At 60.3% G+C, this 56,344-nt stretch carries 51 protein-coding genes and 2 pseudogenes (1 of these 53 cut by a window edge); 29 read left to right on the top strand and 24 right to left on the bottom strand.

The window, feature by feature from the left end; all coding sequences use genetic code 11:
- Positions 1 to 590 carry the 3' portion of a MerR family transcriptional regulator gene (locus J1G18_RS22140; RefSeq protein WP_096795375.1) on the top strand. Its footprint begins 370 nt before the window's first position, so only the last 590 of its 960 coding nucleotides appear in the window; the start codon falls outside the window, past its left edge; its stop codon occupies positions 588 to 590.
- Between the two features lie 3 nt (positions 591 to 593).
- Here J1G18_RS22140 and J1G18_RS22135 read toward each other — a convergent pair whose 3' ends face one another.
- Positions 594 to 1,199, bottom strand: a complete 606-nt coding sequence (locus J1G18_RS22135; RefSeq protein WP_027610872.1) for a hypothetical protein — start codon at positions 1,197 to 1,199, stop codon at positions 594 to 596.
- A gap of 55 nt (positions 1,200 to 1,254) precedes the next feature.
- Positions 1,255 to 1,731, bottom strand: coding sequence for a PAS domain-containing protein (locus J1G18_RS22130; RefSeq protein ID WP_210558909.1), 477 nt, complete (start codon positions 1,729 to 1,731; stop codon positions 1,255 to 1,257).
- A 152-nt stretch (positions 1,732 to 1,883) separates the two neighbouring features.
- Here J1G18_RS22130 and J1G18_RS22125 point away from each other — a divergent pair, with 152 nt between their 5' ends.
- The gene (locus tag J1G18_RS22125) at positions 1,884 to 2,339 is read left to right on the top strand and encodes a flavodoxin (protein ID WP_223008464.1); all 456 of its coding nucleotides are present in this window, start codon (positions 1,884 to 1,886) and stop codon (positions 2,337 to 2,339) included.
- Here the strand turns inward: J1G18_RS22125 and J1G18_RS22120 are convergent.
- Complete coding sequence (locus J1G18_RS22120) at positions 2,329 to 3,216, bottom strand: LysR family transcriptional regulator (protein ID WP_098967241.1); 888 nt, start codon at positions 3,214 to 3,216, stop codon at positions 2,329 to 2,331. The two genes, J1G18_RS22125 and J1G18_RS22120, sit on opposite strands and share 11 nt — an antisense overlap.
- A 94-nt stretch (positions 3,217 to 3,310) precedes the next feature.
- On the opposite strand from J1G18_RS22120, the gene J1G18_RS22115 reads away from it, so the two are divergent.
- The 6 genes from J1G18_RS22115 (at position 3,311) to J1G18_RS22090 (ending at position 11,397) form a co-directional block, all read left to right on the top strand.
- Positions 3,311 to 3,697, top strand: a complete 387-nt coding sequence (locus tag J1G18_RS22115) for a CidA/LrgA family protein (protein ID WP_027610876.1) — start codon at positions 3,311 to 3,313, stop codon at positions 3,695 to 3,697.
- Positions 3,687 to 4,373: an LrgB family protein gene (locus J1G18_RS22110; protein WP_027610877.1), complete on the top strand. Its 687-nt coding sequence runs from the start codon at positions 3,687 to 3,689 to the stop codon at positions 4,371 to 4,373. Before J1G18_RS22115 ends, J1G18_RS22110 begins: the two co-directional genes overlap by 11 nt.
- A gap of 131 nt (positions 4,374 to 4,504) precedes the next feature.
- Positions 4,505 to 5,287: a class II aldolase/adducin family protein gene (locus J1G18_RS22105; RefSeq protein WP_096795378.1), complete on the top strand. Its 783-nt coding sequence runs from the start codon at positions 4,505 to 4,507 to the stop codon at positions 5,285 to 5,287.
- A complete protein-coding gene (locus J1G18_RS22100; RefSeq protein ID WP_223008462.1) occupies positions 5,287 to 6,189 on the top strand; it encodes an alpha/beta fold hydrolase in 903 nt (300 codons plus the stop codon). The genes J1G18_RS22105 and J1G18_RS22100 overlap by 1 nt, the downstream gene beginning before the upstream one ends.
- Positions 6,190 to 6,398: 209 nt before the next feature.
- Entirely contained in the window at positions 6,399 to 7,310 is a 912-nt protein-coding gene (locus tag J1G18_RS22095) for an SDR family oxidoreductase (protein ID WP_007968066.1), read from the top strand.
- Between the two features lie 604 nt (positions 7,311 to 7,914).
- Entirely contained in the window at positions 7,915 to 11,397 is a 3,483-nt protein-coding gene (locus J1G18_RS22090; RefSeq protein ID WP_223008460.1) for a dermonecrotic toxin domain-containing protein, read from the top strand.
- 31 nt (positions 11,398 to 11,428) lie between these two features.
- On the opposite strand, the gene J1G18_RS22085 is transcribed toward J1G18_RS22090, so the two are convergent.
- Positions 11,429 to 12,214, bottom strand: a complete 786-nt coding sequence (locus J1G18_RS22085; RefSeq protein WP_097090409.1) for an IclR family transcriptional regulator — start codon at positions 12,212 to 12,214, stop codon at positions 11,429 to 11,431.
- A 165-nt stretch (positions 12,215 to 12,379) separates the two neighbouring features.
- Here J1G18_RS22085 and hmgA point away from each other — a divergent pair, with 165 nt between their 5' ends.
- From hmgA to J1G18_RS22065, 4 genes are all read left to right on the top strand, one after another.
- The gene (hmgA, locus tag J1G18_RS22080; RefSeq protein ID WP_223008458.1) at positions 12,380 to 13,684 is read left to right on the top strand and encodes a homogentisate 1,2-dioxygenase; all 1,305 of its coding nucleotides are present in this window, start codon (positions 12,380 to 12,382) and stop codon (positions 13,682 to 13,684) included.
- A 3-nt stretch (positions 13,685 to 13,687) separates the two neighbouring features.
- Entirely contained in the window at positions 13,688 to 14,992 is a 1,305-nt protein-coding gene (fahA, locus tag J1G18_RS22075; RefSeq protein ID WP_135294982.1) for a fumarylacetoacetase, read from the top strand.
- A 12-nt stretch (positions 14,993 to 15,004) separates the two neighbouring features.
- Positions 15,005 to 15,640 (top strand): maleylacetoacetate isomerase, encoded by a 636-nt coding sequence (gene maiA / locus J1G18_RS22070; protein WP_223008457.1) that lies wholly within the window; start codon positions 15,005 to 15,007, stop codon positions 15,638 to 15,640.
- A gap of 161 nt (positions 15,641 to 15,801) precedes the next feature.
- Positions 15,802 to 17,172 (top strand): MFS transporter, encoded by a 1,371-nt coding sequence (locus J1G18_RS22065; RefSeq protein WP_223008456.1) that lies wholly within the window; start codon positions 15,802 to 15,804, stop codon positions 17,170 to 17,172.
- A 183-nt stretch (positions 17,173 to 17,355) separates the two neighbouring features.
- Here the strand turns inward: J1G18_RS22065 and J1G18_RS22060 are convergent, their stop codons facing one another.
- Complete coding sequence (locus tag J1G18_RS22060; protein ID WP_027610885.1) at positions 17,356 to 18,159, bottom strand: SirB1 family protein; 804 nt, start codon at positions 18,157 to 18,159, stop codon at positions 17,356 to 17,358.
- A 172-nt stretch (positions 18,160 to 18,331) separates the two neighbouring features.
- Here J1G18_RS22060 and J1G18_RS22055 point away from each other — a divergent pair, with 172 nt between their 5' ends.
- Positions 18,332 to 19,351 carry a Glu/Leu/Phe/Val dehydrogenase family protein gene (locus J1G18_RS22055; RefSeq protein WP_047597781.1) on the top strand — a complete coding sequence of 340 codons (1,020 nt, stop codon included), beginning with the start codon at positions 18,332 to 18,334 and terminating at the stop codon, positions 19,349 to 19,351.
- A 178-nt stretch (positions 19,352 to 19,529) separates the two neighbouring features.
- Here the strand turns inward: J1G18_RS22055 and J1G18_RS22050 are convergent.
- The 5 genes and pseudogenes from J1G18_RS22050 to J1G18_RS22030 all read right to left on the bottom strand — a co-directional run.
- Positions 19,530 to 19,784 (bottom strand): annotated as a pseudogene (locus J1G18_RS22050) (YebG family protein); the annotation flags it as partial.
- Positions 19,785 to 19,973: 189 nt separating this feature from the next.
- Entirely contained in the window at positions 19,974 to 20,744 is a 771-nt protein-coding gene (locus J1G18_RS22045) for an SDR family NAD(P)-dependent oxidoreductase (protein ID WP_135294985.1), read from the bottom strand.
- A 13-nt stretch (positions 20,745 to 20,757) separates the two neighbouring features.
- On the bottom strand, positions 20,758 to 21,906 hold the full coding sequence (locus J1G18_RS22040) for an NADH:flavin oxidoreductase (RefSeq protein WP_223008455.1): 1,149 nt from the start codon (positions 21,904 to 21,906) through the stop codon (positions 20,758 to 20,760).
- The gene (locus J1G18_RS22035) at positions 21,903 to 23,147 is read right to left on the bottom strand and encodes an AfsA-related hotdog domain-containing protein (RefSeq protein ID WP_135294986.1); all 1,245 of its coding nucleotides are present in this window, start codon (positions 23,145 to 23,147) and stop codon (positions 21,903 to 21,905) included. The genes J1G18_RS22040 and J1G18_RS22035 overlap by 4 nt, the downstream gene beginning before the upstream one ends.
- A 156-nt stretch (positions 23,148 to 23,303) precedes the next feature.
- Complete coding sequence (locus tag J1G18_RS22030; RefSeq protein WP_027610891.1) at positions 23,304 to 23,858, bottom strand: acyl-homoserine-lactone synthase; 555 nt, start codon at positions 23,856 to 23,858, stop codon at positions 23,304 to 23,306.
- A 155-nt stretch (positions 23,859 to 24,013) separates the two neighbouring features.
- Between J1G18_RS22030 and J1G18_RS22025 the strand changes: the two genes are divergently transcribed.
- Both J1G18_RS22025 and J1G18_RS22020 read left to right on the top strand, forming a co-directional pair.
- Positions 24,014 to 24,733, top strand: coding sequence for an autoinducer binding domain-containing protein (locus J1G18_RS22025; RefSeq protein ID WP_183785872.1), 720 nt, complete (start codon positions 24,014 to 24,016; stop codon positions 24,731 to 24,733).
- Positions 24,734 to 25,058: 325 nt separating this feature from the next.
- Positions 25,059 to 25,559: a phosphate-starvation-inducible protein PsiE gene (locus tag J1G18_RS22020; protein ID WP_003221775.1), complete on the top strand. Its 501-nt coding sequence runs from the start codon at positions 25,059 to 25,061 to the stop codon at positions 25,557 to 25,559.
- Here the strand turns inward: J1G18_RS22020 and J1G18_RS22015 are convergent.
- The 3 genes from J1G18_RS22015 to J1G18_RS22005 all read right to left on the bottom strand — a co-directional run bounded on the left by J1G18_RS22015 (position 25,556) and on the right by J1G18_RS22005 (position 28,953).
- On the bottom strand, positions 25,556 to 25,873 hold the full coding sequence (locus J1G18_RS22015; RefSeq protein ID WP_007968083.1) for a DUF3509 domain-containing protein: 318 nt from the start codon (positions 25,871 to 25,873) through the stop codon (positions 25,556 to 25,558). The two genes, J1G18_RS22020 and J1G18_RS22015, sit on opposite strands and share 4 nt — an antisense overlap.
- 315 nt (positions 25,874 to 26,188) lie before the next feature.
- The gene (locus J1G18_RS22010) at positions 26,189 to 27,490 is read right to left on the bottom strand and encodes an HAAAP family serine/threonine permease (RefSeq protein ID WP_115988185.1); all 1,302 of its coding nucleotides are present in this window, start codon (positions 27,488 to 27,490) and stop codon (positions 26,189 to 26,191) included.
- 86 nt (positions 27,491 to 27,576) lie between these two features.
- Complete coding sequence (locus J1G18_RS22005; RefSeq protein WP_223008454.1) at positions 27,577 to 28,953, bottom strand: L-serine ammonia-lyase; 1,377 nt, start codon at positions 28,951 to 28,953, stop codon at positions 27,577 to 27,579.
- A gap of 135 nt (positions 28,954 to 29,088) precedes the next feature.
- Between J1G18_RS22005 and J1G18_RS22000 the strand changes: the two genes are divergently transcribed.
- Together J1G18_RS22000 and J1G18_RS21995 are read left to right on the top strand one after the other, a co-directional pair.
- The gene (locus J1G18_RS22000) at positions 29,089 to 30,036 is read left to right on the top strand and encodes a LysR substrate-binding domain-containing protein (RefSeq protein WP_007914183.1); all 948 of its coding nucleotides are present in this window, start codon (positions 29,089 to 29,091) and stop codon (positions 30,034 to 30,036) included.
- 200 nt (positions 30,037 to 30,236) lie between these two features.
- Positions 30,237 to 30,641: an HPF/RaiA family ribosome-associated protein gene (locus J1G18_RS21995; protein ID WP_027610895.1), complete on the top strand. Its 405-nt coding sequence runs from the start codon at positions 30,237 to 30,239 to the stop codon at positions 30,639 to 30,641.
- Positions 30,642 to 30,923: 282 nt separating this feature from the next.
- Here the strand turns inward: J1G18_RS21995 and fecA are convergent, their stop codons facing one another.
- The 3 genes from fecA to J1G18_RS21980 all read right to left on the bottom strand — a co-directional run bounded on the left by fecA (position 30,924) and on the right by J1G18_RS21980 (position 34,880).
- Positions 30,924 to 33,254, bottom strand: coding sequence for a TonB-dependent Fe(3+) dicitrate receptor FecA (gene fecA, locus J1G18_RS21990; RefSeq protein ID WP_223008453.1), 2,331 nt, complete (start codon positions 33,252 to 33,254; stop codon positions 30,924 to 30,926).
- A gap of 208 nt (positions 33,255 to 33,462) precedes the next feature.
- Positions 33,463 to 34,395, bottom strand: coding sequence for a DUF4880 domain-containing protein (locus J1G18_RS21985; RefSeq protein ID WP_098967268.1), 933 nt, complete (start codon positions 34,393 to 34,395; stop codon positions 33,463 to 33,465).
- The gene (locus J1G18_RS21980) at positions 34,392 to 34,880 is read right to left on the bottom strand and encodes a sigma-70 family RNA polymerase sigma factor (RefSeq protein WP_223008452.1); all 489 of its coding nucleotides are present in this window, start codon (positions 34,878 to 34,880) and stop codon (positions 34,392 to 34,394) included. Before J1G18_RS21980 ends, J1G18_RS21985 begins: the two co-directional genes overlap by 4 nt.
- A 178-nt stretch (positions 34,881 to 35,058) precedes the next feature.
- Here J1G18_RS21980 and J1G18_RS21975 point away from each other — a divergent pair, with 178 nt between their 5' ends.
- From J1G18_RS21975 to J1G18_RS21950, 6 genes are all read left to right on the top strand, one after another.
- Positions 35,059 to 35,364, top strand: coding sequence for a DUF3649 domain-containing protein (locus tag J1G18_RS21975; protein WP_007967542.1), 306 nt, complete (start codon positions 35,059 to 35,061; stop codon positions 35,362 to 35,364).
- The gene (locus J1G18_RS21970; RefSeq protein WP_223008451.1) at positions 35,361 to 36,944 is read left to right on the top strand and encodes a PepSY-associated TM helix domain-containing protein; all 1,584 of its coding nucleotides are present in this window, start codon (positions 35,361 to 35,363) and stop codon (positions 36,942 to 36,944) included. The genes J1G18_RS21975 and J1G18_RS21970 overlap by 4 nt, the downstream gene beginning before the upstream one ends.
- The gene (locus J1G18_RS21965; RefSeq protein WP_097090424.1) at positions 36,944 to 37,270 is read left to right on the top strand and encodes a DUF3325 domain-containing protein; all 327 of its coding nucleotides are present in this window, start codon (positions 36,944 to 36,946) and stop codon (positions 37,268 to 37,270) included. The genes J1G18_RS21970 and J1G18_RS21965 overlap by 1 nt, the downstream gene beginning before the upstream one ends.
- 1 nt (position 37,271) lies before the next feature.
- Positions 37,272 to 37,838, top strand: coding sequence for an RNA polymerase sigma factor (locus J1G18_RS21960; protein ID WP_223008450.1), 567 nt, complete (start codon positions 37,272 to 37,274; stop codon positions 37,836 to 37,838).
- On the top strand, positions 37,835 to 38,824 hold the full coding sequence (locus J1G18_RS21955; RefSeq protein ID WP_223008449.1) for a FecR family protein: 990 nt from the start codon (positions 37,835 to 37,837) through the stop codon (positions 38,822 to 38,824). The genes J1G18_RS21960 and J1G18_RS21955 overlap by 4 nt, the downstream gene beginning before the upstream one ends.
- A gap of 214 nt (positions 38,825 to 39,038) precedes the next feature.
- Positions 39,039 to 41,468, top strand: coding sequence for a TonB-dependent siderophore receptor (locus J1G18_RS21950; protein ID WP_115988177.1), 2,430 nt, complete (start codon positions 39,039 to 39,041; stop codon positions 41,466 to 41,468).
- Between the two features lie 143 nt (positions 41,469 to 41,611).
- On the opposite strand, the gene J1G18_RS21945 is transcribed toward J1G18_RS21950, so the two are convergent.
- On the bottom strand, positions 41,612 to 42,487 hold the full coding sequence (locus J1G18_RS21945) for a helix-turn-helix domain-containing protein (protein ID WP_027610904.1): 876 nt from the start codon (positions 42,485 to 42,487) through the stop codon (positions 41,612 to 41,614).
- Positions 42,488 to 42,741: 254 nt separating this feature from the next.
- Here J1G18_RS21945 and J1G18_RS21940 point away from each other — a divergent pair, with 254 nt between their 5' ends.
- Positions 42,742 to 43,644: a DMT family transporter gene (locus tag J1G18_RS21940; protein WP_134785470.1), complete on the top strand. Its 903-nt coding sequence runs from the start codon at positions 42,742 to 42,744 to the stop codon at positions 43,642 to 43,644.
- Between the two features lie 19 nt (positions 43,645 to 43,663).
- Here J1G18_RS21940 and J1G18_RS21935 read toward each other — a convergent pair whose 3' ends face one another.
- From J1G18_RS21935 to J1G18_RS21920, 4 genes are all read right to left on the bottom strand, one after another.
- The gene (locus J1G18_RS21935; RefSeq protein ID WP_210558926.1) at positions 43,664 to 44,173 is read right to left on the bottom strand and encodes a DUF2165 family protein; all 510 of its coding nucleotides are present in this window, start codon (positions 44,171 to 44,173) and stop codon (positions 43,664 to 43,666) included.
- 148 nt (positions 44,174 to 44,321) lie between these two features.
- The gene (locus J1G18_RS21930) at positions 44,322 to 45,296 is read right to left on the bottom strand and encodes a 2-hydroxyacid dehydrogenase (RefSeq protein WP_223008448.1); all 975 of its coding nucleotides are present in this window, start codon (positions 45,294 to 45,296) and stop codon (positions 44,322 to 44,324) included.
- Positions 45,297 to 46,059: 763 nt separating this feature from the next.
- Positions 46,060 to 46,434: a DUF6124 family protein gene (locus J1G18_RS21925; RefSeq protein ID WP_097090429.1), complete on the bottom strand. Its 375-nt coding sequence runs from the start codon at positions 46,432 to 46,434 to the stop codon at positions 46,060 to 46,062.
- A 382-nt stretch (positions 46,435 to 46,816) separates the two neighbouring features.
- Positions 46,817 to 47,785 carry a LysR family transcriptional regulator gene (locus J1G18_RS21920; protein WP_223008447.1) on the bottom strand — a complete coding sequence of 323 codons (969 nt, stop codon included), beginning with the start codon at positions 47,783 to 47,785 and terminating at the stop codon, positions 46,817 to 46,819.
- 275 nt (positions 47,786 to 48,060) lie between these two features.
- On the opposite strand from J1G18_RS21920, the gene J1G18_RS21915 reads away from it, so the two are divergent.
- The 4 genes from J1G18_RS21915 (at position 48,061) to J1G18_RS21900 (ending at position 53,056) form a co-directional block, all read left to right on the top strand.
- A complete protein-coding gene (locus tag J1G18_RS21915; RefSeq protein ID WP_223008446.1) occupies positions 48,061 to 49,560 on the top strand; it encodes an efflux transporter outer membrane subunit in 1,500 nt (499 codons plus the stop codon).
- A gap of 236 nt (positions 49,561 to 49,796) precedes the next feature.
- The gene (locus J1G18_RS21910; protein ID WP_223008445.1) at positions 49,797 to 51,989 is read left to right on the top strand and encodes an FUSC family protein; all 2,193 of its coding nucleotides are present in this window, start codon (positions 49,797 to 49,799) and stop codon (positions 51,987 to 51,989) included.
- Positions 51,979 to 52,179, top strand: coding sequence for a DUF1656 domain-containing protein (locus J1G18_RS21905; RefSeq protein ID WP_003221811.1), 201 nt, complete (start codon positions 51,979 to 51,981; stop codon positions 52,177 to 52,179). The genes J1G18_RS21910 and J1G18_RS21905 overlap by 11 nt, the downstream gene beginning before the upstream one ends.
- 10 nt (positions 52,180 to 52,189) lie before the next feature.
- Positions 52,190 to 53,056, top strand: a complete 867-nt coding sequence (locus J1G18_RS21900) for an HlyD family secretion protein (protein ID WP_027610912.1) — start codon at positions 52,190 to 52,192, stop codon at positions 53,054 to 53,056.
- 129 nt (positions 53,057 to 53,185) lie between these two features.
- On the opposite strand, the gene J1G18_RS21895 is transcribed toward J1G18_RS21900, so the two are convergent.
- Together J1G18_RS21895 and J1G18_RS21890 are read right to left on the bottom strand one after the other, a co-directional pair.
- Positions 53,186 to 53,584 carry a DUF4440 domain-containing protein gene (locus J1G18_RS21895; RefSeq protein ID WP_135294997.1) on the bottom strand — a complete coding sequence of 133 codons (399 nt, stop codon included), beginning with the start codon at positions 53,582 to 53,584 and terminating at the stop codon, positions 53,186 to 53,188.
- A complete protein-coding gene (locus J1G18_RS21890) occupies positions 53,581 to 54,951 on the bottom strand; it encodes an MFS transporter (protein ID WP_223008444.1) in 1,371 nt (456 codons plus the stop codon). Before J1G18_RS21890 ends, J1G18_RS21895 begins: the two co-directional genes overlap by 4 nt.
- Positions 54,952 to 55,060: 109 nt before the next feature.
- On the opposite strand from J1G18_RS21890, the gene J1G18_RS21885 reads away from it, so the two are divergent.
- Positions 55,061 to 55,942 (top strand): LysR family transcriptional regulator, encoded by an 882-nt coding sequence (locus J1G18_RS21885; protein ID WP_223008443.1) that lies wholly within the window; start codon positions 55,061 to 55,063, stop codon positions 55,940 to 55,942.
- 100 nt (positions 55,943 to 56,042) lie between these two features.
- Here the strand turns inward: J1G18_RS21885 and J1G18_RS21880 are convergent.
- A pseudogene (locus J1G18_RS21880) lies at positions 56,043 to 56,231 on the bottom strand (short-chain dehydrogenase); the annotation flags it as partial.
- Positions 56,232 to 56,344: the final 113 nt, after the last annotated feature.

Genomic DNA, 56,344 nt, shown 5'->3' with positions numbered 1-56,344 from the left:
CGTTCGACGACCGCGCGCTGGATCAGGTTTACAACCAGATCTTCTCGTCCTACTCGCTGCCGGTAGTGTTTCAGAACATTCTCATGCCTTTGTGGCTGCAGATGTTGCAGCGCCAGGATGCCTTCGGGCAGACCAGCGAGTGGCTGTTTTTCGACGGGTTCCTGCGGGCGCGGGTGTTGCAGCGGATCGTCGCGCTGCGCGGCACCCAGCCGCGCAAAGTGATTGTCAGTGCGCTCGCCGGTCAGTGTCGTGAACTCGAGCTACTGGTTGCCGCGTTGTTTCTCAGTGGCAATGATGCGGGCGTGCGGGTGCTGACCACCGGCCAGCCATTCGATGAGTTGGCGCTGGTGTGCGAGCGGATCAAGCCGCAGGCGCTGGTGCTTTTTTCCAACCACGCCCCCACCGCGGATTTGCCGCGCCGTCTGAATCGACTGGCCTTGAGTCTCGACTGTCAGGTAATGCTCGCCGGCGACGCTGCCGATCTGGCACAGGACAGTCTGGCCGGATCGTCGATCGGTTGTCTGGGCAATGAAGGGGCGACGATGCGTCAGCGCATGACGCAATTTCTCGCAGGTACGCTGGATACCTGAATTTCAGGTGTGCAGGGCGGGGTGGGTCAGACGGTGTTGTTGCAGGATGAACTGGCGCAGGCGTTCGGTTTCATCGGCATCGGTCTGGCTCAGCTCGTAGGCGTAAAAACCGTGCTCGGTTTCGCGCTCGAAATTGCCGCGCAGGGAAATCCGCTCATAACCTGAAGGGCTGAACCACAGGGCGAAATGCTTGGGCGGTTTGGTCTTGTTGCGCATTTCCAGCAGCACGCCTTTGTGCGACACCTCGTGCACCCACATCATGCCTGGCTGCCCTTTTGCGTTTTCCAGCGCGACCGGCTCTTCGAGGGTCAGGCGCCATGGGCGAATCATCGGCCCGTCTTCGTAAATGCTCGGCACGCCCAGACGCAGGTGCAACGCGTGGAATTCGTCTTCCACCAGATGCAGCGGGAAGGTCATTTGCTGATTTTCGAAGTTGGCCTGGATGGTCACTTGCTCGTGAGCCGCCAGGCGCGTGAGCAGGTCACGGATCTGCGAACCACCATTGACCAGCAGGCTCGACGTCGCATCCCGCACATTGAGCTGCGGGTTGTGCTGCATGGTCTGGATGAAATCCAGCTCATCCTGGGTCAGGAGGGCGTCGCGTTGCATGGCCTGGCTCGAAAGATATAGTTACAAAGTCATTGGTGATTGTAGTTAATGACACTTAGTTCGCAGTTTTGTTTACGCCGTTCGTCGCTTTCAACGCTGCCAGTTCCGCTTTCAGCGCTGCGACCTCAGCCTCGAGCTGAATTACGCGTTGCTGCGCCTTGACCTGAACCGTGACATCTTTCTGCACACCGACGAAATAAGTCTGGCCGTCATCAGCGTTTTTCACCGTCGAAAGCGACAGTTCGTTCCAGAACGGGGTGCCATCCTTGCGGTAGTTGCGCAGGATTTCCCGGCACGCCCCGCCGTTGTGCAAGGTGTCGCGAATCAGCGACAGACCGGCTTGATCGCGGTCTCCTGACTGCAGAAAGCGGCAGTCCTGATAAAGTATCTCTTCGCTGCTGTAACCGGTCAGGCGTTCGAAGGCCGGGTTCACGTAAATCAGGATGTTGTCCTGCTCGCCTTCCTTTTCGGCCACCACGATTCCATCGTTCGACGCGTTGATCACCATTTGCAGCAGACTGGCGTTGATCATCAATGAATCCTTTCAGTGTCGATAATGGCTGGCATTCTAGAAGTTCCAACGCCGCTGTCTACTGGCTATCACGGCGAATCGGGGCTGGATCGCGGCTTTTGCGTCGGACTGCTACTATCGCCGCTCTTTTTTTCAGCTTCAGGATCAGATTGATGAAAGTCGCCATCCTCTCCGGCTCGGTTTACGGCTCGGCCGAAGAAGTCGCCCGTCACGCGCAGAACCTGCTGAAAGACGCCGGTTTTGAAACGTTCTACAACCCGCGCGCCAGCTTGGCAGATATCCAGGCGTTCGCACCTGAAGCGTTTCTCGCGGTGACGTCTACCACTGGCATGGGCGAGTTGCCGGATAACCTGCAGCCGTTGTATTCGGCGATTCGCGACCAGTTGCCAGCCGCGTGGCGCGACTTGCCGGGCGCGGTGATCGGTTTGGGCGATGCCAGTTACGGCGATACGTTCTGTGGCGGCGGCGAACTGATGCGTGAGTTGTTCGCCGAACTGGGCGTGCGCGAAGTGCAGGAGATGCTGCGTCTGGACGCCAGCGAAAGCGTGACCCCGGAAACCGACGCCGAGCCATGGCTGGCGCAATTGATCGCCACGCTCAAGGGCTGATCGCGCGCTCACGCAGCAGAGCCAGCCAGGCCTGCGCGGCTTTCGACAGATAGGCGCCCCGGCGCCAGATGAAGGCGATGTCCCAGCGCAAATAATCTGGCGCGCGCAAGGTCAGGCGCACCACGCCCGGACGCTCCAGTGCCCGGGCCACCACGCTGGGCAGCAGCACCACGCCTTGCCCGGCGGCCACCAGTGCCACGAGAAAATCCGCCTGCCCGCTGCGCCCGCCTTCTTTCGGGGTAAAGCCCAGTTGCTGGCAGGCCTGCAGTAAACGGTCATTGAGCACGAAGCTGCGCTGATACAACAGGAACGGCGTGTCGGCCAATTCCTCAAGGCCAATCTCGCCGCGCCCCGCCAACGGATGATCCACCGGCAATAACGCATCGAGTTTCTCATCGCAGAACGGCTGGAAATCGAACTGCGGATCTTTCGGCAGCAGGCTCCCGCCTAACTCCAGTTCGCCGCTGAGCACCGCTTGCTCGACATTGCGGCTGCCACCCTCAAGCAATTGAATGCTGATGTTCGGATAGCGCCGGCGATACTCGGCGAACAATCCGGCGAACAGCGCATCGCTGCCCAGCAGCGGCAGGCCGAGGCGCAATTCGCCGCGCGCCAGTTGGCTCAGATCATCCAGTTCGCTGAGCAATTCATTGCGAAGGCGCAACATGCCCTCGGCGCGCTGCAGCACCACGCTGCCCGCGGCGGTCAGGCGCAATTGCGAGCCGAGTCGTTCGAGCAACGGCGTGCCGAGGCTCTGCTCCAGTTGCGCGACTTGCTTGCTCACTGCCGATTGGCTGATGTGCAGGGTTTTCGCCGCTTGGGTGAAGCCGCCCTGATGCATGACTTCGACAAAACTGCGCAGCTGTTTGAATTCCATCATCCGATTCCATTGTGGAATAGGGCTGAGTCTAACAATTCGCTTCTGGGATGGCAGGCCGCTTCGTAAAATAAGCCCCTGTAAGGAGCCCATCATGAACGCCGCATCCCTCAAATACCTGTCCCGTCTATTCGCAGAACTGGCCGTGTTGCTCGGTCTCTACCTGCTCGGCTGTCAGATCGCCGCGTGGTTGGCCTGGCCGATTCCCGGCGGCGTGATCGGCATGGCCCTGTTGCTGCTGGCGTTTGCGTTTGGTTGGGTCAAACCGGCGGCGCTGCAACTGGGTGCCGGATTGCTGATGGCCGAGATGCTGCTGTTCTTTATTCCGGCACTGATGAGTCTGCTCGACTACGGCGCACTGTTGCGTGATGACGGCTGGCGGATTCTGCTGGTGATCGGCGCCAGCACCCTGATGGTGATGCTGGTAACAGCCTTCACCGTGGAGCTGGCCGTGCGCCTGAGGCGGTCCCATGAAGCTTGAATGGATGCCGATGTTCTGGCTCGCCTTTACGCTGTTGGCGTACCTGTTCAGTCGCTGGATTTACCGGCGCACCGGGCGTTATTTGCTGTCGCCGCTGATTCTGGTGCCGGCGCTGCTGCTGGCGCTCGCCGTGCCGCTGCACACCGCCTATGCCGAATACGCCAGCAACACCCATTGGTTGATGCTGGTGCTCGGGCCGGTGACGGTCGCCTTCGCCGTGCCGATCTGGCAGCAGCGGCGTCTGCTGGTGCGGCACTGGTCAGCGCTGTTGCTGGGCATGCTTGCCGGCAGCGCGGCGTCGATCGCTACGTCGTTCGGCCTGGCCAAGGCGCTGGCGCTGGATAGCTCGGTGACGATGTCGCTGGTACCGCGCTCGATCACCACGCCATTCGCCATGCCGCTGGCGCAGGATCTCGGTGGCGTGCCGGAACTGACTGCCGTGTTCGTGATGTTTACCGGCGTGTTCGGCGCGATGCTCGGCGGCGTATTGCTCAAGTGGCTGCCGTTGCGCAGTGCGTTGGCGCGCGGCGCGTTGTTCGGGGTTGGCGCGCACGGCGCAGGCGTCAGTCGGGCGCATGAAGTGGGGGGTGAGGAAGGCTCGGTGGCGGGGCTGGTGATGGTGCTGACCGGGCTGCTCAATCTGTTCGCCGCGCCTTTGTTGGCGTCGTTGCTTTGACATGGATCCAAGGAGTTTGCCTGGCTGACCCGCTCAGTCATCAAGCTGGCTGGCAATGCAACTACGCGATCCTCTGCGCCTGACTAGACTGCTCGTACGTGCAGAACAATAAGAACGCAGAGGTGCATACAGTGAGCGTAGCCCCCGTCCAATTGTCCCTTGATGTCAAAGACCAGGTCAGTGCCGCGGAATGGCAGACCCGGGTCGATCTCGCCGCCTGTTATCGGCTGGTTGCGCTACATGGCTGGGATGACCTGATCTTCACCCACATCTCGGCCAAGGTCCCGGGCACCGAAGACTTCCTGATCAACCCGTTCGGGTTGATGTTCCATGAGATCACCGCGTCGAGCCTGGTCAAAGTCGATCAGGCCGGCCACAAGCTCATGGACAGCCCCTACGAAATCAATCCCGCCGGTTACACCATCCACAGCGCCGTGCACGAAGTGCGGCACGATGTGGTTTGCGTGCTGCACACCCACACCGCCTCCGGTGTGGCCGTTTCAGCGCAAAAACAGGGTGTGTTGCCGATCAGTCAGCAGTCGCTGTTCGTGCTGTCGAGCCTGGCCTATCACGCCTATGAAGGCGTGGCGCTGAATCATGAAGAGAAGGCGCGCTTGCAAGCCGACCTGGGCGAGAACAATTTCCTGATGCTGCACAACCACGGTCTGCTGACCTGCGGCGGCACCATCGCCGACACCTTTCTGATGATGTTCACCTTCCAGCGCGCCTGCGATATTCAGGTCATGGCGCAAACCGGCGCTGCTGAACTGATCGCCATCGAACCGCAGATCCTGGCGGGCGCCAAAGCGATGATCGCCGGCGTCACCAAAAGTGCTCAAGGCATGGGCGGCGCGCTGGCCTGGCCGGCGTTGCTGCGCAAACTCGATAAACAAGACCCCGGATATAAACTCTGATGCCTCTTGCCGAGATTCCTCTGTGTGTCTGGCGCAAACGCAGCCGGACGTTTGTCTTTCGCGGCCAGTCGATCCGTTACTGGACGGCGGGGCAGGGTGAGCCGCTGCTGCTGATCCACGGTTTCCCGACGGCCAGTTGGGACTGGCACTACCTGTGGCAGCCGCTGGCCCAGCGCTATCGGGTGATCGCCTGTGACATGCTCGGTTTCGGGGATTCGGCCAAACCATTGCATCACCGCTACAGCCTGCTGGAGCAGGCCGACCTGCAACAGGCGCTGCTGGCGCATCTTCAGGTCGAGCAAGCGGTGCATGTGCTGGCCCACGATTACGGCGACAGCGTTGCCCAGGAATTGCTCGCCCGGCATTACGAAAACCGGATCGAGGTCGCCAGTTGCGTCTTTCTCAATGGCGGGCTGTTCCCCGAAACCCATCGTCCTGTGCTGATGCAAAAGCTGCTGCTCAGCCCGCTGGGCTGGATGATCGGACGGGCGTTCAGCCGTGATGCACTGGTGAAAAGTTTCCGGCAGATCTTCGGTCCGCAGACCGGCCCAAGTGAAAGTGAACTGGATGATTTCTGGAGCCTGATCGAGACCCATCGCGGCCCGCGTATCCTGCACAAACTGATCGGCTACATCCCCGAGCGCCGTGTGCAGCGCGACCGCTGGGTGGCGGCCATGCAGCGTGATGAAATCCCGCTACGGGTGATTGATGGCGAAGTTGACCCGGTTTCCGGTGCGCACATGGTCGAACGTTACCGCGAACTGATTGCCGACGCCGATACGGTGCTACTGTCAGGTATCGGCCACTATCCGCAGATCGAAGCGCCGGTGCAGGTGCTCAAGCATTACCTGGCGTTTCGTGAGCGCCTGGAGTTGCCGCCGCGCAAGGTCGCGTGCTCCTGAAAGATCAAAAGATCGCAGCCTGCGGCAGCTCCTACACCGATCTTCTGTAGGAGCTGCCGCAGGCTGCGATCTTTTGATCTTTTGATCTTTTGACGCCCTCATCATCCCTCACCCTTATCGCGCACCATTCAGCCTCAGCCGTATTCGTTGTGACCCAAAGCCCTGTGCCTGACACTCGGACTCATTACTGGCCTGCTGGAGTTCCTGCGATGAATGAGTCCGTACGTTTCGAAGATAAAGTCGTGATCGTCACCGGCGCCGGTGGTGGCCTGGGGCGAGCGCACGCTTTGCTGTTCGCCCGGCACGGTGCCAAAGTGCTGGTCAACGACCTCGGCGGTTCGACTCAGGGCGAAGGGGCCAACGCTTCCGCCGCCGACCGTGTGGTGGCGGAAATTCGCGAAGCCGGCGGCATCGCCGAGGCCAACCACGACTCGGTCACCGACGGCGACAAACTGGTGCAGAACGCCCTCGACGCCTTCGGCCGTGTCGATGTGGTGGTGAACAACGCCGGGATTCTGCGCGACAAGACCTTTCACAAGATGGACGACGCCGACTGGGATCTTGTCTATCGCGTCCACGTCGAGGGCGCCTACAAAGTGACCCGGGCCGCCTGGCCGCACTTGCGCGAGCAAAACTACGGCCGGGTGATCTTCACCGCCTCGACCTCGGGCATCTACGGCAACTTCGGCCAGTCCAACTACGGTATGGCCAAACTCGGCCTCTACGGCCTGACCCGTACCCTGGCCATCGAAGGTCGCAAGAACAATATTCTGGTCAATGCCATCGCGCCTACCGGCGGCACGCGTATGACCGAAGGCCTGATCCCGCCGCAAGTGTTCGAACAGCTCAAACCGGAGCTGGTCAGCCCGCTGGTGGTGTACCTGGCCAGTGAACAGTGCCAGGAAACGTCCGGCCTGTTTGAAGTCGGTGGCGGCTGGATGGGCAAGGTGCGCTGGGAACGCAGCCTCGGTGCTGGCTTCGATCCCCGCAGCGGCTTCTCCCCGGAAGATGTCGCGGCGCACTGGCAGCAGATCTGCGATTTCGAAGGCGCGGCGCATCCGAAGGACAACATTGAAGCGCTGAAGGAAATGATGGCGAATTTGCAGAAGTATTCGCTGTAACGTTTGCCACGCCCCGCAAATACCGATCCCGCCGGTAAAGCCTTCGCCCATAAAAAAGGCCGCTGCAAACGCAGCGGCCAAGGTAAGACGTTGGATCAAGGAGCTACAAATCAACGTCAGTGAACACCGGGGCGATCAATCGAAGCATCGACTCATCTGAAATCGGTCAGCGCTGGCGCGAGTTGCTCAGCAGCCAAGGCTTGGTGCTTTGCGGCGTCTGCCTGAAAGCCCGCTCAGAATAAGCACTTGAGCCCGAAGGAAAAATAGCGATTCCGGACATGCACTGTTACGGGGCGTGCAACAGTCTTGATCGCGCCACAGGACTGTGCACGGACTGCGCAAAGTGTTCGCGCCCGGAAATATATCGCTTCGCTGTCTATTCTGGATGGTTGAGTTAGTTACTTTGTATGAGGCTTTTGTGCGGGTTATTTGTTTGTGAATTTGTCATTTTTTACAGGTGGTTTTTTTTTGTTTCGGTTAATACCTTGTAATCTATATTTGTTGAAATGAACTGGCGCTTCTTGTTTGTTAAAAATAAAACTATCTTTCGTTATCGCAGTGATGCGGGGTTGCGTTCACTGAACTTGAAAGATAGGACTTGAATATGGATAAGTTATACAAAAGCTTGATGCGAGGTTCTGAAGGTGCAGAAATAACCTGGAGGGCTGAGTGGGTAAAGGCCGCTGCCGCGCAGAATGATTTGTTCGCTATTGTTGAGGCGATCCCGACAGTTCGGCAGATTGCTCGGCAGGCATTGCAGCAAGAATTGCAGCAGCGGCAGAAGAATATCGATATTGATAATGTTTATATCAATATCACCGATCAGTCCAATGAGATTGAACGTCGTCCTTCGGGGAAACTGTCTGAGGTATTGCTTCATTGTCTTGATAATAATGTGCTGCCGAGCTATCTGGCTGGCGGCGGGGACGGTGTCTTTCACCTGCCCGATACCGTTGGCGAACAGATGAGAGTCAAAGGCTTCAGTATTATCGAGGCTGAGGAGGCTATTACTTATACGCTGCGAAATCTGGAAAGCAGCCTGCGTTCGGAGATGACCAAGTATTGGGCGGCTCCCGTAAAAGTCGCAACAACTGAAAAGACCGGGCTGACAAATAAACAGGCCTTGCAGCAGGCTTATAACGTTGTGCTGACAGCGGAGCTTTCTTTAAAAGCCATGGCGGGATTTCTGGATCACGGCATGGCGACGCGCTATTGCTATTTGTTGAACCTGGAAAACGGCGCCGGCGCTTATAACGTTGTGGTGAGTCCTGAATCCGACTCTCGCACTTCGCTTGTTCCGGGGTTTGTCCTCGATAATTCGATGCGGGCGGATCCGCAAATGAAACTGCTCAATGAGCCCACCGGTTATGTCATTCACACGCCAGGCAACGGCTTTGAATACTTCGCCAGGAATCTCGACGTGCATGCAACGCTGCTGGCGCGTGTATCGGCGTCCGGTAGCAAAATCGCTTTCCCTAAAGCCACGCAAAGTGTGTCTGCTCATTGTGTCGACGCTTACTTGAAGGGACAACTTGAGACACTTGCAAGTCTGATGCGCGATCGCAAGGGCCAGACTCGAGCGTTCAGCCGGGTATTGCAGGACAATCAGATGTTGTCGGTGATGCGTGCTGACATCGGTCGTCGATTCGATCAAGTGCAGGCAGAACTCAAGCGGACCGAATGGCCACTCTGGCTGAAGAACGGTGGTAACACTCTTCAGCAGCGTTACGTCGAGCTTGAGCACTCGATGGAGAAATATCACTCTGACTACCGGGTGGTTTTCGACAGGTGTTTCTCGTTTAAAGATTATGTCTTGCGTTGTTTTTCCGAGTGGGCGATGAGCGCGTTGGGTGAGCAACTGGAAGCCGAGACGATAAAGGTGCGCAGCGTCCACAAGATGCAACTGGGGGGCCGCACCCTAGAGCAGGTCGATAACCGGACCCTGACGGAATTCATCATCTTCGGTCTGCATGACGAGGGGTATAAAGCCGAAATCAGCCTCACCGGGATGCCGCCCGGCAGCAAGCTGTCCGCTGCTGCACTTGAGCAATGGTTGAACAACATCAACGTGCGCTCGCAGTTTGTATCCAGTCTTTCGGCTGATCCATCGCCGGAGTTTGCACAGGCGTATCGCGACCACTTGCACAGCAACATCGAGTTCGCGCTTTTCGTTGCGCGCCATTCGGGCATTTTCAGTGAAACCGAAGCGAAGGTAATCGAAAGGGCGCTGGCAGGTGACTCGTCGGTGTCTATCCGCGGATTGAAACTGAGCCTGCAGATTCCGGGGCCCGCCTTGAAAGGTGTGATGGTTTTTCAGGCACCGGAGACTCGGAACTATCTTGTTTATCTGATAACACCTGCAGGCAAGTCTGTTTTCATGACGTTTGCGGATGCATTCGCTCTGAACAAATGGTTTGAATCGGCCATGACCGCTGATCGTCAATACGCGGCGTCATTGATTCATCCGGACTATTTGCACGATGCCGGATCCTTGCGCGGTGCCAGCCGTCACTCCACCCATTATCTATATAAGCTGGATACCCAATACCCGGACCTTTTCCCCAATGGCACAGCGCCGTTGCTCAATGACGTCAAAGTCGCTTATCAGTCTGAACTGGCGTTACACAAGACCATTGCGCCTGCGCCTTACCGCTACCTCGGGATTGAGCCGCGCAAACGTTACGCTCGATTGAATACCGAACTGAAAGCGCTCTCCACCGTAGAGGCAAGGGACAATGCGTTCCCTTCTTTCGAACGCTTTACCCATGATGCGGTAAAGCAGAACCTTGAAAGCCTGTTGCGTTCGCGAGGACGAAATGTCGAGATCAGTCCGGATCAGATTATTGTCCAGACTGACGATTTTCAGAAAAGCGTAACGGATCTGCTCATCGAAGGGCTGTCGTTTGAAGCTGCCAATCCGGCATATCCGAGCAAGTATGACCCGAGGTATTTTTTGACGGGTGGCCATCCGGCAGTCGATCAGCTGGATATTCGCGATCTGTCCTCGTTATCGAAAACATTCCGTCCTGGCGACAGGTATACGGAAATGCTCAATACCGACTATCTGGACGGGAAGCATCCTGGCTATGCATTCAAGCGCGCCGTTCACGCAAAAAAAATTCGCTGTCAGATGCATTACGATCTGCTCTCCAACTACATCGATGGCAGGTTTGGGTCTGACATTTTTTTAGCGCTACAACGGGTTGTCGGGAATTTGAAAGAGGATGTCTATCACTACCCGATCAATGATTCGTCCGCAGAAGGTGATGAAGGTCTTTACGAATTCAATATCGGGAAAACAGGCTTGACCAAGTCGAGGGATCGTACGGTTGCGGGTGTCTACATCCTGCGGATGAACATTCTCGGCCAGTTCCACGACTGGTTATATACGCCCGATGCGCCGGATGGCGTTGCCTATCGACCCATCAACGATTTCATTCCATCGATTCGTTTCCAATATGGACCGATGCGCGATTACTACTTTGACCGGGTTGCAATCGTCGATCAAAAAGTAATCAATGATTATTTTGACGATCTTGCCGCAAGCGGGAAACCCCTGCCTCCGGTCAAGACGCAAGAACGCGCCAAGTTGAACAACCTCTTCACGTTCCATGATCGGAGAGTGCGTCGCGCATTGAGCGATATCGATGAGCGAACCACCAGTCTGAAGGAGGTTATCGCGGGACTGGTTTACGATGGCCTGATCAAAGTGGTGAATGTCATCAGTCTCGCCGTGCCGCCTATTGGCTCCGTGGCCGTTGCGGTGCAGATGATGAAAAGTGTCTACGACGGAGCACAGGCGCAACGGCGCGGTGACTACTCGGCGGCACTGGGATACGGCGCGGACGCGTTGATCGGACTATTTACGCTCGGCCAGGCGGCCACAGCCGGTGCGAGCGCAGAGGTGATCAAGCAGGTGACCAACGTTCAACGATCGTTTCTCGGTCTGGTCGATGATGCACGGTCGGCGGCGCAATTCGTCGCCGAGGCGGCGGGTCATAAAGCGGCAGATCAACAGTTGATCGATTTCTTCACTGAATTGATGAAGGATCGGGTAACCGGCATCAGCCAGACCATCGTGCGCTGATCCCCGGGCTGGCGCTTGGAGATCGCCTGACTCAACCGGCTTGCTCATACCCCATTCGCCAGCTCACGGCCCGCGACGCCGCCAGTAACCGCTGCGCCGCCGGGCCGTCTTCATCAGCGTGGAACAGTGAAGTCGGGCCGACGATGGTCAGCACCGCGGCGATCTGCCCGACTGCGTTGAACACCGGGGCTGACAACGCGTCCACCCCTGGCATCAACAAGCCGTGCACATGATGCAGACCGCGTTCGCGGATCTGCTCGCACAAACCGCTGTAGGCATTTTGATCGGCCAGTGGATGGCCGGCGACGGCGATTTCCTGCGCGCGCAACTCATCGGTTTCCCGATGCGGCAGAAAGGCACTGAACACCAGCCCGGTGGACGAACTAAGCAGCGGCAAAACCGAACCCAATTGCGTCACCACCGTCACCGCGCGCACCGCCGGCTCGATGTGCACCACGGTCGCGCCCTGATTGCCCCACACCGCCAGAAAACAGGTTTCATTCAGTTCGTCGCGCAACTCGGACAGGGGCAGGGCGGCGACTTTCAGCACGTCCATACTGTTCAGGGCTGCCAGGCCTACACGCAACGCTTCACGGCCGAGTCCGTAATGGTTGGTGGCAGCGTTCTGCTCGGCGAAACCACTGGCGATCAGTGCCTGGAGATAGCGGTGCACCTTGCTTGCCGGCATCTGCACATGTTCGGCCAGACGCGACAGTGAGGTAGAGGGCGACAACTCGGCCAACGCCTTGAGGATGTCGGTGCCGACCTCGGCGGAGCGGACTTTCTGTTTGCCGTTGCTGTCGCTGGTTTTTTCCATGGTGCGGCCGGGATCCGAAAACGAATGGGCGTCTTTATAGCTTGACGCTGGATAGCGAGCAAATTACGTTATGCGTAATCGAATTACGATAATAACAACCCCGGCGTGCGCAAAGCTCTGAGCCAGAGCGATGGGCCACTGCCGACTCCCTGTTCAGGAGGCTCCATGAACCTCGATTCAAACGCGTCGGAGCTGGCTTACCAGTCCGGTTTCGGCAACGAATTCAGCAGTGAAGCGTTGCCCGGCGCCTTGCCCATCGGCCAGAACTCCCCGCAAAAAGCCCCGTACGGCCTCTATACCGAATTGCTCTCCGGCACTGCGTTCACCATGACCCGCAGTGAAGCCCGGCGCACCTGGATGTACCGGATTCAGCCGTCGGCCAATCACCCGGCGTTCGTCAAACTGGAGCGGCAACTGGCCGGCGGCCCGTTGGGTGAAGTGACGCCCAATCGCCTGCGCTGGAATCCTCTGGATATCCCGGCCGAGCCGACTGATTTCATCGACGGTCTGGTTGGCATGGTGGCCAATTCGGCGGCGGAAAAACCAGCCGGCATCAGCATCTATAACTACACCGCCAACCGTTCGATGGAGCGGGTGTTTTACAACGCCGACGGCGAACTGCTGCTGGTGCCGCAACTGGGGCGGCTGCGAATTGTCACTGAACTCGGCGTGCTCGAAGTCGCGCCGCTGGAAATTGCTGTGCTGCCGCGTGGCCTGAAATTCCGCGTCGAGCTGCTTGATCCGCAGGCGCGCGGTTACGTTGCCGAGAACCACGGCGCGCCGCTGCGCCTGCCGGACCTGGGGCCAATCGGCAGCAACGGCCTGGCCAATCCACGGGATTTCCTCGCGCCGGTCGCGTCTTACGAAAACCTGCAGCAGCCGACCACGCTGGTGCAGAAATTCCTCGGCCAGTTGTGGGGCACCGAGCTCGATCATTCGCCGCTGAACGTGGTGGCCTGGCACGGCAACAACGTGCCGTACAAATATGATCTGCGCCGTTTCAACACCATCGGCACCGTAAGCTTCGATCACCCGGATCCGTCGATCTTCACCGTGCTGACCTCGCCGACCAGCGTGCACGGTCTGGCCAACCTCGACTTCGTGATCTTCCCGCCACGCTGGATGGTCGCCGAGAACACCTTCCGTCCGCCGTGGTTCCATCGCAACCTGATGAACGAATTCATGGGCCTGATCCAGGGCGAATACGATGCCAAGGCTGAAGGTTTCGTGCCCGGCGGTGCGTCCCTGCACAGCTGCATGAGCGCCCACGGCCCGGATGGCGAAACCTGCACCAAAGCGATCAACGCGGAACTCAAACCGGCGAAGATCGACAACACCATGGCCTTCATGTTCGAGACCAGTCAGGTGCTGCGCCCAAGCCGCTTCGCCCTCGACTGCCCGCAACTGCAATCCACATACGACGCCTGCTGGGCCACGCTGCCCGCCACGTTCGACCCGACCCGGAGATAACCCATGACTCAGACTTCCATCACCCGCAGCTGGGTTGCTTCGGCCAATGGCCACGCGGATTTCCCGCTGCAGAACCTGCCGCTGGGCGTGTTCAGCACTGGCGGCTCGGCGCCGCGCGCGGGCGTGGCGATCGGTGAACATATTTTCGATCTGCAGGTGGCGCTTGAAGCCGGCCTGTTCGACGGCCCGGCACGCAGCGCGGTCGAAGCCACGCACGGCGGCGTGCTGAATGCGTTCTTCGACCTCGGTCGTGAAGCCCGCGTAGCCTTGCGCAGCCGCTTGCTGGAATTGTTCGGCGAGGGCAGCACTCATCGCGGCGCCATCGAAGCCCAAGGCGCAAAACTGCTGCCACTGGCTGCCGATTGTCAAATGCACCTGCCGGCGCGCATCAGCGATTACACCGACTTCTACGTGGGCATCGAGCACGCGCAGAACGTCGGCAAACTGTTCCGTCCGGACAACCCGCTGCTGCCCAACTACAAGCACGTGCCGATCGGTTATCACGGTCGCGCCTCCACCGTGCGCGCTTCTGGTACCGACGTGCGCCGCCCGAAAGGCCAGACCCTGCCGGCCGGTGCGAGCGAGCCGACCTTCGGCCCGTGCGCACGACTGGACTACGAGCTGGAACTGGGCATCTGGATCGGTCAGGGCAACGACATGGGCGAGCCGATTGCCATTGGTGACGCCGCCGAACACATCGCCGGTTTCTGTCTGCTCAACGACTGGTCGGCCCGCGATATCCAGGCCTGGGAATACCAGCCGCTCGGCCCGTTCCTCTCCAAGAGTTTTATCACCAGTGTTTCGCCATGGGTGGTGACCGCCGAAGCGCTGGAGCCATTCCGCATGGCGCAACCTGCGCGCCCGGAAGGTGATCCGCAGCCGCTGCCATACCTGTTCGACAAACGTGATCAAGATGGCGGCGCCTTCGACATCGAGCTGGAAGTGCTGCTGCTCACCGAAGCCATGCGCGAACAGAATCTGCCAGCCCATCGCCTGACCCTGAGCAACACTCGCTACATGTACTGGACCGTCGCACAAATGGTCGCGCACCACAGCGTCAACGGCTGCCAGTTGCAGGCCGGTGACCTGTTCGGTTCGGGGACTTTGTCCGGCCCGCAAAGCGGTCAGTTCGGCAGCCTGCTGGAAATCACCGAGGGCGGTAAAAAGCCGATCGAACTGGCCTCCGGCGAAGTGCGCAAATTCCTCGAAGACGGCGACGAAATCATTCTGCGTGCGCGCTGCGCCCGTGACGGTTTTGCCTCGATCGGCTTCGGCGAATGCCGCGGCAAAGTGCTGGCGGCGCGCTGACAGGAGCGGATCATGGATCTCTACACCTATTACCGTTCCACCTCGTCGTATCGGGTGCGTATCGCGTTGGCGCTGAAAGGGCTCGACTACACCGCGTTGCCGGTCAATCTGATCGCGCCGTCGGGAGGCGAGCATCGCCAGCCGGCGTATCTGGCGATCAATCCGCAGGGCCGGGTGCCGGCCCTGCGCACCGATGACGGCGAGCTGCTGATTCAGTCGCCGGCGATCATCGAGTACCTGGAAGAGCGTTATCCACAGCTGCCATTGCTGCCCGAAGACCTCGCTGCCCGTGCTCATGTGCGCGGTGTGGCGGCGGTGATCGGCTGCGATGTGCATCCGCTGCATAACGTCAGCGTGCTCAATCGCCTGCGCCAGTTGGGCCACGAAGAGCCGCAGGTGGTGGAGTGGATCGCGCACTGGATCAGTCAGGGGCTGGCGACCGTCGAGCAATTGATTGGTGACAGCGGTTTCTGTTTCGGCGAGTGGCCGTGTGTGGCGGATGTTTATCTGATTCCGCAGTTGTATGCGGCCCAGCGCTTCGGTGTTTCGCTGGAGGCTTATCCGCGGATTTGTCGGGTGGCGGCGTTGGCGGCTGAGCATTCGGCGTTCATCAAGGCGCATCCGGCCAATCAGCCGGATACCCCTTAAAGCTTCACCTTGCCCCAATGTGGGAGCGGGCTTGCTCGCGAAAGCGGAGTGTCAGGTACCGGGATGCTGACTGATACACCGCTTTCGCGAGCAAGCCCGCTCCCACAGGGGAGATTCGGCGCCCGCCTAAAAAATCATAAAAACAAAACAGGTACCTTGCGATGCATAACCAGATTGCCAGCTTTCGCGCGGCACTCGACGCCCGTCCTGTGTCCCGCTATCAGTGGTTATTGCTGATCCTGCTCGCCTTGCTGCTGGTCACCGACGGCTATGACGCCCAGGTGCTCGGTTACGTGGTGCCGGCACTGGCCCAGGACTGGGGGCTGGAGAAAGCCGCGTTCGGGCCGGTTTTCAGCGCCAACCTGTTGGGCCTCACGCTCGGCTCGCTCGCGGTGACGCCGCTGGCCGATCGCTTCGGCGTGCGGCGAATCCTGCTCGCCTGCGTGCTGATCTACGCCAGCCTGACGGTGTTGATGGTGTTCGCCGATTCTCTGAACACCTTGATGATCGCGCGCTTCATCTGCGGCATCGGCATGGGCGGTGCGATGCCCAGTGCCATGGCCTTGATGTCGGAATATTCACCGCCGCGTCTGCGCACCTTGATGGTGACACTGGCCGCTTGTGGGTTTTCGTTTGGCGGTGCGGCGGGTGGTTTTGTCGCCGCTGGCTTCATCGACCGCTTTGGCTGGCAAGCGGTGTTCCTTGCCGGTGGTGTCACGCCGTTGCTGCTGTTCCCGTTCCTGTGGTGGATGCTGCCAGAATCGCTGCCGCGTCTGCTGCGCGATGCACCGCCCTATGCGCGTCTGCGCAAAGTCACCGCGCGAATGCTGCCGGACTGGCAACCGCCGGCCGCGACCGTTCAACAGAACGAGCGCGAGCAGGGCAGCAAGCTGACCGTGGTCGAGCTGTTCCGCAACGGTTATGCGCGCCCGACACTGCTGATCTGGGCGACTTTTTTTGTCAGCCTGATTCTGCTGTATTTCATGATCAGCTGGCTGCCGACGCTGTTGCTGGAAAGTGGTCTGAAACTCAATGAAGCCAACCTGGTGACCTCGATGTTCCTGTTCGCCGGCACCTTGGGCGCGGTGTGCATGGCCTGGTTCGCCGACCGTTTGAAACGCAAGGTGCGCCTGCTTTGCGCGGTGTTGGCCGGGGCGGCGCTGTGCACGATTCTGCTGGGTTTGAACCACGACAATCCACGCTATCTGGTGGCCTGCGTGTTTGCCGCCGGGTTCTGCATCATCGGTGGGCAACTGACGCTGAACGCCTTCGCCAGCAACTTCTACCCAGCGCATGTACGCGCCACGGGCACTGGCTGGGCGTTGGGGGTAGGGCGCTTCGGTTCGATCCTCGGGCCGCTGTTCGGCAGCATGCTGCTGGCGATGCACATTCCGGTGACGCAGATTTTCTTCTTCTGCGCGATTCCGGCGGTGATTGCGGCGCTGCTGATCATCCAGGTGCGCTCGCCTTCAGACACCACACAATCCCCTGTGGGAGCGAGCTTGCTCGCGAAGAACGATAACGCAGTCTGACAGGAACAACGGTGGCGCCTGCTTCGCGGGCAAGCCACGCTCCCACAAGGGATCGTTGTGATGCAGAAGAATGGGTTCACGCTGAACCCTGTGGGAGCGGGCTTGCTCGCGAAGGCGATTCAGGCTTCGATGCATTCATCGCTGACACCACGCTTTGCGAGCAAGCTCGCTCCCACACAGGGATTAGTGGACGACTGAATTCGGCGGCAGGTGCCCAAGCCGCTCAGTCAGGCGCAGGCGCTGGATCGGATCATCACTGAGCAGCAGCGCATGCTCCAGATCGAAGCGCTCCGCGTTCGGGCAATCGAGCCGTTGATACAGGCTGGCGCGGGCCAGATAATCGGCGGCGCTGGCACCGCCCAGTTCCAGCACGCGTTCAGCATCGATCAGCGCGGCAATGTAATCCTCATGCGCCAGATGCAACTGCCGCAGGTTGCGTGACAGGCGCTGGAGCATCTGCTCTGGGCTGGCGGTGGCCAGATGGTCGGCATTGAGTTTGAGGTGCGCGCCGTACTGACGTTGCAACAACTCGCGACAGTCATTGGGGTACAGCCGCCGACCGCCGCAGGGATCCAGCAGGTGATCAGCACCGGGTACCCGCAGCAGGAAATGCCCGGGGAAGTTCACCCCGACCAGCGGAATCTCCAGACCACGGGCCAGTTCCAGAGCAATCAGGGACAGGGTCAGCGGCTGGCCGCGGCGGGTCTGCAACACTTTGTGCAACAACGCGACCTGTGGGCGTAGCGGCAGAAAATCGTCCTGAGAGAAGCCCAGATCATTCAACCGCCGCAGCAACGGTTGCGCCAGTTCGCTGACTGGCAGCATCGGCAAGCCGTAGCTGACGCGCTGTTGCAGCTCCTTGAAGTCCTGTTGCAGCGCTTCTACATCGAGGCCTTTTTCGTGCTCGGCAGCCATCCACAGCGCCGCTTCGAACAGCGCGGGCGGTGAACGGTGCAGACACTCGAAAAAGCGTTGGCGCGGACTCATCGAAATCTCCGGGGAATGCCTCGTTTTAGCCCCGTCCGCGCCATTCGTCCAGTACCGGCCAGGTTATGCCGCAAAGTCGCCGTCGAAGCGGGCGCTTATTCCGGTGCGCTTCAGCAATTTTTGGGCGCAAGCCTATACTGGCGTCTACCAGAAGTGATTCGGGAGCCTGCCGATGTTCGCTCTCATGCAAAGCACTCGCCTGGAATCGCTGCACCTCAGCGTTGACCCGGTCACCGGGTTGAAGGCGGTCATTGCCATTCATAACAGTCGCCTCGGGCCTGCCCTGGGCGGTTGCCGTTATCTTGCCTATCCCAACGACGAATCCGCAGTCGAGGACGCCATTCGCCTGGCCCAGGGCATGAGCTACAAGGCGGCACTGGCCGGGCTCGATCAGGGCGGCGGGGTGGCGGTGATTGTGCGCCCGGCGCATGTGGAAAACCGCGCTGCGTTGTTCGAAGCGTTTGGCCGCTGCATCGAGCAGCTCGACGGTCGCTACATCACCGCCATCGACAGCGGCACTTCGGTAGCGGACATGGATTGCATCGCCCAGCAGACCCAGCATGTCACCAGCACCACCTCGGCCGGCGACCCGGCGCCGCATGCGGCGATGGGCGTGTTCACAGGGATTCGCGCCACCGCCATGGCGCGGCTGGGCAGCGACAACCTCGAGGGCCTGCGCGTGGCGATTCAGGGCTTGGGCAATGTCGGTTACGCACTGGCCGAGCAGCTACACGCGGCAGGCGCCGAATTGCTGGTCAGCGACATCGACCACGGCAAGGTGCAACTGGCGATGGAACAGCTCAACGCGCATCCGATCGCCAACGACGCCTTGCTCAGTACACCCTGCGACATCCTTGCGCCGTGCGGCCTCGGCGGGGTGCTCAACAGTCACACGGTGACGCAACTGCGCTGCTCGGCGGTGGCCGGTTCGGCGAACAATCAACTGACGCATCTGGACGTGGCCGATCAACTGGAGCGGCGCGGGATTCTGTATGCGCCGGATTATGTGATCAACGCGGGCGGGTTGATTTATGTCTCGCTCAAGCATCGCGGTGAAGAGCTGGGGACAATTACTGCGCACCTGTCGAAGATCAGTTCGCGGCTGACCGAAGTGTTTGCCCATGCGCAGGCCGAGAAGCGTTCGCCAGCGCGGGTAGCGGATGAGTTGGCAGAGAAAGTCCTATATCGCTGAAAAGCAAAAGATCGCAGCCTGCGCCAGCTCCTACATATGGAATGCGTATTCCCTGTAGGAGCTGCCGCAGGCTGCGATCTTTTCGATTCAAACGTGGTTACTTGGCAGCTTTCGCCGCTTTAACCGGCTTCACTGGAGCTTCTTCCGGCTCAGCCGCTGCGTCTTTTTCGACTACTTCTGCCGGTGCATTGATCAGCTCCGACAGCGCATCAGGCTGGCTCTTGAAGGCCTTGGCGAACACATCGCGGTTCTTCGCCATGTAGATCCCGACTTCTTCAACCTGTTGCTCGTTCAGCGACGGCACGGCTTTTTGCAACACTTCGGACAGCATCTCGGCCAGTTCGAGCATTTTGTCATGACGGTCAGCTTCGGCTTTATCCATGAACAAGCGCTCCAGATCTCGGCTGCTGCGGTATACCACTTCGACGGCCATTCACCACCTCACATGCCTTCACATTTAGTTGTCTTAGCGACTACTGTATTTATATACAGCGAAAGGATAAGCGAATCCCTGCGCTTTGGGTAGTGGCTTTTCAATGTAGACCGGATTCGGGGTTTTTCCTGATTCACGCGCCTCAAACCAAACGACCCGCACACGGCGGGTCGTTTGGTTTATTTGGTTTCAGAACTTACCGCTGGCGTAACCGCCATCGATGGGCATGATCACACCCGTGACGTAAGCAGATTGATCGCTGAGCAGCCAGAGCACCGCGTTGGCCACTTCGTCCGCCGTGCCGAAGCGCTTCATCGACGTCACGTTGATTTTACGCTGAGTGTTTTCCGGTGCGGCTTTCAGGCGTGCCTCGCTGTTCATGCCGCCGAGGATCGGCCCCGGGGCGACCGCATTGACGCGAATGCAGCCGCCGTCTTCCAGCCGCGCATTCTCGATCGACGCCACCTGGGTCATGCCGTTGATCGCCTGCTTGCTGGCGACATAGGCGACCTGGCCGCCAATCGGTACCACGCCGGCGCAGGACGAGGTATTGACGATGGCCCCGGTGCCGCGGGTGAGCATCAGTTGCAGTTCATGGCGCATGCAGTGGTAGGTGCCGTTGACGTTGATGTTCATCACCTTCATCCAGTCCTCCGGGCACGATTGCGCGAGCGCTCCGTATTTGGCGGTCACGCCGGCATTGTTGAACGCGCAATCGAGGCGGCCGTAGGCCGAACGAATGGTCGCGAACGCCTGCTCGACCTGCGCCGGATCACCGACATCGCAGGCGATAAAGCGGCAGTGTTCACCCAGCCGATCGGCCAGCGCCGCGCCTTTTTCCTCGTCCCGGCCGAACACGATCACATCGGCGCCGGCCTTGATCAGGCGTTCGCTGACGGTTTCGCCAATGCCACTGGTGCCGCCGGTGACCAGGCAGACTTTTCCCAGAAAATCGTACATATGTCGCATCTCCTTATGCCAACGCGGGGCGTAAATATTTCGGGTTTACGCAGCAATACACCCGATCCAGTCGCGGATTGCTTTTGTCACTGAAGCACTGGCTGTCCCATCGGCATTTGTGAATGTCGGCGGAGCGGCCCTGCAGGGTTTTGTTGATCAGGTCGTTGTCGGCAAACAGCGCCCGCGACATCCCCACCCAATCGCATACGCCCTCGGCGAGCAACTGCTCGGCCTTGTCCAGACCGTCGATGAAACCGGCGTAACCCACCGGCACTGTCGACACCGACTTGATCGCCCGCACGCCGGCTTGCAGGTAGTGGTCCATGGTCTCCGAATGCACAATCAACTGGCCGAAAGTCGCGCCCATGCACATCGAACATTCCAGCGCGGCAACGCCGGCCTGACAGAGCGCCTGCACGGTTTCCTTGAGGTCCGGATATTGCAGCCCTTCAGCGCCCAGACGGTCGTCGATGCCCAGACGAATAGTGACGATCAGTTGGCCCTGGGTGCGCTCGCGGATGGCCTTGACCACGTCGAGCAACAGTCGCGCACGGTTCTCTTCGCTGCCGCCATATCGGTCGGTGCGCTTGTTGGTGTGCGGCGAGAGAAAACTGCTCAGCAGGTAGCCGTTGGATGCCTGCAACTGCACCAGTCGCGCGCCGTTGGTCCAGGCCAGCCAGGCGGAATGGGCGAACTGCTCGATCACCAGGGCGATGTCGCTTTCGTCCATGATCCGCACGCGGTAATCCGGATCGAGTTTCGACACGCGCGGGCAGGGCACGCCACTCGGGGTCAGCACGGCAACGCCGGTGTGGGTGGTGGTGCCCTGACCGCCGTAATGCTGCAGTTGCACACCCACCGGCGTATTGACCTGCTCGGCCATCGCGAACATCGCCTTGAGCGATTCGCCCTGATGCTCCTCGAACAGGCCGAGCCCGGTGCTCTGCAGACGCGATTGCGGCGAGACCGTGGCGTTGCACAGAAACGCCATGGAGCAACCGCCCTCCATGATGCCCTGATAGAACTCGATCATGGCGGGCGTCACACACCCGCTGTGATCGGCCAGGTCCACGCCCATCGACGCGAAGAACAGCCGATTGCGCAACTCCAGCCCGCCGGCCAGCCGCAGGGGCTCCAGCACGTGGGGATAGCGCGGCATCATGCTTCCTTCCTTTGTTCGGGCATCGCCGAAGCTTGGTCGAAGGTCATCCACAACGGTTGGCCGAGGACGGGCGCCGGAACCGGGGCGGTTTCTTCGTGGGAGAAGTAAGCGAACTGTTTGAGCACTTCGCGCCACTTGAAGCGCAACGGCGAATCCAGCTCTGCCAGGTGCAGTTTGAGCGTGCCGGCCTTTGTCGCGTCGCTGGCGTGCAGCGATTGCAACGGCAGGCTGATCATCCCTTCGTTTTCCAGGTACAGGTAGACGTGTCCGCGCTCGGAAGCCTCGAGCGGGCTGTCGCATTGCACTTGCAGGCCGGCCATCGACAGCAGCTCAAGGCGGGCGGAGAGGTGACGACCTGAATCCAGGCGCACCAGCACTTCATGGCGTATGCCCTTGAGCGGACGGAACCAGCAGGCGGGGTCGATGTTGATATTGCGCATGCGCTTGAACACCGGCATCTTGATCACTTCACCGTGCAGGCGAATGTCGGCCACCAGCTCGCCACGCTGGAAGAATCGCGCACGCTTGTCGACCTTGCGTGCCCGTGGCTGGGCCATGCCTTCGTAGTCGCCAACCAGCACATCCACCTGAAACGAAGACTCGGTGTAACGGGGAAAACTCGACAGCAGATCAACGATGGAAATCGACACCTCACCGCGGGCATAACCGCTGTGCTCGTAGAACTGCGCGTACATCGCCTGGCGTGCCGCTTCGATCAGCATCAGGCCGGGCACGTGCTCGTGGTGCTTGCGGTAGAAAAAGTAATTGGCGGTGTCGTTGAACAGGGTGAAATAGAGCAGACCCTGCTGCGGGCAGCCGTCCAGGTTTTTCAGGACATCATGTACCTGCCGGCGCTGATCGAGGCTCAGGCCGTTGCCGCAACCGGGCAGTCGAGCCAGTTTGGCTTCGGTGCTTTCCAGCACCCAGATGCCGCTGAGGATCAGGTGGTCGGTGGCCTTTTCGTAATTCGTCAGCAGTTCCGGCAGACAGTCCGACAGGCCTGCCTGTTCGAGCTCTTCCAGGTCAATGATGGTTGGCAGCGAGCGCAGCACCAGACGTTCGCTGTCCAGCCGATAGGCCTGATTGACGATCTCCAGATCCATTGGATCAAGGTTCGCCCGTTGCGCGACGGCGGCCGGCAGCCAGGCCGGCAGCAAGTGGTGAGCGTCGTAAATCAGCACGTCGTCATCGTGGCCCTTGTGGACGATGTCTTTGGCAACTTTCCTGTGCATGTCGATCATGATTATCCCTCTGTGTTGAACGTTGGTTGTAAGGCAGTTGCTATCCATGGCGTGAAATCGACCCACACCGAAAGGTGCTGCTCGACGCGTGTCAGCAGCTTCAGTTGATGTGTTTTCTTGTTTTCTTGTTTTCTTGTTATCGAGTGTCGGGCAGGGTTACTGCACCGTGATGTAGCAGGCGCCCAGGGTTCGGTTGTCCAGAACCTGCAGCGGCGCCAGCCATTTGTAGTCGATGCCGCCACGTCTGAGCAGGCGTCCGATGGCAACCGGGGACACTGACACCAGATGTGAAACGCCGCAGGTTCGGGCGTACTCCAGCGTGGCCATGAACAGGCCGACGGTGTTTTCGTCGGACATCATCTGTTCGTTTTTGCCGCCCTCGGCATCGAGGTCCAGTGAGGTGAAGCGCGACAGCTCCCAGATGTCATCGCCGCACGGGGCAGGCTTGTCGCCGAGCAACGAAGTGAATACTTCACTCAGCAGATACGGCTGGGTGGTGGGCAGCAGGCGGGCGCATCCCTTGATGTTGCCGTCGTGTTCTTCGGCGACGATGTAGTGGGTGCCGCTGTGATCAAATTGGTCGAATTCGAAATCGTCCGGCGTGGATAATTGCCAGCCGAGGCGTTCGACGAACACCTGATAGCGATATTGAGCCAAGCGTTGACGCTTTAGTGTCGTCAACTCGTCATAACGTCCTGACAAGTAATCCATCACAGATTCCGTTTAGTGATTGGTTGGGTGGCGATTAAAGTGCACACTGCGCTCGCATACTACCTGTCACCCTTGACAGCTAGCGGAAACATTTGGAAATATGCTAGGCATGTTGGCAAGAGGCCGACAGCATTAACTGTGGGAAAGGAATCTCTATGTCATATTGGCAGGCTGAACTGTTGGAAAACGCCATGTCTGCAACGGATGTCGAGTTGTTGTTCGACAGTATCAAGACCGTCGCCAGGCAGTTGGAGTTTGATTATGTGGCTTACGGGTCACGCCGGCTTTTCCCCATCACCAAACCCTGTCTTTTTCTCGCCAATAATTATTCGCCCGCCTGGCAAGCTGCCTATTCCGCCAATCGTTACCTGGACATCGATCCTTACGTCCAGCGCGCAATGCGCAGCGTGAAACCGGTGCTGTGGGACGCTGAACTCAAGGCTCAGATGCCCGAATTCTGGCAGGATGCGCAGGCTCACGGGCTCTCGGAGGGCTGGGGGCAGACGCTGCTCAACAGCGAAGCTCAAGGGCTGGTGACCTTTGCCCGGGGCGGCGGGACGATCACCGCGCAGGAACTCGAAACCAAACAGGCGCAGCTGTCCTGGCTGGCCCAGATTACTCACCTGGGGCTGACGCGCCTGCAGATGCGCGGCGCCGATTCGGTGCTCCCGGTGCCGATAGAACTGTCGCAGAGAGAAAAGGAAATCCTGCAATGGACCGCTGACGGAAAGTCATCGGACGATGTTTCGGTGATCCTCGGTATCAGCAAAAGGACAGTAAACTTCCATATTAACCATTGCCTGAAAAAACTCGGTTGCCAAAACAAGATCGCCGCTGCAGTTAAAGCTTCGCTGATGGGCCTGCTGTGGAAATAATTACCCTGATAATTTGTTGGATAACTAACTGGTGAATAACCGGAGTGTTTGTGCGCGAGTTCACAGATTTTCCCGATTAATAATATTTCATTTATAAGCTAATGCCTTTTCAAGCGTAACGAATTCATCAAGAAACTTCAGTTATAGCGTCACAAACATTCCTGACGACGGTGCCTGTTCAACGGTGCGACCAAACGCCACGGCGCAGGTTTCATGCCGGCTCGCCATGATGCGTGGCCTCGTTTCTGCATGGCGCATAGCGCATACGGAAAACCGTCACGTCCAACCGGCATCATCCGCTCGCATCGGGCTAAGGAACATCATCGTGAAAATCAACTGGGCCGAGAAACTGCGGCAAAACGTGCATCAACTGGCCGAGTCCCTGGGCAACCTGTTCGTCGAGACCTTCCATTACCTGGCGCTGTTCGCCATTGGTGCGGTGACCGCATGGGCGGCGGTGATGGAATTTCTCGGCATGCTCGAAGAAGGCCACATCAAGATTGATGACATTCTGTTGCTGTTCATCTATCTGGAACTGGGGGCGATGGTCGGGATTTACTTCAAGACCAACCACATGCCGGTGCGCTTCCTGATCTACGTGGCGATCACTGCGCTGACCCGCCTGCTGATCTCCAACGTCTCGCACCACAACCCGCCGGACATGGGCATCATCTACCTGTGCGGCGGCATTCTGCTGCTGGCGTTCTCGATCCTGGTGGTGCGTTACGCCTCGTCGCAATTTCCGTCGGTGAAGATCGAAAAACCGCAACGCAAGCTCGGCGCCGGCTCCGGTGAACATCCCGAGATCGAGAAGGGCGAGCTTTAAAGCCCCATCGACGGCCGAGGCTGGCCGTTGCTCTGCTGCGGTGGCGGAGGCAGCCCGTCACCGCTGGTCATCGCTTCAAGGATCGCCATGGCGCTGTGGCCCTGTTCGATGGCGATGCCGAACTGAATGCTTTGCACCAGCCGCTTGAGCCGTACCGGATCGTTGCGCTGTTCGGCGCTGATCATCCGTTTGGCGACGATTCGGCCGCTGTTCGACAGGGTCAGCATGATGCTGCCGTCCAGCCCCTGAATGCTCAGGTTGATCTGATAGTCCGGCGCGAAGGCATCGGTAATGATCTGAAAAGGGTTGTCCATGATGCGTCACCGCCTGATTGAACGTGCAGTTGTTGACCGGCCGTGATCGGGTTGGTTCGCAATACCTGATCATCGGCGATTCCGTGGCCTGTGGTGTTGCGTTTTGTAGGAGCTGCCAAAGGCTGCGATCTTTTGATCTGCGCTGTTTTGACTTCGGTCATGAAGATCAAAAGATCGCAGCCTCGTTGCACTCGACAGCTCCTACACAGCTCCTGCACAGGTCATAGCAAGGGCTGTGCCGGGAAAATTGTTGGACAATGGATACGGCATAAAAAAGGCGAGCCCATGGCTCGCCTCTGTCATTTGTGGCCCGTTTCAGGGCAGAACCGAGTAGATGATCGCCGACAGTGCAATCAGGCCGATCAGCACCACGAACACGTTGGACGCCTGTCCCGAGTACTGGCGCAAGGCTGGCACACGGCGGATGGCGTACATCGGCATCAGGAACAACAGGCAGGCAATCACTGGCCCGCCGAGGGTTTCGATCATGCCGAGGATGCTCGGGTTGAACGTCGCCACGGCCCAGCAGCTGAGGATCATGAACAGCGCGGTCGCACGGTTCAGCCAGCTCGCCGACATCACCTTGCCACGACCGCGCAGGCTCTTGACGATCATGCCCTGAAAGCCTTCGCTGGCGCCGATGTAGTGGCCGAGGAAGGATTTGGTGATCGCCACCAGCGCGATCAGCGGCGCGGCGTAAGCGATGACCGGGGTCTGGAAGTGGTTGGCGAGGTACGACAGGATCGAAATGTTCTGCGCTTTCGCGGCCGCCAGATCCGCCGGCGACAGCGCCAGCACGCAGCTGAAGCAGAAGAACATCACCGTCACCACCATCATCCCGTGGGCCATGGCGAGGATGCCGCTGCTCTTGCGTTCGGCCTCGGCGCCGTAGCGCTGCTTCTGGTCAACCGCGAAGGCGGAGATGATCGGCGAGTGGTTGAACGAGAACACCATCACCGGGATCGCCAGCCACAGGGTCTTGAGGAACGTCGACAGCGGCATCGCTTCCTTGGCGCTGGCGAAGAACGCGCCGTTCCAGTTGGGGATAAGGCTCAGGCCGAGCAACAGCAGCGCGGCGACGAACGGATAGACCAGCACGCTCATGGCTTTGACGATCACGTTCTGCCCGCAGCGCACGATCGCCATCAGGCCGAGGATCAGCACCAGCGACAGGATTGCCCGAGGTGGCGGCGCGATGTGCAATTGATGTTCGAGAAAACTGCTCAGGGTGTTGGTCAGTGCAACGCTGTACACCAGCAGGATCGGGAAGATCGCGAAGAAGTACAGCAGGGTGATCAGCTTGCCGGCACCGATGCCGAAGTGTTCTTCAACGACTTCGGTGATGTCGCCCGAACGCCCGGACAAGACGAAGCGGGTCAGGCCCCGGTGGGCGAAAAAGGTCATCGGGAACGCCAGCAACGCCAGAATCAGCAACGGCCAGAAACCGCCGACGCCGGCGTTGATCGGCAGAAACAAAGTGCCGGCACCGATGGCGGTGCCATACAGACCGAGCATCCAGGTGGTGTCGGATTTGCTCCAGCCCTTGTGGGCTATTTCGGTGTTGCGTGTGCGATCTACAGCGGGATTTTCGGCAGCAGGTGTACGTACATCGGTCATCGTTTTTGCCTCGTTATTATTTTTGCTCGGGCTCACGGTTGGCGGGCCGCAAGTTGCGGCCCGCCGGGACGGTCAGGCAATGCGCGTCAGCATTCCACCCAGTTCACAGCCAGGCCGCCCCGTGAAGTCTCTTTGTATTTGTCGTGCATGTCGGCGCCGGTATCGCGCATGGTGCGGATTACCCGGTCGAGGGAAATGAAGTGTTTGCCGTCGCCGCGCAGGGCCATTTGCGTGGCGTTGATCGCCTTCACCGCGGCGATGGCATTGCGTTCGATACACGGCACCTGCACCAGGCCGCCGACCGGGTCGCAGGTCAGGCCGAGGTTGTGTTCCAGGCCGATTTCAGCGGCGTTTTCCAGTTGCTCCGGGGTTGCGCCGAGCACTTCAGCGAGGCCCGCCGCGGCCATGGCGCAGGCCGAACCGACTTCGCCCTGGCAGCCGACTTCGGCGCCGGAGATCGAGGCATTTTTCTTACACAGAATGCCGACGGCGGCGGCGCCCATGAAGAAAGCGACGACGTCCTCGTCAGACGCGTCCGGATTGAATTTCATGTAGTAGTGCAGAACGGCCGGAATGATCCCGGCCGCGCCATTGGTCGGCGCGGTCACCATGCGCCCGCCGGCAGCGTTCTCTTCGTTGACGGCGAGGGCGAACAGGTTGACCCACTCCATCGCCGACAGCGTCGAACTGATGACATTCGGCTTGCCGATTTCCAGCAGGCTGCGGTGCAATTTCGCCGCGCGGCGCGGCACGTTCAGCCCACCGGGCAGGATGCCTTCGTGGCGCAGACCCTGTTCGACACACTCGCGCATCACCGACCAGATGTGCAGCAGGCCGTTACGGATTTCAGCGTCGCTGCGCCAGGCCCGTTCGTTGGCCATCATCAGTTCCGACACGCGCAAATTGTGCTGCCTGCACAGGTTCAGCAGTTCGGCAGCGCTGGAAAAATCGAACGGCAGCACCACGTCGCCGGCCGGTGCCACACCGGACTCGGCCTCCGCGGCTTCGATGATGAAACCGCCGCCAATCGAGTAGTACGTTTGCGTAAACAGCTCGGCGCTTTCGCCAAAGGCTGTCAGCGACATGGCGTTGGGGTGGTAGGGCAGGCTTTCGTCGAGCAGCAGGAGATCGTGCTGCCAGTTGAAGGAAATTTCTCTCTGGCCGGCCAGCAGCAACACGCCGCTTTCGCGCAGTTGCTGGATGCGTGGATCGATGGTCGCCGGATCGATGCTGTCCGGCCATTCGCCCATCAGGCCCATGACCGTCGCGCGGTCGGTGGCGTGGCCGACGCCGGTGGCCGACAGCGAACCGTACAAACGGATTTCCACGCGACGCACATCGTTGAGCAAGCGTTGCTCGATCAGCGCCTGGGCGAAGGTCGCGGCGGCGCGCATCGGGCCGACGGTGTGGGAACTGGACGGACCGATGCCGACTTTGAATAGATCGAAAACACTGATAGCCATGCTAAACCCTTACAAGCAATGGAGTAGGAATCGCTGCCATTTTTTGTAGGACAAGCGCAATGTCGGCGATACTGCCTACCTCGGTCCTACGTGACTAACGAAATTTCCTAAGTAAGCCTTTAGCAGGACTAAACAATGAGTCGTCAATTGCATGCCCAGACCTACGTCTGGCTGCAGGTGTTTTCCTGTGCCGCGCGGCACCTGTCGTTCACCCGTTGCGCTGAAGAGCTGCACATCACTCCGGGGGCGGTCAGCCAGCAGATTCGCCAGCTGGAAGAGCGACTGGGTTTTCGCCTGTTCCACCGACGGGCGCGGGGCGTGGAGTTGAGTGCGGAAGGCCAGCGACTGGCCATCACGGTTAACGAGGCCTATGGCAGCATCGATGCTGAATTGCGTCGTCTGGATGCCGGGATGATCAGCGGGATTCTGCGGGTGCGTTCGATTCCGTCGTTCCTCAGCAAATGGCTGACCCCGCGTTTGCCGCGTCTGCAACAGCGTTATCCGGACATCCAGTTACGGCTGGTGGCCGAGGACAGCAGCGTGCCGTTGCACGAGGGCGATTTCGATCTGGCGATTGACCTGAATGACGGCAGTTATCCGGGGCTGTTATCCACAGCCTTGCTCGATGAGCAGATTTTCCCGGTTTGCGCGCCGAGTTTGCTGCGCGGGCGTCCGCCGCTGCATGGGCCGGCGGACTTGGTGCATTTCCCGTTGTTGCACGACATCACCGCCTGGCGGGGCAGTTATGAATATGCGGAATGGGAGTTTTATCTGAACGCGATTGGCTTTGAAGGCGCCGACGTACGGCGTGGGCACACGTTCAATCGCAATCACCTGACCATCGAAGCGGCGATCGCCGGTATGGGCGTGGCGATTGCCCGGCGCACGTTGCTCAACGATGAACTGGAGCGCGGGACGTTGATTGTGCCGTTCGGCCTGTCGGTGCCCAACCACAAACGCTACGTGCTGCTGTATGCGCCGGGGGCCTTGAGCCATCCGGGCGTGCGCGCGGTGCATGACTGGCTGGTGGAGGAGGCGGGGATTTTCCGCAGCTTGCACCCGTTGAACGACGGGCAATTGTGAGCAGATTTTGCAGGGTTGCGAAGCGACCCAACTCCCGACCTTACCAGTGACTTGCCCGGTTGTCCGGCTTTTTTTGCGAATGAATATTTATCTTTTTTCAGGGGTTGAAATGTTCGTCGGTCGGGCCGATTGTTGTAACCAGGAGGTCAGGAAATCCAATTCAAGGCCTCTGGCGAGCTAGCTGAAATAAGGGATGAACTATGCAAATCCAAGTCAACAGCGATAACCATATTCAAAGCAGTAAGCGACTGGAGGAGTGGGTACGTACAACTATTGAGAGCACGCTCGAACGTTATGAAGAAGACCTGACCCGTGTCGAAGTCCACCTGAGCGACGAGAACGGCGACAAACCAGGTCCCCATGACTTGCGCTGCCAACTGGAAGCGCGGCCAAAAGGCCATCAACCGATTTCCGTCACCCACAAAGCCGATTCGCTGGAACAGGCGATCGACGGTGCAGCCGAAAAACTGGAACACGCGCTGGAGCACCTGTTTGGCAAACTGCGAGGCAAACCTCGCGCCGCCATCGTGCCATTCAGCAAGGCGAATGATGCACTGCTGGAGGAAGAATTTCTCGAGAACGAACAGGCAGCGATCAACAGTTGATACGCTGATTTTTCAAGCCACCCCATGAGAACGGGCCTGCGCAAGCAGGCCCGTTTTTGTTTGTGGCGTTTTTTGCGCAGGGCATCAGAAAGCGGCCCCTCACCCCAGCCCTCTCCCTCCGGGAGAGGGGACCGACCGAGGTGTCTGACGTGAAACATCGACCTGAAAGACCGACTCGACTATGGATTCGGCAAAGTAGAATCAGGTCGGCGTACTTCGCAAGCATCCCGCAATCAGTCTCCTCTCCCTTGGGAGAGGGTTAGGGTGAGGGTTTTTTCAATCTCAGAACGCGAGGGTGGTTTGCACGTACACCGTGCGCGGTTCACCCACGTACTTGCCTTTATTGTTGTCATCAAACGAGCGGGTGAAATACTGGGTGTTGAAAATGTTCTTCACCCCCACCGCCACGTTCAGATCCGACAATTGCGGGCCGAAGTCATAACCGGCGCGGCTGCTGAACAGCATGTAACCGGGAATCTTGCCGGTGCTGCCGTCGGCGCTTTCCCTGGAGGTGTTGGCATTGTCGGCGAACTGGTCGCTCTGGAAGCTGCTGTCGACGTTGAGTTTCCACGGGCCCTCGGTATAACCGACGCCAATCGTGCCTTTGTGTTTCGACGAGAACGGCACGCGATTGCCCTTGTTCGGCCCGTCCTCACGGATGGTCGCGTCAACATAGGCATAAGTGGCGTACACATCGAAACCGGCGAGTGCCGGGCTCAAGTCATCCAGCGCGTAGTTGACGCTGGTCTCGATGCCCTGATGGCGGGTCTCGCCTCGGGCGATCACCGAATCGTTGGTCTGGTTGCTTTCGTACTGGTTGTCGAAGTTGATCAGGAACGCACCGATTTCCGCGCGCAGGGTGCCGTTGTCATAACGGGTTCCGAGTTCCCAGGTGCGGGCCTTCTCCGGTTTGACTTCGCCGCTGCTCACACGGTTGGGCATCTGACTGTATTGCACGCTGCCGAACGAACCTTCGGTGTTGGCGTACAGATTCCAGCTGTCGCTCAGGTGATACAGCACGTTCAGCGCCGGCAGCGCGGTGTTGTAGTCGCCCTTGTATTTGACGTCGGTCAGGTTGTTGGTCTGCTGCGACTCGATCATCTCGTAGCGCACGCCCGGAGTGATGGTCCATTTGCCGATGTCGATGCGATCGTCGACGAACAAAGCATTGGCTTCGGTGCCACCGCGGGTGTCGCGGTCGTTGCGGCTGTCGGTAGTCGGGTATTGGTTGCTGCTGATCGGCGTGCGATAGCGCAACTCGTGGCCGGCCTCGTTGATGTAGCGGTAACCGACGCCGACTTCATGGCTGGTCGGGCCGAGGTCGAAGCCTTGGGCGAAACGTGTTTCGAAACCGCGCACCCAATATTCGCGCGGTGACAGCGAGAGGAAACTGCCCTGATCCAGATAGCCGCTGCGCAGGGTCTTGGTGAAGAAGGTGTTGGCGGTGAATTCGCGGCGATCTTCCTGATAGCGATAGCCGAAGTTGAACATTGTGCGGCGACCCCAGAACTGGTCTTTCAGGCGCGTCGACTGATACGGATCGGCGTCGTAATCGGCGACGCTGAGGCCGCCGGGCATGTCGGCCTTGCCTTCGTAATACTGGGCCATGGCGTTGAAGCTGTTGGCCTCGTCGAGCTGGTATTTGCCCTTGAGGATCAGGTCGTCGATTTCGCTGTCGCTGTGTTCACGCCAGTCACCACCACGGGTGCCGGAGTACAGCAGCGCGCCGCCCAGACCATTTTCGTTGGTGCCACCGGCCAGCAGGTTGGCGCTGGTCTTGAAGCCGTCATGGCTCGACGACGGACTGGTCTCCGTCTGGAAGCCACCCTTGACCGTCGGCGCGTCGGGAATGGCACGGGTCACGAAGTTGACCACCCCGCCAACGTTCTGCGGGCCGTATCGCACGGCGCCGCCGCCACGCACCACGTCCACGGCATCCATGTTGCCCATGCTGATCGGCGCAAACGACAACTGCGGTTGGCCGTACGGTGCGAATGGCACGGGAATGCCGTCCATCAGTACGGTCGAGCGCGCGGCCAGGCGCGGATTGAGGCCGCGAATGCCGAAGTTCAGCGCCATGTCATGGCTGCCGGTGCCGTTGTTTTCCGGGGCGTTGACCCCGGGGATGCGGTTGAGCACATCGCGCGCCTGAGTCGCGCCTTGACGTTCGAAGTCTTCGCGGCGGATCACATCGCGGGCGCCGGGGTGTTCGAACACGTTGACCTGCGCCGCTTCACCGAGCCAGTCACCGACGACTTTCGAGGTGTCCAGCTCCAGCGCCGTGTCGCCGACCGGTTGCAGGCTGAAGGCATTGTTGCCTTCGGCGCGGGCTTGCAGGCCGGTGCCTTCGAGCAATGCATCGAGACCTTCTGCGGTGCTGTAGCTGCCTTCGAGGCCACGGCTTTGCACGCCTCGGGTGATCTGCGAGCCGAAGGAAATCAGCACGCCGGCTTCACGACCAAACTGGTTGAGGGTGTTTTCCAGCGATGCCGGGGCGATGTGGTAAACCCTGGTTTCGGCGGCCATGGCCGGCAGAGCGCTGAAGCTCAGGCTGGCGCCCAGTATGAGGTTGCGCAGGCGGCTGGCCAGTGGCGTGAGACGGGTGGGGTGCATGAAGGTTGATCCTGAGAAGGTTGAATCAAGGGGGCTTTCCTTCTCTGTCACGCCAGATCTGAAAAACGGCTCACGGTTTACGAATATTTTTTGCATGACTGATTTTGTGGCGAGGGAGCTTGCTCCCCGTTGGGGCGCAAAGCGGCCCCTGTATTGAGGGCCTGCTGCGCAGGCCAGCGGGAGCAAGCTCCCTCGCCACAGTTTTGTTTTAAACCCGGGCCTCGACGCTGACCCAATAGCGGGTAAAGCGCCGCACTTTCACCGGCAGACTGATTTGCAGCAGATCAAGAATCCGCTCGCTGTCGTCCAGTGGATAGGTCCCGGAGATCAGCAGGTCGGCCACCTTCGCATCGCAATGCAACTGGCCGCGACGGTAGCGGCCGAGCTCTTCAAGAAAATCGCCCAGGTGCATGTGTGCGGCGATCAGCATGCCGTCGGCCCAGGCGCCGCTGTTGGCGTCCAGTGGCTTGGCTTCGCTGACCGAAGTGGCGCTGAAACTCAGCTGACGGGCAACGGGTAGCCACATCGGCTCGCGCCCGGGGCGGGTCAATTCGACCTGACCTTCGAACAGCGCCACCTGCGTGCGATCGGCAAATTGCCGGACGTTGAGTCGGGCAGCACTGGTTTTCAACAGCCCTTGCGCCGTGCGCACTTCGAACGCTTGGGCGGTGCTTAGGAGGATCTCGCCTTCCAGCAAACGGATCAGCCGTTGCGTGCTGTCCACGTCCGCTGCGCTCGCGGTGTTGAGCTGCAACTGGCTGCCCGCACCCAGCGTAACCTTGCGGCGCTCCCCCAGCGGACTGCGGTAATCGGCGAGCAGCGTCGGCAGCGGATTGTGCTCGCGCATGCCCCAGGTGACGGCAGAACCGGCACCCAGAAGCAGCAGCAACTTGAGGGTCTGGCGTCGACTGGAAGACTTCGACCCGTTCAACGCGGCGTGGGCCAATGGCGACGCCACGCCGCGCAAGCGCTGGTTGACTCGCTGCATGTGCTCCCACGCGCGACGATGTTCGCTGTGGGCGTCCAGCCATTGCTGCCAGGCTTGTTGCTGACGCGGGGAGAGCGTCCCCTGCTGCATTTCCATCAGCCAGTGCACGGCCTGTTCGGCCACTTGCGCGGAGAAATCCGGAGCGCGGTTCATAGGGCGAAATAGCAGCGCAGGGCGGCTTTGTGCAGATGACGTTTGACCGTGGCCACCGAGATGCTCAGCTCGGCGGCGATTTGCGGATAAGTCAGGCCATCGACCTGCGCCAGCAAAAAGGCGCGCTTGACCAGACGCGGCAAGCCATCGAGCAGCTGGTCCAGCTCGATCAGGGTTTGCAGGATGATCGCTTTGTCTTCTTCCGATGGCGCAACCATTTCCGGCATCTGCGCCAGCGTGTCGAGGTAGGCGCGTTCCAGGTCCTGGCGGCGGTAGTGATTGAACAGCACACGTTTGGCGAGGGTGGTGAGAAACGCGCGCGGCTCGACAATTACCGATTGTTCACGTGCAGTGAGCACGCGGATGAAGGTGTCCTGAGCCAGATCCGCCGCGCTGTCCGGGCAGCCGAGTCTGCGCCGCAACCAGCCGGTGAGCCAGCTGTGGTGGTCGTGGTAGAGCGATTCGACGGGATGGGCGGACGGCAAGGGTATTACTCCGGGCGCATGATCGATGCGTTAGAGAACAAGAACTGTTCGCATTGTAGGGGCGGGCGAGGGTGTCCGGCAATCAGATGCTTTTGCGTATGAGAATATTTATCATTAATATTGCTCGCCTGTTGGTTCGGCTTGTCGGCCGGACGTTTTTTCGTTTCAGGGTCGAAACATGAAAGGCAAACTCGCCTCACTTCCCATGTCCTATCGTCTGGCTGTCACTTCGCGGGTGCTGGCGGCGGTGTTCGGCGGCTATCTGGTCGCGGCGCTGGCCAGTGTCGCGTTGACGATGTGGCTGCCGTTGAGCCGCGCCGAAGCGGTGGTGACCGGTATGACCATTTCCTTTCTGGTCTATCTGGTCGCGGTGCTGTGGTGCTTCGCTTGCCGCACGGCGTGGTCGGCGTGGGTCGGTTTGCTGGTGCCCAGCGTGATTCTGGCAACGGTGTCGGGTGCCGCGCGGGGCTTGGGTTACGCATGAAAGAGGGCTTTCGTCAGTCGATGGCCTGGCTGCACACGTGGACGGGGCTGGTGTTCGGCTGGCTGCTGTTTGCGATTTTCCTCACCGGAACGCTGGCCTATTTCAAGGATGAGATCAGCCACTGGATGCAGCCGGAAATTCCCGCGCGGCCGATTAATGCCGAAGCGAGCCTGACCCTGGCGCAAAGTTACCTGCAGCAACACGCCGCCGGCGCCTCGCGCTGGCTGATCGACTTGCCCGACGCCCGTGACCCGGGCCTGACGGTGCGCTGGCAGCAGGCGCCGAACGCACCGGGCCAGCGCGGCAAGTTCGAATCCAGAACACTCGACGCGCAGACCGGCAGTGAAGTCCAGGCCCGCGAAAGCCTGGGCGGCGAGTTCTTCTATCGCTTCCATTTCCAGCTGCAAATGCCTTATCCATGGGGCCGCTGGCTGGCGACGATGGCGGCGATGGTGATGTTCGTCGGGCTGATCACCGGCATCATCACCCACAAGAAAATCTTCAAGGACTTCTTCACCTTTCGCCCGCGCAAAGGCCAGCGTTCATGGCTCGACGGGCATAACGCGGTCGGCGTGCTGGTGTTGCCGTTTCACTTGATGATCACCTACAGCAGCCTGGTGATTTTCATGGCGATGGTCATGCCGGCGAGCATTCTGGCGTCCTATAACGGCGACGTGCGCACCTTTTACGACGAAGTTTTTCCGGCATCGAAGACCCCTGAGCCAGCCAACCGGGCGGCGCCGCTGAGCCCGATGGCTCCACTTCTGGCCAAGGCCAGCGAGCAGTGGGCGGGAGGCAGCACCGCGCGGCTGACAGTGAACAACCTGGGGGACGCGAATGCCTCGGTGGTGCTGTCGCGCCGTGGCGACCGCGTCGTCCACGATTTCGGTCGCGCGGTGACGTTCAACGGCGTCACCGGCGAGCGCCTCGGCAGCACCCCGGAGCAGCCAGTGGCGATGGCCGTCGGCGGCACGTTCTACGGTTTGCACATGGGCCACTTCGCTGGGGCGACGTTGCGCTGGCTGTATTTCATCTGCGGTCTGGCGAGTACCGCGATGATCGGCACCGGGCTGGTGATCTGGCTTGGCAAGCGCCAGCTCAAACACGCCAAGAGCGGCGTGATGCCGTTCGAATTGCGTCTGGTGGAAGTGCTGAACATCGCCAGCATGGCCGGGCTGGTGTTGGCGGTGGCGGTGTTCTTTTTGGCCAATCGCCTGTTGCCGACAGATCTGCTCGGGCGCGCCGATCAGGAAGTGAATGCGTTTTTTATCGCCTGGGCTTTGAGTGTGGTGCATGCGTTGCTGCGCAAAGGGCGCAAGGCCTGGGTCGAACAGCTCGCGCTGGCTGCCGTGCTGTTTATCGCGGCGCCGCTGATCAATTTGACCACACCGTGGAATCTCGGCGAAACGCTGGCGCAAGGTGACTGGACGCTGGCGGGTTTCGATCTGACGTGCCTGGGCGCAGGTCTGTTCCTCGGCTGGGCCGCATGGAAAATGCAGCGTGCCGGCGGCGCAGTCAGCGTGAAAAAAACATCCCGCGAAAAGCCGCGACCGATCGCGCTTGAGCAGGAGGTCAGCTGATGTTGCTGGCGTTGTTGCTGTGCTATGCCGCGTTCAGCGCGTTGTGTCTGTCGATGCCTCGGCACCATGATGAACTGCTCGGCAACAAACCCTCGGCCCGACGCGCACGGGGTCTGAAACTCGCCGGTTGGCTGTTGCTCGGGCTGTCGCTTTGGGCGGCAGTCGCTGCACACGGCTGGAGTTTCGGTCTGGTCGACTGGTTCGCGGTGCTCATGCTCAGCGCCTTGGCGTTGGTGCTGTTGCTGCCGTATCGCCCACGTCTGGCCCTCGCACTGGCCGGGTTGAGCCTGCTGGCCAGTCCGGTCGCTGCCTGGGCGCAGGTCTGACATGCTGATCGGTCATCCCCCGGAATCCCGCGACGACGAGCCGCACGGCGCGCGTGCGCATTTTCTTCAGGTGTTCCTGTCGCAGCGCTCGCAGATGGAGGCGCTGGTCAACCGGCGCGTCGGTTGCCGGGCCACGGCAGCGGATCTGGTGCAGGACCTGTTTCTGCGTTTCTGGCGACGGCCGCTGGTGCAGGTCGAAGAACTCAGCACCTACCTTTTGCGCTGCGCCGGCAACATCGCCATCGATCACTTGCGCAGCGAAGGCACGCGGGTGCGGGTCAACGAGGGTTGGCAACCGGATGCGCCGGACAGCCACGGCAGCGAACCGCAAGCCGCGCTCGAAGCGGGCAATGATCTGCGCTATGTCGAAGCGGCGTTGCGCGCCTTGCCCGAACGCACCCGGCAGATCTTCCTGCTCAATCGCATCCACGGCCGCAAATACGCAGACATCGCCAAAGCCATGGGCCTGTCCCAAAGCGCCGTGGAAAAACATATGATGCGCGCCCTCGAGGCCTGCAAGGCCAGCCTGCGCGAACCCGCGCCACGCCTGCCAGGGAAAGCACCGTGAAAGTCACCGACCGCGTCACCCCGACGCCTGCTCAGGAGCAGGCCGCGCTCGCTTGGCTGAGCCTGCTGCACGACCGCCCGAGCACCGGCGATCAACTGACCTTCAGCCAATGGCTGCGCGCCGACCCGGCCCACGCCGAGGCTTACGCCCAGGCGCAAGTGCTCTGGGAGTTGAGCGAAAGTCCGGCGCGTACCTTGGCCGATGAAGAGGCGTTGGCGTTGCAGGGCTACCTCAATGCGATGGATCGTCCGCGTCGTTCAACGCTGCTGCGCTGGTCGGGCGCGCTGGCGATGGCCGCGTGTCTGATGCTGATGATCAGCCTTGGCACGGGTTGGCAGCCGCAGCGCTGGATCGATGATCTGGGTGCCGATTACGTTTCGGCACCGGGCGAGATCCGCACCGTGACCCTGGCCGATCAATCGCAAGTCACGCTGGATGCCGACAGTGCCATTGCGGTGGATTTCAGTCATGGCGAGCGGCATGTGCAATTGCGTCGCGGTGCCGGATTTTTCAGTGTCGCGCATACGGGGGATCCGTTTGTGGTCGCGGCGGAGAAGGGCGAGGCGCGGGTGCTCGGCACGCAGTTCGAAGTGCGTCTGCAGCCCGGTGGTGCGCAAGTCACGGTGCTGTCCGGGCGTGTTGGCGTGACGGCGGATCGCAACGCGCAACAGCAGATTCTGACCGCCGGCCAGCAAGTGGCTTACGGGCAGGGCAGTGCAGAAAAACTGCACGCGGTGGACAGCGAGGCGCAACTGGCTTGGCGTCAAGGCTGGCTGAATTACTACAAGGCGTCGCTGGCCGATGTGGTGGAGGATCTGCGGCGCTATTACCCGGGACGGATTGTTGTGCTCAATGATGAACTGGCAGCGCGCAAGGTCAGCGGCAGTTTTCCGAGCAAGGATCCGCAGGCGGTGCTCAGTTCCCTGCAAGGGGTGATGGGGTTTGAGCAGCATCAGGTGCTGGGGCATCTGATTATTTTGCGCTAGGTCTACTGGCCTCTTCGCGAGCAAGCCCGCTCCCACAGGGGAATGCATTCCAGAATGTGGGAGCGGGCTTGCTCGCGAAGGCGTCAGAACTACCGACACTGCTCTCGAAAAATATTTTCAAATTTGTGGTGAGGTAAACCGCAGCCCCATCCGTGTAGTGACTGAAACTGCGAGTCATTCGCATCCGTTGCGGTTCTACACAGGTCATTGAGCAATGAAGTCCAGGGCAAAATCGGGTTCGGTCAAACAGTGGTTGGGTGTTTCGGCATTGAGTTTTTCGGCGTTGGCGCTGTTGCCGCTGAGTGTGGCGCTGGCCGCTGAAACCGTCAGCAGTCCGACACAGAAACAGTTCAGTTTCTCCCTGAGCGCCAAACCACTGCCCCAGGCTCTGAGCGACTTCAGCCGCGTCACCGGGCAAAGCGTGGTCTACACCGATGAAGCGCCGTACGGCCTCAACGCCCCGGCCGTCAGCGGCCAGATGAGCGCCGAACAGGCGCTGCAACGCCTGCTCAGTGGTTCCGGCATGACCTTTCGCCGTACCGACAGCCACACCCTGGCGCTGGAACCGCAACCCACCGCAGGCGCACTCAATCTTGGCGCGACCACCATCACGTCGATGCGTGACGAGTCGATGAGCTATCAGCCGCCGCAGACCAGTTCGGTGATGCGCTCCTCGGCTTCGCTGCAGGAAATCCCGCAGACTGTCAACGTGATCCCGGCCCAGGTCATTCGCGATCAGGCCCCGCGCAATCTCGACGATGCGCTGGCCAACGTCAGCGGCATCACCCAGGGCAACACCTTGGGCAGCACGCAAGACTCGGTGATGACCCGCGGCTTTGGCGACAACCGCAATGGCTCGATCATGCGCGACGGCATGCCGATCGTGCAGGGCCGTGGCATGAACGCGACGGTCGATCGGGTCGAAGTGCTCAAGGGCCCGGCCTCGTTGCTCTACGGCATTCAGGATCCGGGCGGCGTGGTCAACCTGGTCAGCAAGAAGCCGGAACTGACTCAATACAACGCCCTGACCCTGCGCGGTTCCACCTACGGCGACGGCAAAAATGGCAGCGGTGGCACCTTCGACAGCACCGGGGCGCTGGGCGAATCCGGGCTGGCCTATCGGCTGGTGCTGGATCATGAAGACGAAGATTACTGGCGCAACTACGGCACTCACCGCGAGACGCTGATCGCGCCGTCGCTGGCCTGGTTCGGCGAGCGTACCCAGCTGTCGTTCGGTTATGAACACCGCGAGTTTCTCACCCCGTTCGACCGGGGCACGGTAATCGATCCGCGCACCAACCATCCGCTGGACATCTCGCGCAACGAGCGTCTGGACGAGCCGTTCAACGACATGGAAGGCCGTTCCGACCTGTACCACTTCGAAGCCGACCACGAACTCAACGACGACTGGAAAGCTCATTTTGGCTACAGCTGGAACCGCGAAACCTACGACGCCAGCCAGGTACGCGTGACCGCCATCGACACCAAAAAAGGCACGCTGACCCGCAGCATGGACGGCACGCAAGGCGCGATCAGCACTGACCGTTTCACCACCGCCAGCCTCGAAGGCAAAGTCAACCTGTTGGGCATGCAACATGATCTGGTGTTCGGCGTTGACGATGAGTACCGCAAGATCTACCGCGCTGACCTGATCCGCCAGAAAAGCCTGAGCACCTTCAGCTATGTCAATCCGGTGTATGGCCGTGAAGTCGAAGGCACCACGGTCAGCCCGGCGGACAGCGCGCAGACCGATCTGCTGCGCAGCGATTCGGTGTTTCTGCAGGACTCGATACACCTCAACGACCAGTGGATTCTGGTCGCCGGCGGACGCTTCCAGGAGTACGACCAGTACGCCGGCAAAGGCGTGCCGTTCAAGGCCAACACCGACAGCAACGGGCAGAAATTCGTACCGCGCGCCGGTCTGGTGTATCGCTACACCGACGAATTATCGTTCTACGGCAGCTACACCGAATCGTTCAAACCCAACTCGACCATCGCCCCGCTCAGCGGCAGCAGCACCGTGCTCGACGGCAGCATTGCGCCGGAAGAGGCCAAGTCGTGGGAATTGGGTGCGCGTCTGGATATGCCGGGGCGCATCACCGGCAATATCGCGCTGTTCGACATCAAGAAGCGCAACGTGCTGGTCTCCAATTCTGAAGGCCCGACCACCATTTACAGCGCGGCTGGCGAAGTGCGTTCCCGGGGTCTGGAACTGGACCTGACCGGGCAGTTGACCGATCGCTGGAGCCTGATCGGCGCCTATGCCTACACCGATGCCGAGGTCACCGAAGACCCGGACTACAAAGGCAATCGCTTGCAAAACGTGGCGAAGAACAGCGGTTCATTGTCGGCGGTGTATGACTTCGGCAGCGTGATGGGTGGCGACCAACTGCGGGTCGGTGCCGGGGCGCGGTATGTCGGTGAACGCGCGGGCAATGCGGTGAATGATTTCGACCTGCCGAGCTACACCGTGGCCGATGCGTTTGCCACTTACGACACCAGACTCGAAGGGCAGAAGGTCAAGTTCCAGCTCAACGTGAAGAACCTGTTCGACCGCACCTACTACACCTCGGCGGCGAGCCGGTTCTTTGTGTCGATGGGCGATTCGCGGCAGATTTCGCTCTCCAGTACGCTGGAGTTCTGATTCAGGACCGCGTCATCGTTCTTCGCGAGCAAGCCCGCTCCCACAGGTTCCCCGGTCGGACATAAACGTCTTGAACGGCCGCAGACCTTGTGGGAGCGGGCTTGCTCGCGAAGAGGCCCGAACAGGCAATAAAAATCCCGCCTCTAACGCAAAAATGCCTGCCGATATTCCCCAGGCGTCCCACCCAACACCTGCCGAAACCGGTTGGTGAAATGACTGGCACTGGCAAACCCGCACGCCAGTGCAATCTCCCCCAGCGGCAACGCCGTGCCGCGCAACAATTCCCGCGCCCGGTTCAAGCGCCGCGCCAGCACGTACTGATGCGGCGGCAGGCCGAAGCTCACGCGAAACATCCGCGCAAAGTGGTATTCCGACAGCGCACACAATCCGGCCAGTTGCCCGAGGCTGATCGGCTCGGCCAACTGATTGTCGATGAACTCGACCAGTTGCCGCCGCTGATGGGGCGCCAGTCCGCCCTTGAGGCGCACACCCTGCCGGGCGCCGACCTGGCTGAGCAGGGTATGGCTGATCAATTCATGCGCAATGCTGCTGGTCAGCAGGCGTTCGGCCGGTTCGTCCCAATTCAGTGTCAGTAACTGACGAAAGCGTCGGGCCTGCTGCGGATCTTCCAGAAAGGTCTGCTCGCGCAACTGCATCTCTCGCGGCTCGCGATCCAGCAGCGTGACGCAACCCAAGGCAAATTGTTCGGCGCTGAAATACAGATGAGCGAGACGCAGATCGCCGTTGATCACCCAGCCCGATTGGTGATCGGCGGGCAGGATGCACAACTTGTCCGGTCCGCCCTTGCGCCCCGGTTGGCCACGACGAAAGGTGCCCGTGCCCCCGGCGATGTAGCAGGAAAGCGTGTGGTGGCTCGGCGTTTCGTATTCCTGGGCATCGTGGTGGTTGGTCCACAGGGCCGCAGACAAGCCGTCACCGAGATCGGCGCTGTGCAACAGGCGTGCATTCGGCGAGCGGTTGAGGGCTTGGAAGACTTGCAGGGTATCGATAGCGGCCATATTCGGTTCTCTCCAACGCCTTGCATCCTACTCCGTAGCTTTCGCGCTGCCAGCCTGTCGAGCGACAAAAGCGCAAGAATCTGCAAGCGCCCCGATCGTTGCTGTCGCACCCTGAACCTCCATACAACACAACCCTGTGGCGAGGGAGCTTGCTCCCGCCGCGCTGCGCAGCGGACCCACCAGTGAGTGCTGCGCACTCAAGCGCGAGCAAGCTCGCTTGCCACAGAGTGCCCGGTGTTCTCAGGAGTTTCGTCATGAACCTTTCGCTGTATCTGCTGACCGTGCTGATCTGGGGCACCACCTGGATTGCCCTGAAATGGCAACTGGGCGTGGTGGCGATTCCGGTGTCGATCGTTTATCGCTTCGGTCTCGCCGCGCTGGTGCTGTTCGTGCTGTTGCTGCTCAGTCGGCGGCTGCAGCCGATGAATCGGCGCGGACATCTGATCTGTGTGGCGCAGGGGCTGTGCCTGTTCTGCGTCAACTTCATGTGCTTTCTGACCGCCAGCCAGTGGATTCCCAGCGGGCTGGTGGCGGTGGTGTTTTCCACGGCCACTTTGTGGAATGCGCTCAATGCACGCGTATTCTTCGGTCAGCGCATCGCGCGCAATGTTTTGATGGGCGGGGCGCTCGGCCTGTTTGGTCTGGGAATGCTGTTCTGGCCGGAACTGGCCGGCCATCACGCCAGCCCCGAAACGTTGCTTGGTCTTGGCCTGGCGCTGTGTGGCACCTTGTGTTTTTCGGCGGGCAATATGTTGTCGAGTCTGCAGCAGAAGGCAGGCTTGAAACCCTTGACCACCAATGCCTGGGGCATGGCCTACGGGGCGGCGATGTTGTCGGTGTGGTGTCTGGTCAATGGCATTGCGTTCGACATGGAGTGGTCGCCACGTTACGTCGGGGCGTTACTGTATCTGGTGATCCCCGGTTCGGTGATCGGCTTCACCGCGTACCTGACGTTGGTCGGACGTATGGGGCCGGAGCGTGCGGCGTATTGCACCGTGCTGTTCCCGGTGGTGGCACTGAACGTGTCAGCGTTTGTTGAAGGTTATCAGTGGACGGCACCGGCGTTGTTCGGGCTGGTGTTGGTGATGCTGGGTAATGTCTTGGTGTTTCGTAAGCCGAAAACGCTGGTGGCGCCGGTGCAGGGGAAGTTGGTATGAAACAAACGATCACTGAACATCAGCGCTCGACTTTCAAGGTGATGTAAATCATCACCGGGAATATGAAGTCAATGATATGCCGGGCCCAGTCCTTGGCATTCCATGATTGTGAGGTGTCCATGTCAAACCATTCCACCCCCACGGTTTGCAGGCACACGTAATAAATGAAAATTGCCGCCAGTATGCCCATGATCGAGAACTTTTTTGCCTCATGGAATACCTCTGCAGGCGCATTGATGTGCCGATAGAGTTGATAGGTGCCTATCAGGCATAACGTCGTATACGTTACTTCCATCGTGATGATGAACCAGTAGATCCGGTGATGAATCATCGGTGAATCGATGGCTCGGTATTTTATGGACTCATTGGCGGTGGTAGTGTCCATGCTCAGGATATGAGCCACGTACGTGTAGTTCGAGTCATAGTCGGTAAAGTTGTGAATCATCACCAATACACCAAAGAAGCTGATGTAAGCCATCAATATAACTTTGCTGTAGCGAATAACTTTATCGGTTGTCAGGTTGTTCACGGGATTAGCTCTCCATAGCAGTGGTCGATCATTCGATTGCCAGGCAGAGCTTATAATGCTGTTGTTAAATTGGCTTTGTTGTTCAATTTCAAGTTGTGTAGGGCGGCAACTAACGGGCAAGTGCGGTTCTGCACTTGCCCGTCATTTTTTATCCGCGCCAGACTTGCGGATTGACCAGGTCCTGCGGGCGTTCGCCGAGCAGCGCGCTGCGCAGATTGGCCAGTGCACGATCGGCCATGGCTTCGCGCGTTTCATTCGTGGCGGAGCCGATGTGCGGCAATGTCACAGCATTTTTCAACTGGAACAGCGGCGACTCGGCCAGCGGTTCTTTCTCGTAGACGTCCAGTCCGGCGCCACGGATGCGATTGTTTTGCAGGGCTTCGATCAGCGCCGGCTCGTCGACCACCGGGCCACGGGAGATGTTGACCAAAATCGCCCCCGGCTTCATCAACGCCAATTCGCGATGGCTGATCAGGTGGCGGGTCTTGTCGCTGAGCGGCACCACCAGGCAGACGAAGTCGGCTTCGGCGAGCAACTGGTCGAGGCTGCGAAACTCTGCGCCGAGTTGCTGTTCCAGTTCGGTCTTGCGGCTGTTGCCGCTGTAGATAATCGGCATGTTGAAGCCGAAATGGCCACGGCGGGCGACGGCGGCGCCGATATTGCCCATGCCGACGATGCCCAGGGTTTTGCCGTGGACGTCACAGCCGAACAACGGTGCGCCGACGCTGGCCTGCCATTGGCCGGCCTTGGTCCAGGCGTCGAGTTCGGCGACGCGGCGGGCGCTGCTCATGATCAGGGCGAAGGCGAGGTCGGCGGTGCTTTCGGTGAGCACGTCCGGGGTGTTGGTGAGCATGATCCCGCGTTCATTGAAGTAGTCGAGGTCGTAGTTGTCGTAGCCGACGGAGACGCTGGAGACTACTTCGAGTTTTGTGGCGGTTTCGAGTTGGGCTTTGCCGAGTTTGCGGCCGACGCCGATCAGGCCGTGGGCGTGGGGGAGGGCTTCGTTGAATTGGGCGTTGATGTCGCCGTTCTTTGGGTTGGGGACGATGACGTCGAACTCTTGTTGCAGGCGTTCGATCAAGGGTGGGGTGATGCGGCTGAAGGCCAGGACTGTTTTTTTCATCGCTATGGGCTCGGCTTCTGGGCTTTATTGCCAAGCAAGCTAACATTTCTGTTTTGGGTTGTCTTGGCGGCCTCTGGGCCGACCATGCTTTGGGTTGATGGGGGACATATCCGTTGCTTCGGGTGCTGCTGCTGGCGGTTTCGCTCTTACAGCGACTCCCTTTGGCAAACGCCCCAAAGGAAGCAAAGGTCTTGGCCCCTGCGTTCGGCCCTCGCTTAGGCTCGGGTTCCTTCGTTGCGGGGTTCATCCGGGGGCATCGCCTCCGGTTTGCTTCGCTGCACCTCCTCTCGATGTATGCGGCTTCGCCGCATGGCGCTGCGCGCCTACCCCCGGATAAACCCCTCCACTCAGCCTGCCGATGGGGCCGGCACGGCAAGATCAAGAGCTTTCGGCGAGCTGACACTCGGCCATTTGAGTGGTGAAGAGCATGCGGTCTGTCTGGACTGCTTTGCTTTTCTGTAGGAGTGAGCCTGCTCGCGATGGCGGCCTGACAGCCGACCAGTTTCCAACTGACTGACCCAATCCCACTGTGGGAGCGGGCTTGCCAGCGAAGGCGGCCTGACAGCCGACCACTCTCTAACTGACTCACCCAATCCCTGTGGAAGCTGGCTTGCCAGCGATGGCGGCCTGACAGCCGACCAGTCTCTAACTGACTCACCCAATCCCCCTGTGGGAGCGGGCTTGCTCGCGAAAGCGGTGTGTCAGTCACCGAAAGTGTTGGATGTGCTGACGCCTTCGCGAGCAAGCCCGCTCCCACAATGGCTCAGCTGTGTGCTGCAGGTTGGCTGATTTCCACGTTGTCCAGCACCCGATTCACCGCCAGCTCGGCCAGCATGATGATTTGCTGGATCGCCAGTATCGTCTGTCGCTGCGGGCTTTCGACATAGGCCGCAATGTCGCTGGTCATGATGCTTGCCGAGGCCAGTGATTCGCAGGCGTGAACCAGCAGGCTTTCGTTGTCCATGTCGGGGACGACCTGGAACATGCTGCTGGGTTTGTGGAATCTCACAGCGGCGGCGGAAGGTTTCAGGTAATGGTCGAGTGCACGCTCGGCGGCGTCGTGGAGCTTTTTTGAATCGAGGGATTCGTAGGGGGAGGTGCTTTCGGCTTGGGGCGGATTGGGTGTGGGTTTGATCATGGTGGAACTCCATTCGGGATGTGGAGTTCGCCACGTACTGCGACCAAGCAATAGGGTGGCGAACCGTACGCAGGTTGGTCGACCAGGGAATGGAAACCCGGCAGGGCCAAGGCCCTCCCACGCACAGCTCGCCATTAAGCAAGCTTAAAAAGTGCGCCATTCTAAACCCGGACGACCAAGTCCGGTCGTTGATTCGTCAACGACCCCCTGAGCCTATCCACCCCACTTCCGAGTCACAACCGTCAAAACCTGTCGGAAAACTCCCTTCAAATCACCGCTTCTGTAGGAGCTGCCGTAGGCTGCGATCTTTTGATTTTTAAACATCAAGAGCAAAAGATCACAGCCTGCGGCAGCTCCTACAGTGAACACCGTATGTTGAAAATCAGTTGGCGACGCGGGCTCCGGCGAGGCTCCCACTCAACTCATACGCCGCCAGTTCCGCCTGATGCGCCGCCAATATCTCCGGCAGTGACCCGCGCAAATACTCGACCCAGGTCTTAATCTTCGCATCCAGGTACTGCCGCGACGGGTAGATCGCGTACAGGTTGAGTTCCTGCGAGCGGTAGTTGGGCATCATCCGCACCAGCGTGCCGTTGCGCAGGCCTTCGATGGCGGCGTAGACCGGCAGGACGCCGACGCCCATGCCGCTGATGATCGCGGCTTTCATCGCATCGGCGGAGTTCACCAGGAACGGCGAGCTGTTGATGGTGACCATTTCCTGGCCGTCCGGGCCGTTGAAGGCCCATTTTTCCAGGGGGATCACCGGGCTGACGAGGCGCAGGCAGGCGTGGTTCAGCAGGTCTGCGGGTTTTTGCGCGCAGCCGTTGACTTTCACGTAGGCCGGGGAGGCGCAGACGATGCTGTAGGTGATGCCCAGGCGTTGCGAGACGAAGCCCGAGTCCGGCAGTTCGCTGGCGAGCACGATGGACACGTCGTAGCCCTCGTCGAGCAGGTCCGGCACGCGGTTGGCCATGGTCAGGTCGAAGGTCACGTCCGGGTGGGTCTTGCGGTAGCGGGCGATGGCGTCGATCACGAAGTGCTGGCCGATGCCGGTCATGGTGTGCACTTTCAACTGGCCGGCGGGGCGGGCGTGGGCCTGGCTGGCCTCGGCTTCGGCTTCTTCGACATAGGCCAGGATCTGTTCGCAGCGCAGCAGGTAGCGCTTGCCGGCCTCGGTCAGGGCGATGCGCCGGGTCGTGCGATTGAGCAGGCGGGTTTGCAGGTGGGCTTCCAGGTTGGAGACCGCGCGCGAGACGTTGGCCGTGGTGGTGTCGAGTTGCACGGCGGCGGCGGTGAAGCTGCCGGCTTCGGCCACACAACTGAAGGCGCGCATGTTTTGCAATGTGTCCATGGGGTGCTCTCAAGGGAGATGGCAAATTGTGACACGAAGTTTCAGGGGCTGAGACCCCCGACCAACGGATTATCTCGTTAACGGTAACAAAGATTCACAGGAATCCCAGCTTATCGCCACCAAGGCGCCCACCTAGAATTGCGCCGCTCCCTGTAGGAGCTGCCGCAGGCTGCGATCTTTTGATTTTGTTTTAAGGGAATCAAGATCAAAAGATCGCAGCCTGCGGCAACCCCTGCACAAATCCCCGCCTTATCCTCTTTCAGGAATTCGCAGCTGTGCCGCGTCGCATCATCAGAGCGCTTTTGCCGCTCAGTGTTCTGGCTTTTACCCTGGGTCTCAGCGGCTGCATCTCAACGCAAGGAATTGCCCCGCATAGCACGGCATTGGAAGCCGACGCACTGGCCACTGACGACGCCATCGCCCACGCCGCCCGTGACGCCAACTGGCCCACCGCACAATGGTGGCAAGCCTACGGCGACCCGCAACTCAATCACTGGATCGACCTCGCCGTGCAGGGCAGTCCGAGCATGGCCATGGCCGCTGCTCGGGTGCGGCAGGCCAAGGCGCTGGCCGGTGTCGCCGAAGCGGCCGAGTCGTTGCAGATCAATGGCGAGTCGACACTCAAACGCCACAACTGGCCGACCGACCAGTTCTACGGCCCGGGCGAGCTGGCCAACACCACCACCTGGGACAACAACGCCGCGCTGGGTTTCAGCTACGCCCTCGACCTCTGGGGGCGGGAAAGCAATGCCAGCGAACGCGCGGTGGATCTGGCGCACATGAGCGCCGCCGAAGCGCGGCTGGCGCAGCTGGAATTGCAGAACAATATCGTGCGCGCCTACATCGAGCTGTCGCTGCATTACGCCCAGCGCGACATCGTCGCCGCGACCCTCAAGCAGCAACAGCAGATTTTGGATCTGGCGCAGAAGCGTCTGGACGGCGGCATCGGCACGCACTTTGAAGTCAGTCAGGCGGAAACGCCGTTGCCGGAGACCCATCGGCAACTGGATGCGCTGGACGAAGAAATCGCCCTGAGCCGCAACCAGATCGCCGCGCTGGCCGGCAAAGGCCCGGGCGACGGTGCGCAGTTGCAGCGGCCGACGCTGGCGCTGGGTGCTGCGTTGAAACTGCCATCGGCATTGCCCGCCGAGTTGCTCGGTCAGCGCCCGGACGTGGTCGCCAGTCGCTGGCAAGTGGCGGCGCAGGCACGTGGCATCGATGTCGCGCATGCCGGGTTTTATCCCAACGTCGATCTGGTCGGCAGCCTCGGCTACATGGCCACTGGCGGCGGGGCGCTGGAGTTTTTGACTGGCAAGAAACTCAACTACAACGTCGGCCCGGCGATCTCGCTGCCGATCTTCGACGGTGGGCGTTTGCGCAGTGAGCTGGGCGAAGCGTCCGCCGGGTATGACATCGCCGTGGCGCATTACAACCAGACGCTGGTCAATGCACTGAAGAACATCTCCGACCAGTTGATCCGTCGCGAGTCGATGGACAAGCAGCAAGCCTTCGCCGCCGAGTCGGTGGCTACCGCGCAGAAGACCTACGACATCGCGATGATCGCCTATCAGCGTGGCCTCACCGATTACCTCAACGTGCTCAATGCGCAGACCTTGCTGTTCAAGCAACAGCAGGTGCAGCAGCAGGTGCAGGCGGCGCGCTTGAGTGCGCATGCGGAACTGGTGACGGCGTTGGGTGGCGGACTCGGAGCTGGCAATGATGTGCCCACAGCCGAGCAAACGGCAGCCCCGAAAACCCCGGCCCTTTTGCGGTGAACACACGATCTCTTTGGCAATTTAATACCTGTGGTGAGGGGATTTATCCCCGATGGGCTGCGAAGCAGACCCAAGACGAGCGTGTGCAATCTGACTGTGAGAACTCAATTGCCTTGTTTGGGGTTGCTGTGCAACCCGTCGGGGATAAATCCCCTCACCACAGAGTTTGTGTTCACCACAAAAATTGATGTTTGCCACAGATGACTCTTCAGTCCTCAATCATTGAGCAAGACCAAATGACTCCCTTGCCCGCACCTCTACGCTGGCTCTACTCCCTGGAATGGCGTCGGGGTTTGTTTGACTGGGCGCGCAGCGATGGCGTGACCTGGGTGTATATCTTCAAGGTATTGCTCGCCGCGTTCCTCACGCTGTGGCTGGCGATGCGCCTGGAGTTGCCGCAACCGCGCACGGCGATGATCACCGTGTTCATCGTCATGCAGCCGCAGAGCGGCCAGGTGTTCGCCAAGAGTTTCTATCGTTTCCTTGGCACCCTGGCCGGGTCGGCGATGATGGTTACGCTGATCTCGCTGTTCGCGCAGAACACCGAGTTGTTTCTCGGTTCGCTGGCGATTTGGGTCGGCATCTGCTCGGCCGGTGCGGCGCGTTGCCGTAACTTCCGCGCCTACGGTTTTGTCCTCGCCGGCTACACCGCCGCGATGGTCGGCCTGCCGGCGCTGGCGCATCCGGACGGTGCGTTCATGGCCGCCGTCTGGCGGGTGCTGGAAATCTCGCTGGGGATTCTCTGCTCGACGGTGGTCAGCGCCGCGATCCTGCCGCAAACAGCCAGCGCGGCGATGCGCAACGCGCTGTATCAGCGCTTCGGCGTGTTCGCGTTGTTCGTCACCGATGGCTTGCGCGGACGCAGCAAAGCCGAATCGTTCGAAGCGAGCAACGTGCGTTTCATCGCCGAAGCGGTGGGCCTGGAAGGGCTGCGCAGCGTCACCGTGTTCGAAGACCCGCACATGCGTCGGCGCAACGGTCGCCTCAGCCGTTTGAACAGCGAGTTCATGGGCATTACCACGCGCTTCAACGCGCTGCATCAGTTGCTGGAACGCTTGCGCGTGAATGACGAAGAACACGTGGTGGCCGCGATCAGGCCGGGCCTGCAGGATCTGGCGGAAGTACTCGACGGCTTCAGTGGCCGCGCCTTGACCAGCCCGGACGCGGCACGTTTGGTCACGGCACTGGCGAGCTACAAGGAAGGTCTGCCGGCGCGGGTGCGCAGCCTGCGTGCAGCCTTTCAGGAAACCGGTCCGAGTGAAGCCGAACAACTGGATTTCCACACTGCATACGAACTGCTCTATCGCTTCGTCGACGACCTGCACAGTTATGCACAGACCCACGCCTCGCTGGCCGATCACCGCCACGAACGTGAGCGCTGGGACGAGCCGTTCACCCCGCAAACCAACTGGTGGGCCGCTGCGGCTTCGGGGATTCGCGCCTCGTTCATCCTGATGGTGCTGGGCAGCTATTGGGTCGCCACCGCGTGGCCGAGCGGTGCGACCATGACCCTGATTGCTGCCGCGACCGTGGGCCTGTCCGCCGCCACGCCGAACCCGAAACGCATGGCTTTTCAAATGGCCTGCGGTACGTTCCTCGGGGCGCTGATCGGCTTCGTCGAGATGTTTTTCATCTTCCCGTGGATCGATGGTTTTCCGCTGCTGTGCGTGATGCTTGCGCCAGTGATCGTGCTCGGCTCGTTCCTCGCTTCGCGACCGCAATACGCCGGGGTCGGTCTCGGTCTGTTGATCTTCTTCAGCACCGGTTCGGTGCCGGACAACCTGACCATTTACAACCCTTACACCTTCATCAACGACTACATCGCCATGGTCATGGGCATGCTGGTCTGCGCTGCTGCAGGCGCAATCATTCTGCCGCCCAACAGCCGCTGGTTGTGGAAGCGCCTGGAGCAGGATCTGCGTGGCCAGGTGGTGTACGCGATCAGCGGCAAACTCAAGGGCCTGGCGTCGAGTTTCGAGAGTCGTACTCGTGACCTGCTGCATCAGGCTTATGGTCTCGCCGCCGGGCAGCCGACCGTGCAGAAGAACCTGCTGCGCTGGATGTTCGTGGTGCTCGAAGTCGGCCACGCGATCATCGAATTGCGCAAGGAACAGGCGATCCTCCCAGTGCATCCGGCGTATGCAGAATCGCAGCCGTGGCGTCAGGCGATCCGCGTCATGGGCCGGGCGCTGGTGCGGCTGTTTCTGCAACCGAACCCGAGCAATCTGGAGCGCGCACTGGTGGCGGTCGATCACGCGATCAGTCGGGTCGCCGCGACCGACGAGCCGTTTGCGCCGCACTTCGACACGTCCGCGTTACGCCGGGTGAAGAGCTATCTGCACTTCATCCGCACCTCGTTGCTCGACCCGCAATCACCACTCGCTGCCTATGCCGTCGCCAAGCCCGAAGGACTTGCCCATGCCTCGTGAAATCGCCTTCCACGGCGTGTACATGCCGACCATGACTCTGATGTTTTTTGTCGCTGCGGCGCTGGCCTGGGCCTTGGACCGGTTCCTCTCGGGGTTCGACCTGTACCGCTTTTTCTGGCACCCGGCGCTGCTGCGTCTGAGTCTGTTTACCTGTCTGTTCGGCGCCATGGCGCTGACTGTCTACCGTTGAGAACGTTCTGATGAAAAAGTTTTTCAGCCTGCTTGCGACCCTGCTGGTGCTGGCCCTGGCACTGTGGATCGGCCGGACCCTGTGGGAGCACTACATGAACACCCCGTGGACCCGCGACGGCCGGGTGCGGGCGGACATCATCAACGTCGCCGCCGACGTCACCGGGGAAGTGGTCGACGTACCGGTGCGCGACAACCAATTGGTGAAGAAGGGCGATTTGCTGATGCAGATCGATCCCGAGCACTACCGCATCGCGGTCAAGCAGGCGCAGTCGCTGGTCGCGTCGCGCAAGTCGACCTGGGAGATGCGCAAGGTCAACGCGCATCGTCGCGCCGACCTCGACAACCTGGTGATCTCCAAGGAAAACCGCGACGACGCCAGCAACATCGCCGACGCCGCACTCGCCGATTACCAACACGCACAAGCGCAACTGGAAGCCGCCGAACTCAACCTGAAACGCACCGAAGTGCGCGCGGCGGTGGACGGCTACGTGACCAACCTCAACGTGCATCGCGGCGACTACGCGCGCATCGGCGAAGCGAAAATGGCCGTGGTCGACATGAACTCGTTCTGGGTCTACGGCTTCTTCGAAGAGACCAAGCTGCCGCATGTGCGCGTAGGCGACAAAGCCGACATGCAACTGATGAGCGGCGAAGTGTTGAAGGGCCACGTGGAGAGCATTTCCCGCGGCATCTACGACCGCGACAACCCGGAAAGCCGCGAGCTGATCGCCGATGTGAACCCGACGTTCAACTGGGTGCGTCTGGCGCAGCGGGTGCCGGTGCGCATTCACATCGACGAAGTGCCGGAGGGTGTGTTGTTGGCGGCGGGGATTACTTGCACGGTGGTGGTGAAGCAAGAGTCTGTGGATAACTGACAGACCGCGCCGACTGAATCGCGAGCAGGCTCACTCCTACACTGGATCTCTGCCACACCGAAGATTCCTTGTAGGAGTGAGCCTGCTCGCGATAAGGACAACCCGGTCTTTCAGACCAAAACCGAGTAATCACTCAGCGCAAAACGTCTCCTGCAAATGCCGCCACAGCACCCGCCCGGCCTCGGTCTTTTCAAACACCACCGTCGACCGGCGATCGGTGCGCAACCCGCTCGCATCGCTCTGCTGCTCGCGATAACTCAGCGTCGCGCCATGCGCATGCAGCGCAATCCCGCGCAGCTCACTGAGCTCGATCCTGAACCCGGGCTTCTTCCCGCCCGCCGCGTGAAACAGCGCACGCAAGGCTTCGATATCCAGCGCCCGGCCCAGCGGCGTGACCATGGAAAAATCCGCCGAGAACCGGCTCAGCAAGCGCTCCATTTCGGCTGAATCCTGCTCCACGGCAAACCAGCGTTCGATCACCAGGTGGGCCTGGATCACTTCATCAAAATATTCGTTGTAGTCAGTCATGTGGATTTTTCCTGAAGGGGAGGTGGGCTCAGCAGGGCGAGCACTGTGGAGGCGTCGAAACGCAGCACGGCTATCATGGGCAACAAGGTGAGCAAGGCCGCCGCGACAAAGCAGTATTTGAATCCGTTGCCGCCCAGTGCGCCCAACAGCGAACTGAGCAACGCGGCGCCAAGACAGAAACCGAGCTGGCGATTGATGTTCCACAGAGCGCTGGAGTGGCCCATTTTTTCCGGCGCGATGCCGACAAATGCCAGGCTCTGCGCGGTGACGCTGCACAGGCTGCCGCCCAGTCCCATCAAGGCATAGGCAATGATCAGCGGCGTGGCGGCGGGTTGTTCGATGCGCATCAGCAGGACAATCCCCAGGCACTGCAAAAGCATCCCGGTGATCAGCAGCGGTTTGGGGCCAATGCGGTTGAAACTGCGTTTGCCGAGCATGATCGCCACCCCCGATGCGGCCGCCCAGGACAGCATCAACGCACCGGTCTGCGCGGCGCCGAAACCGAGGTCGTGCAGGTACAACACGGCAATCATGTTGGTGCCGGTAAACACCCCGGGCACGAACAGGTAGATCAGCATTGCCAAACGCAGTGACGGACTCTTGAGCAGTTGCAGGTCGAGCACCGCGTCGGGTTTGTGCCAGCCATCACGCAGGTACAGCCATAAGGTCAGGACGCCGAGCAGCAGAACTCCGCCGGCGAGGTGTCGGGTAGCGGCGGCGCTCGCCAGGCTCACGGCAATCAACAACAGAGTCAGGGCTGCCACCGCTAGCAGCAGGCCGCGCAGATCCAGTGTCGGGCGTTCCGTGCCGGGTTGATCCGCTTGCAACCACAGCAGACCCAGGCCGAACGCGAGCAGCGCCAGCGGCATGTTCAGGTAGAAAATCCAGCGCCATGACAACGCCTCGACGATCAGGCCGCCCGCCGCCGGCGACAGGGCTGGCACCATCAGCGCGACCATCAGCACTACGCCGGTAAGGTGCGCGCGTTGCGTCGCTGGATACTGCCGATAAGCCAGGGCCTGACCGATCGGCAGCAACAAGCCGCCACCGAGGCCTTGCAGCAAACGCCAGCCGATCAGGCTTTCAATCGACCCGGCCTGGGCCACCAGACCGGAAGCGATGCCGAACAGCAAAAGCGAACCGAGAATCAGCCGCCGTTCGCCCAGCCGCGCCGCGAGCCACACGCTCAGCGGAATGATCAGTGTCAGCCCGAGCATGTAGGCGTTGGTGATCCACGCCAATTGCGTCACCGAGGCCTGTAATTCCCGGGCGATGTCCGGGTAGGCGATGCTCGCGGCGAACATGTTCAGCAGGTCGAGGGCGAACCCGAACAGATACACCAGCGCGACTTTCGAGCGATAGGCCATGGCAGCTTCCCTGTAATGAGACGCGCAGGGTAGTGCGCTTCAGGCGTTAGGAAAACGCTGGTTTGCCTGCTAGTTTGTCAAAATAATTTTGACAGGGAGTGCGCTGGATATGGTCAGTCTGGACCGTTTTGACACTTTCAAAGCCGTGGTCGAGGCCGGGTCGTTGACGGCTGCCGCCGATACCATGGGCCAGACCCGTGCGGTGGTGAGCTTCAATCTCAAGCGCCTGGAAGAAGAACTGGGCGTCACTTTGCTCACACGCAACACCCGGCAACTGGCCCTGACCGATGCCGGCGAGCGCTTCTATCGGCGCTGCCTGCGCACCCTCGACGAAGCGCGACTGGCGATCGAGGAGGCGCGCTCCGAGCATTCGCAACTCAAGGGCACGTTGCGCATCACCACCACCGTGGAATTTGCCTTGGCGCAGGTGGTGCCGGCGCTGGAGGTGTTTCGCCAGCAACAGCCGCAACTGAACATTCACTTGTCGACGTCCTCGACCCACGCCGATCTGATCTCCGAGCGCTTCGACATGGCGATCCGTCTGGGACGCATGCACGACTCCAATCTGCGCGCGGTGCAGTTGTCGAGGTTCGAAGTGTTTGCGGTGGCGGCGCCGCAACTGGTCGAGCGCTTCGCGCCGGTTGCCACGCTGGCAACGCTGGAGTCGATGCCGACGCTGGGCCATGGCCGAGTTCCGGAAATGACCGTGACCGACCCGGCCGGCAGTGAGCATGTCTACCAGCCAAAACCGGGGACCACCGCCATCGTCGCCGACAACTCGGCGACGCTCAGGGCGTTTGCGCTGACTGGCCAAGGCGTGGCGATTTTGCCGCAGTGGCTGATTCAGGAGGATCTGCAGGCGGGGCGATTGGTGCGGTTGCTGGCCGATTATCGCTTTGCCCAGCAGGGTGTTTATGCGCTGTACCCGGATACCCGGCATCTGCCGCTGAAGGTACGGGCGTTTATTGATTTCATGAAGGGCTGGGGCTGAATGCTGGCTGATCTGGCCCCTTCGCGAGCAAGCCCGCTCCCACATTTGGAATGCATTCTCTTGTGGGAGCGGGCTTGCTCGCGAAAGCGTCAACCCGGTCTCAGAGCTTCCCACGCAAGCCGAACCGCTTCATCAACGTCGACTCCAGCAATCCCTTGGGCAATAACGTCGCCAGCAATGGCAACGCGCGGCTGCCATTACCAATGCGGATCAAGCGTGGCGGCGTGTTCTGCTGCACCGCTTTGAGCAACTCAGCCGCAAACTCACTGGCCGGCGTCGATTTCTCCTCCCACATTTGGAATGCATTCTGCTGTGGGAGCGGGCTTGCTCGCGAAAGCGTCAACCCGGTCTCAGAGCTTCCCACGCAAGCCGAACCGCTTCATCAACGTCGACTCCAGCAAT

The organism is Pseudomonas sp. MIS38 (genome assembly GCF_019891575.1).
Lineage (GTDB): Bacteria > Pseudomonadota > Gammaproteobacteria > Pseudomonadales > Pseudomonadaceae > Aquipseudomonas > Aquipseudomonas putida_A.
The sequence above is the reverse complement of the archived record's forward strand: the minus strand, read 5'-3'. Positions and strand labels throughout refer to the sequence as shown.

Excerpts from the sequence above, each read along its gene's own strand:
- J1G18_RS21885 (WP_223008443.1), top strand. The coding sequence starts at position 55,061 with ATGGTCAGTCTGGACCGTTTTGACACTTTCAAAGCCGTGGTCGAGGCC.
- J1G18_RS22055 (WP_047597781.1), top strand. The coding sequence starts at position 18,332 with ATGTTCGCTCTCATGCAAAGCACTCGCCTGGAATCGCTGCACCTCAGC.
- J1G18_RS21930 (WP_223008448.1), bottom strand. The coding sequence starts at position 45,296 with ATGAAAAAAACAGTCCTGGCCTTCAGCCGCATCACCCCACCCTTGATC.
- J1G18_RS21940 (WP_134785470.1), top strand. The coding sequence starts at position 42,742 with ATGAACCTTTCGCTGTATCTGCTGACCGTGCTGATCTGGGGCACCACC.
- J1G18_RS22115 (WP_027610876.1), top strand. The coding sequence starts at position 3,311 with ATGAACGCCGCATCCCTCAAATACCTGTCCCGTCTATTCGCAGAACTG.
- J1G18_RS22035 (WP_135294986.1), bottom strand. The coding sequence starts at position 23,147 with ATGATCGACATGCACAGGAAAGTTGCCAAAGACATCGTCCACAAGGGC.
- J1G18_RS22130 (WP_210558909.1), bottom strand. The coding sequence starts at position 1,731 with ATGATCAACGCCAGTCTGCTGCAAATGGTGATCAACGCGTCGAACGAT.
- J1G18_RS22065 (WP_223008456.1), top strand. The coding sequence starts at position 15,802 with ATGCATAACCAGATTGCCAGCTTTCGCGCGGCACTCGACGCCCGTCCT.
- J1G18_RS22040 (WP_223008455.1), bottom strand. The coding sequence starts at position 21,906 with ATGATGCCGCGCTATCCCCACGTGCTGGAGCCCCTGCGGCTGGCCGGC.
- J1G18_RS21895 (WP_135294997.1), bottom strand. The coding sequence starts at position 53,584 with ATGACTGACTACAACGAATATTTTGATGAAGTGATCCAGGCCCACCTG.
- J1G18_RS22100 (WP_223008462.1), top strand. The coding sequence starts at position 5,287 with ATGCCTCTTGCCGAGATTCCTCTGTGTGTCTGGCGCAAACGCAGCCGG.
- J1G18_RS22090 (WP_223008460.1), top strand. The coding sequence starts at position 7,915 with ATGGATAAGTTATACAAAAGCTTGATGCGAGGTTCTGAAGGTGCAGAA.
- J1G18_RS21945 (WP_027610904.1), bottom strand. The coding sequence starts at position 42,487 with ATGGCCGCTATCGATACCCTGCAAGTCTTCCAAGCCCTCAACCGCTCG.
- J1G18_RS22030 (WP_027610891.1), bottom strand. The coding sequence starts at position 23,858 with ATGGATTACTTGTCAGGACGTTATGACGAGTTGACGACACTAAAGCGT.
- maiA (WP_223008457.1), top strand. The coding sequence starts at position 15,005 with ATGGATCTCTACACCTATTACCGTTCCACCTCGTCGTATCGGGTGCGT.
- J1G18_RS22125 (WP_223008464.1), top strand. The coding sequence starts at position 1,884 with ATGAAAGTCGCCATCCTCTCCGGCTCGGTTTACGGCTCGGCCGAAGAA.
- J1G18_RS21900 (WP_027610912.1), top strand. The coding sequence starts at position 52,190 with ATGAAAAAGTTTTTCAGCCTGCTTGCGACCCTGCTGGTGCTGGCCCTG.
- J1G18_RS22120 (WP_098967241.1), bottom strand. The coding sequence starts at position 3,216 with ATGGAATTCAAACAGCTGCGCAGTTTTGTCGAAGTCATGCATCAGGGC.
- hmgA (WP_223008458.1), top strand. The coding sequence starts at position 12,380 with ATGAACCTCGATTCAAACGCGTCGGAGCTGGCTTACCAGTCCGGTTTC.
- fecA (WP_223008453.1), bottom strand. The coding sequence starts at position 33,254 with ATGCACCCCACCCGTCTCACGCCACTGGCCAGCCGCCTGCGCAACCTC.
- J1G18_RS21985 (WP_098967268.1), bottom strand. The coding sequence starts at position 34,395 with ATGAACCGCGCTCCGGATTTCTCCGCGCAAGTGGCCGAACAGGCCGTG.
- J1G18_RS22110 (WP_027610877.1), top strand. The coding sequence starts at position 3,687 with ATGAAGCTTGAATGGATGCCGATGTTCTGGCTCGCCTTTACGCTGTTG.
- J1G18_RS21975 (WP_007967542.1), top strand. The coding sequence starts at position 35,059 with ATGAAAGGCAAACTCGCCTCACTTCCCATGTCCTATCGTCTGGCTGTC.
- J1G18_RS21925 (WP_097090429.1), bottom strand. The coding sequence starts at position 46,434 with ATGATCAAACCCACACCCAATCCGCCCCAAGCCGAAAGCACCTCCCCC.
- J1G18_RS22085 (WP_097090409.1), bottom strand. The coding sequence starts at position 12,214 with ATGGAAAAAACCAGCGACAGCAACGGCAAACAGAAAGTCCGCTCCGCC.
- J1G18_RS21890 (WP_223008444.1), bottom strand. The coding sequence starts at position 54,951 with ATGGCCTATCGCTCGAAAGTCGCGCTGGTGTATCTGTTCGGGTTCGCC.
- J1G18_RS22005 (WP_223008454.1), bottom strand. The coding sequence starts at position 28,953 with ATGGCTATCAGTGTTTTCGATCTATTCAAAGTCGGCATCGGTCCGTCC.
- J1G18_RS22095 (WP_007968066.1), top strand. The coding sequence starts at position 6,399 with ATGAATGAGTCCGTACGTTTCGAAGATAAAGTCGTGATCGTCACCGGC.
- J1G18_RS21965 (WP_097090424.1), top strand. The coding sequence starts at position 36,944 with ATGTTGCTGGCGTTGTTGCTGTGCTATGCCGCGTTCAGCGCGTTGTGT.
- J1G18_RS21960 (WP_223008450.1), top strand. The coding sequence starts at position 37,272 with ATGCTGATCGGTCATCCCCCGGAATCCCGCGACGACGAGCCGCACGGC.
- J1G18_RS22045 (WP_135294985.1), bottom strand. The coding sequence starts at position 20,744 with ATGTACGATTTTCTGGGAAAAGTCTGCCTGGTCACCGGCGGCACCAGT.
- J1G18_RS21920 (WP_223008447.1), bottom strand. The coding sequence starts at position 47,785 with ATGGACACATTGCAAAACATGCGCGCCTTCAGTTGTGTGGCCGAAGCC.
- J1G18_RS22000 (WP_007914183.1), top strand. The coding sequence starts at position 29,089 with ATGAGTCGTCAATTGCATGCCCAGACCTACGTCTGGCTGCAGGTGTTT.
- J1G18_RS21970 (WP_223008451.1), top strand. The coding sequence starts at position 35,361 with ATGAAAGAGGGCTTTCGTCAGTCGATGGCCTGGCTGCACACGTGGACG.
- fahA (WP_135294982.1), top strand. The coding sequence starts at position 13,688 with ATGACTCAGACTTCCATCACCCGCAGCTGGGTTGCTTCGGCCAATGGC.
- J1G18_RS21910 (WP_223008445.1), top strand. The coding sequence starts at position 49,797 with ATGACTCCCTTGCCCGCACCTCTACGCTGGCTCTACTCCCTGGAATGG.
- J1G18_RS22025 (WP_183785872.1), top strand. The coding sequence starts at position 24,014 with ATGTCATATTGGCAGGCTGAACTGTTGGAAAACGCCATGTCTGCAACG.
- J1G18_RS22010 (WP_115988185.1), bottom strand. The coding sequence starts at position 27,490 with ATGACCGATGTACGTACACCTGCTGCCGAAAATCCCGCTGTAGATCGC.
- J1G18_RS21995 (WP_027610895.1), top strand. The coding sequence starts at position 30,237 with ATGCAAATCCAAGTCAACAGCGATAACCATATTCAAAGCAGTAAGCGA.
- J1G18_RS21905 (WP_003221811.1), top strand. The coding sequence starts at position 51,979 with ATGCCTCGTGAAATCGCCTTCCACGGCGTGTACATGCCGACCATGACT.
- J1G18_RS21950 (WP_115988177.1), top strand. The coding sequence starts at position 39,039 with ATGAAGTCCAGGGCAAAATCGGGTTCGGTCAAACAGTGGTTGGGTGTT.
- J1G18_RS22015 (WP_007968083.1), bottom strand. The coding sequence starts at position 25,873 with ATGGACAACCCTTTTCAGATCATTACCGATGCCTTCGCGCCGGACTAT.
- J1G18_RS22060 (WP_027610885.1), bottom strand. The coding sequence starts at position 18,159 with ATGAGTCCGCGCCAACGCTTTTTCGAGTGTCTGCACCGTTCACCGCCC.
- J1G18_RS22135 (WP_027610872.1), bottom strand. The coding sequence starts at position 1,199 with ATGCAACGCGACGCCCTCCTGACCCAGGATGAGCTGGATTTCATCCAG.